The following is a 56,759-nucleotide window of genomic DNA, read 5'->3' on the forward strand; positions in this document are numbered from 1 at the left end:
AGTCGTTCTGGCGTTGCCGGACATGATGGCCGGCGTCGGCCTGTCCGCGGACCAGTTGCAGCGGGCCGCGCCGATCGTGTCCGGCTTCCTACTCGGTTACATCGCCGTGCTGCCTCTGATCGGCCGCATCGCGGACGTCGTCGGCAGGACACCGGTACTGGTCGGGGCGCTGCTCCTGTTCGCAGTGGGCTCCCTGATCACGGCCTGCGCCTACGATCTCTCGCTCGTGGTCACCGGGCGGTTCCTCCAAGGAGTAGGCGGAGGTGGACTAGTCCCCGCAACCCTTGCCCTGGTTGCCGATCTCTGGCCACCAGAGAAGCGCGGACTCCCCCTCGGCGTCGTCGGCGCGGTCCAGGAGCTCGGCTCGGTACTAGGTCCACTGCTGGGTGCCGTTGTCCTGGCGATCGCCGATTGGCGCTACATCTTCTGGCTGAACCTCGTAGTCGCAGTCGTTCTGGCTCTGCTGCTCCGCGGCCGACATCGACCTCCGATCTCCGCTGCGGTGGGGTTGCTCGCGTGCATAGCGCTCGGACTCACTCTGACGGCGCCAGACCGGCTGGCGAACGGCGTGACTCTCGGGCTCCCCTTCGTCCCGTTCACAGGCGAGTCACGGCTCCTCACCCCGATCGGCCTTGTCACGCTCGTACTCGCGGTCGTGTGGCTCGCGCTGGTTCTGGTGAAGAACCGCTCGAGTCTCCGCGGTCTCCTGAAGCAGGTGGACCTGCTCGGAGCGACACTGCTTGCGCTGGCGCTGGCAGGAATCGTTCTGGCGTTCGCGACGGCTAATCCCGAGCGTGAGGTCATGGCACCGGCGGGGCCTTGGCTGCTGGTTGCCGCCGCCGTCTTCGCGATTGCCTTCGCCCTGTGGCAACGCCGTACTGCGCAGGCGATCGTTCCGCCGGGGTTGCTCGGCTCCAAGGCGGCCTGGGGATCTCTCCTGGTCAGCTTCCTGGTGGGAGCCGCACTGATCGCCGCATTGGTCGACGTGCCTGTCTTCGCCCGTACTACGCAGGGTGGCGGCCAACTGGCGGCAGCCCTTGTACTGCTGAGGTTCCTCGTCGCCCTGCCTGTCGGTGCGGTCGTCGGAGGCTGGCTGACCCGTCGCTACGGGCTGGGACTGATCACTGGGGCCGGACTCGCTCTGGCCGGCGCCATGTTCGTACTGATGGCCTTCTGGGAGCGGGACGCGCTCGACCACGCATTGGCGACCATCGCGTTGCTGCTGTGCGGGTTCGGCTTCGGGCTGGCTCTCTCCCCCGTCAACACCGCCATGCTCGCTGCGACCCGGCCTGACAGCCATGGACTGGTCAGCGCTCTGGTGGTGGTCGCCCGGATGGTCGGGATGCTCGTAGGCGTTTCGGCCCTGACTGCGATCGGGCTACGCCGCTACTACACGCTGGTGGATGACATCCCGTCACCCAACGAGCTCTGCCCGGCGAACCCCGGAACCTGCCGTCCTTTCATCGATGCACTCCGCGAGGCGGCCATTTCACAAGTGCACACGATCTTCGCCGGGGCAGCCGTCTGCGCGTTCGTGGCCGCGGTACTGGCGGTCCTGCTGCTCGGGCGGCGGCGGGTTGTCCACAGGTGATGATCATCATGCGGGAGACCGTCTCAGCTCGCGTACCGTAACGGTTGTGAGTGCACGTATCGACGCGACCGGCGCACCGAGCCTCTGCTCGGCCATCTGCCGGCAGCTCAAGGAACCTCTGCCGGGGTCGGCGATCGTCGCCGCCGGCTGGCTCGTCGTGGAGCAGCCCGGGCCGTGGGGTGCGAAGGCGCCGACCCAGAGCCACCTGGATCCAGACTTCGGCGCCAGGATCGACGCCGCCGCCAAGAAGGCCGACCTCCGCTTCGGGCTGATCCGCAGACCTGGCAAGCACGCGGACGCGGTACCGCGGGCTCACCAGGTGTACGTCGCCTGCACCCTGCAGGGCAGGACGTGGTTGCTCGGTGGCTCCGTCAGCGACCCGGAACAGCTCGACGCGCTCGACCTCGATGCCGTCAGCCGGGGTGACCTCGACTCGGTGGTGGCGTCACTGCCCGAGTTGTCTCCGGTGAACGAGCCGGTGCTCCTGGTCTGCACCAACGGCAAGCGGGACGAGTGCTGTGCTCTGCTCGGCCGCCCGATCGTCACGGCGATGGCGGCCCTTGCGCCAGGACGGGTCTGGGAGTCGAACCACCTCGGTGGGCACCGCTTCGCCCCCACCGCCACCCTGCTTCCGGCAGGGACGATGTACGGCCACCTCGATCTCGAGACGGCCGAAGCCATCCTGACCGCGGCCGACCGCGGCGAGATGGTGCTGGACAACCTGCGCGGCCGGTCCACCTGGACCAAGAGCGGGCAGGTCGCTGAGATCGCCGTCCGCACCCTCATCGGCGAGGCTGCGCTGGACGCGATCAGCGTCATCGCGGAGGACCTGGAGGCCGTCACGGTGGGACACGCCGACGGGCGGGCCTGGACCGTCGAGGTCACCAGCGAGACCGCCGATCCACCCCGCCCGGAATCCTGCGGAAAGGAACCGTTCGCCATGCCGATCCTGCGTGCCGGAACCATCACCCCGGGACTCCCCCGATGAAGGCCGAACCGCCGACCAGTGCCGAAGCCGCCGTCAGCAGTGAAGGGTCCGGGCAGAACACCCCCCTGACCGGGTTCGAGGACCTGCTCGCGGCGAACTCGGAGTACGCGGCGAGCTTCGCCTACAGCGGCTTCGACGGTATCGCCCACGCCGGCATCGGCGTGGTGACCTGTATGGACTCCCGGATCCCGCCGCTGGAGATGCTCGGGCTCAAGCCCGGTGACGCGAAGGTACTGCGCAGCGCCGGCGGCCGGGTCACCGAGTTGACGATGACCGGCCTGGTGCTCGGCGTCCAACTGCTCGGGGTCCGCCGGATCATGGTGATCCCGCACACCCGCTGCGCGATGGCCGCGATGACCGAGGACCAGCTGCGCGAGAAGGTGGAGCTCGCGGCCGGCAAGCCCGCCGGCTACCTGCCGCTGAACGTGGTGCCCGACCAGTTGGAGGCGTTGCGCCGCGATGTCGCCGCGGTGCGCGAACACCCGCTGATCGGCAACGACGTACTGGTCGGCGGCTTCATGTACGACGTGGACACCGGCAGGCTGAGGCAGATCAGCTGATGCCGGGGCTGGACGACTCAGCACCGTCTCCCGAAGAGTCGTGGCTCGCCGCACCCGAGTTGCGGCCGCTTCCGCTCGGAACCCTGCGCCCGGAGGGCTGGCTGCTCGAGCGGTTGCGTCAGCAGGCCGACGGCATGGCCGGCCATCTCGACGAGTTTTGGCCGGACGTGGCCCGTAGCGGTTGGATCGGTGGAGACGCCGAGGGCTGGGAGCGCGGCCCGTACTGGCTGGACGGGATCGTCGGGATCGCCTACCTGCTGGACGACGACCGGCTGAAGGCGAAGGTCGACCACTGGGTCGGCTACATCCTCGAGCACCAGCACCCGGACGGCTGGTTCGGCCCGCGCTCCGGCGAAGCGACGTACGCGGATCACGATGTCTGGCCGCGGATCATCGTGCTCAAGGCATTGTTGCAGCACTTCGATGCGACCGGAGATCCCCGGGTGATCCCGGCGTCCCTGCGCTTCTGCGAGCTGCTCGACGGTCTGCTGGACGAGTGGCCGCTGCGCGAATGGGCCCGCTCGCGCTGGACGGACGTGGTCTGGGTCATCCACCAGTTCCACGACCTGACCGGCGAGGACCGGTTGTTGCCGTTGGCAGCGAAGTGCCGGGCGCAGGGGTTCGACTGGTTCTCCTACGCCGACCGGTTGCCGTTCACCGAGAAGGTGCCGGAAGCAACATTGCTGGCGTTTCAGGAGAAGGCCGGCGGCAACTGGATGAACGACGGCCACCTCTCCTCGCACGGCGTCAACGTCGCGATGGGGTTGAAGGCGATGCCGGTCTGGTGGCGGCAAGCCCCCTCAGATGACGAGGAGACCCGGCTGCTGGGGATGATCGCTTCCCTGGACAAGCACCACGGGCAGGCGAACGGGCTGTTCAGCTGCGACGAGCACCTGGCCGGGCTGCATCCGAGCCAGGGGACGGAGACCTGCACCGTCGTCGAGTACCTCGCCTCGCTCGAGGTGGCGCTGGAGTCGTGGGGTGCGGTCGAGCCGATCGCGGAGCGCTTCGAGCGCCTCGCCTTCAACGCGTTGCCGGCGAGCGTCTCGCCGGACGAGTGGACCCACCAGTACGTGCACCAGGCCAATCAGGTCGTGTGTCACATCACCGAGGACCGGATCTACACGAACAACGGACCCGACGCGAACATCTTCGGCCTCGAACCCCACTTCGGCTGCTGTACCGCGAACCGCCACCAGGGCTGGCCCCGGTTCACCACCCATCTCTGGATGCGGTCGGCCGACGGAGGTCTCACCGCCCTGTCGTACGCGCCCTGCTCCTTCGAGCTGGACTCCCTGAGCGTGCGGGTCTCCGGCGGCTACCCGTTCGAGGACGACGTCACGATCAGCGTCCATGGCTCGGAGGCGGTTCCGCTCCGGCTCCGCATCCCGGCCTGGGCGTCCGAAGCATCCCTCGCGGTGGACGGCGAGACGCCGATCGCGGTCACCGCGGGTTCCGTCCACGAGGTCAAGCGGGACTGGACTGGTGACCACATCCTGCGTCTGCAGCTCGGCGCGACGATCCAGGCAGTCTCCCGCCCCAGCGGCGCGATCACCGTCGAGCGCGGGCCTCTGGTCTACGCCCTGGCGTTGACCGAGGACTGGCGGCGGATCGGCGGCGAAGATCCTCATGCCACCTGGGAGGTCCACCCGACTTCGCGGTGGAACTACGCGCTCGCGATCGACCCGCACGACGTGCCGCAGTACGTGGAGCTGGATCGGCGGTCGATCGCTGAGCGGCCCTTCTCCCCCTCGACCGCGCCGATCCAGCTGCGAGTGCGCGGTCGGCGGATCCCCTGGGCTCTCGAACACGGTGCCGCGGCAGCACCGCCACCCAGTCCGGTGGAGTCGTCAGCCGAGGTGGAGGAGCTTGTGCTCATTCCCTACGGCTGCACCACACTGCGGGTGACGGAGTTGCCGTGGACGGTCAGCTGATGGCGACCTTGCCGGTGTCGAGGTCGTAGTACGCGCCGACCAACTTGACCTTGCCCGACTTCTCGAGCGGTCCCAGGACCGGGGACTTGCGGAGCTGCGCGAGGGTCAGGCCCACGTTGGCCTGTACGGCGTTGGCCAGGCGGTCTCCCGGCTTGCCAACGACCTGGCGTACCGCCGGTATCAGTGCTTCGACGAGGTAGCCGATCTCGACCTCGGCCCCGGTGTGTTTGGCGTCGAGCGCCTTGATGGTGGCGTCGAGCGCGCCGCAGCGCTGGTGGCCGAGCACCATCAACAGCGGAGTACCGAGCTCGGCGACGCCGAACTCCAGGCTGCCGGTCACCGAGTGGTCCAGCACCTCTCCGGCGCTGCGGACCACGACCAGGTCGCCGAGGCCGCGATCGAATACCAGCTCGATCGGAACCCGCGAGTCCACGCAGCCGAGCACCGTCGCGAACGGGTGCTGTGCCTTGCTGACGGCGATCCTGCGTTCGGCACCCTCATCGAGGTGCTGGGCGTGGTTCTCGGCGAACCGTCGGTTGCCCTCGATCAACCGTTGCAGCGCTTCATTGCCGTTGGCAACAGGTGGCTCGAGCTCAGGCCCCTCACCACCGGCCGGCCGCACCGAAGCAGGCGGCTGTGTAGACGTGGGTGGCTGGGTACCGGAACCCGCCGAGGCAGCGGACTGGTCGCTGGAGCCGCAGGCGGTCAGGGTCGCGACTCCGAGGCCGGCGCCGAGCGTGCTCCTCAGCGTCGTGGTCAGGAAGCGGCGGCGTGATGGGGCGGGCGTGGTCACAGACGGGTCTCCTCACGAGCTGCGGCGCTGGGCGACGCCACACTTCAGAAGGTAATCCCTTGCATACTGTCTGCCATAGTCAAGCCTGTTCCGATCTCTCGGCTGACCCGGGCGGATCTGATAGACAGCCGTTATGAGACTCCGCCCAAGCTCTTTCTCTCGTGCCGCGGTGGCCGGTGCGCTCGTGCTCAGCACCGCTCTCACCGCCGCCCCGCCAGCCACCGCCACCGCCTCCGCCACTGCCCGCCCGGTGAAGACCTGTTCCGATGAGGCCGTCGGCGGGACGGTCGAGGAGCAGCGCCTCGACAACGGCATCGGCGGCGGCCTGTCCGTGCCCGCCGAGATCCTGGCCCGCTCCGGCTTCGACAAGCAGGTAGCCCTGTTCGGTCACCTGCTCTGCGCGGTGCCGAGCCGCGCCGCCGCCTCGATCCTCGTCCGCGTCCAGGGCGAGGTGCTGTGGAAGACCGCTACCTACCGCGCGCAGCACCCGCAGACCGCACCCGCACTCCCCTCGACCGACGACCGCGGCCTCTACTGGGCCCGCATCTCCATGGCCCACGCGCTCCGCCAGTGGGAACCCCGCTTCAGCCTCAGTACTGTGGAACGCGCCGCGCTGATCCGGAGCCTCGAGTACTCGTCGCGCGGGATCACCAGCAGCCGGTTCAGCTCCGGAGTACAGGGCTCTGGGGTACAGGGCTCTGGGGTACAGAAGGTCCTGGTGACCGGGTTCGACCCGTTCACGCTGGACGCGGACATCCGGATCGGCAACCCGTCCGGGGCGAACGCACTCAGCCTCGACGGGCAGCGGTGGAAGGTGAACGGGAAGACGTACGAGATCCAGACCGTGGTATTCCCGGTCCGCTACCCCGACTTCGACGAGAACATGGTTGAGGACGCGCTCACGCCGCACTACCGCCCGGGTGCTCAGCACGCAGATCTGGTGATGACCGCGAGCCAGGGCCGGGTGGGCATCTTCGACCTCGAGGTGTTCAACGGGCGCCGCCGCTCGGTCAGTTCCATCGGCGACAACAACAACCTGTGGGGCGGCGGGACTGTCAACGCCCCGGTCGTATCGCCCAGCATGCCCGCCGGACCGGAGTGGCTGACGACGAGTCTCCCGACCACCGCGATGGCAGCCACGGACGTGGCGCCCTTCCGCACGCGGATCAACACCTCGGTCCTGGAGATCCCCGCCGGCGAAACCCTCCCGGTACGGCGTCCGCTCGGGCCGACGCCCGGCTCCATCGCCTCCGAAGGCGCCGGTGGCGGCTACCTGTCGAACGAGGTCGCCTACCGGAACACCCTGCAACGCGACCTACTCGACCCGACCATGCCGGCCGGCCACCTCCACGTACCCGTCCTGCAGTTCGACCCAGCGAATACCACTGCCATCACCGACCCGACGTACGAGGCCAACCGCGACGCCATCGTGGCCGGCGCCCACGCAATCCTGCGCAACGCCCTCGGCTGATCAGTCGCGGCCCAGGTCCAGTACGTCGGCCGTGCGGACCGGCTGACCCGTGACGAGGGATCGATTTGCGGCCAGGCCGGTAACCAGCGCCAGTGCTGCCTGCCTGGCATCGGCCACGTCGGCGCGGTGCGTGGGGTCATGGTCGAGCAAGGCGGCCAGCACCCTCGCATCAGCGCCGCCGTGGCCGGCGTGGTCGTGGTCGACCGTGTGGTCGATGGGCGGCGCCCACAACGGCCGCAACGTGATGCTCGTCCGGCCTGCCGTCGGCGCGGCCAGATCGCCGTGGAGCGCCCCCCTGCTCGACTCGACCCGCCGGCGCGGCATCGCCCAGGTCGATTCCTCGACTTCGAGCTCCAGCCGACCGCGGTCCCCGTTGAACATCACCCGGTAGCCCTCGGCCGGCGAGTACGCCGTGAGGTGGTAGCTCATCGAGGCGCCGGTGTCGTACCCGACGAGCAGGGCCATGTCGTCCTCGATCGAGACACCCGGGGCGAATACGTTGCGGTCGCGGTAGTACCCGTCCTCGCCCTCCGCGTCCAGATACAGCTCGCGCAGTGTCGCGTTGTCTGCCAGGTGCAGCGCGAAGGGATCGTCCGCCGCCTCCGCCGCGCCGTAGGCACGCTCGTAGTCCCGGGCGTATCCGTGGCGCAGACCGGCTTCGGGCCCGTAGAACGACAATTGCCCGTGCCCGTAGACCACCTCCGGCTCAGCACCGAGCCACCAGTTCACCAGGTCGAAATGGTGGCTCGCCTTGTGCACCATCAGACCACCCGAGTTCGCCTTGTCCCGGTGCCAGCGCCGGAAGTAGTCCGCGCCGTGCGACACGTCGAGCAGCCACTCGAAGTGCACCGAGTGGACAGAGCCGATCGCACCCTCGGCCAACAGTTCGCGGACCCTGCGGTGCACCGGGTTGAACCGGTAGTTGTAGGCCACTGACAGCTCGCCACCGGTCTCCCGCACGGTGTCGAGGATTCCCTGCGCCTTCACCGCGTCGGTGGTCATCGGCTTCTCGCTGATCACCCGTACGCCGGACCGCAGGGCCGCCTCGATGTAGGTGTTGTGAGTGGCGTCGACGCTCGTCACCACCACCAGTTCGACCCGCTCAGCCCGAAGCATCTCGTCGTACTGCGTGGCCGGCCATGTCGTGGCGGCCGGGCGCCCGGCGGAGACCAGCATCCTGTTGTGGAAGGCCATCCTGACCGGGTTCGGGTCGCACAGTGCCACTACCTGGTAGGCGTCGCGCTTCGCGAGGCCCTCGGTGAACAGCTGGGCGCGGTTGCCGGTACCGACGATCGCGGCGCGGACGGGGGTGGACATCCATTTCCTCCAGAGTGGTTATTGCTTGACCGCGCCGGCCAGGCCGTTGACGAAGAAACGCTGCAGCAGCAGGAAGAGCGCGATGATCGGGGCCAGGGTGATGACGGTGCCCGCGCAGAGCAGCGTCCACTCGGTGGAGTTCTCGCCGATGAACGCGTACATGCCGATCGCCAGCGTGCGCAGCTCCGGCCGGCCAAGGGTGAAGACCAGCGGGATGAAGAAGCTGTTCCAGGCGGTGATCGCGGTGAACAGCCCGACCGTCGCGATCATCGGCCCGGACAGCGGCAGCATGATCCGGGCGAACGTCTGGTGGAAGTTGGCGCCGTCCACTTGGGCCGCGTCCTCGAGCTCCCGGTCGATCGCCATGAAGTAACCCATGAACAGGAAGGTGCCGAACACCACGCCGCCCGACGCCTGCACGATGATGATCGACCAGAGGCTGTTCAACAGGTTCAAGCGCTGCATCAGGTCGAAGACCGGGATGATCGTGTACCCGTGCGGCAGAAACAGCGTCGCCGAGACCAGTCCGAGGCAGAGGCCGCGGCCCGGGAACCGAGTCCGTGCGAGCACGTAGCCGGCCATCGAGGTCACCACCAGGGTGACGAGGACCGTCCCGATCGTGATCAGCAGCGTGTTCAGGAAGTACCGGCCGAACGACGCCTCCCGCCAGGCGTCGAGGTAGTTGGCCCAGATGAAGTGTGACGGCAACGGGCTGAGTCCGCGGCCGAAGAACTCGTCCTCGCTCTTCAGCGAACTGCCCAGCGCCCAGAACAACGGGTACAACCAGGCCAGTCCGCCGATCAGCAGGGCCCCATGGGTCATCACCGTGACCGCTCGGCGGCGGTTCCGGTAGCCGACAGAGATGGTTGACACTTGCGGCCTCCTAGCCTTGTCGTCCGGCGGTGCCGCGGCGCTTGGCCAGCGAGCGGAGCACGAGCACCTGGACGACCGAGAAGACGATGAGCAGTACGCCGTAGAAGAACGACGCCGCCGAGGCCAGACCGATGTCCGGCTGCACCGCATTGGCGTTACTGCCACCGAACGCGAGGTGGTAGATGTAGGTGTTGACCACCTCGGTGGAGAAGTACGGCCCACCGCTGGTGAGGACCTGCACCAGGTCGAAGATCTGGAAGGTGCCGATCACCGCGAGCACCACGATCACCACACCGACGGCTCGCAGCATCGGGATGGTGATGTAGCGGAAGGTGGCGATCTTGCCGGCCCCGTCCAGCCGGGCGGCCTCGTAGAGCTCCTCCGGGATGGTCTGCAGACCGGCCAGGAAGTACACCAGGTTGTACCCGAAGCTGTGCCAGATCCCGACCAGGATGATGATCGCCAGCGCGAAGTGCGGGTCACCGAGCCAGTCGATGTGCCGGTCGATCAGGTGCAGCTTCAACAGTATCGAGTTGATCGAGTCGCCGAAGTTCGACACCAGCAGCTGGATGACCACGCCGATCACCGCGGCCGAGGTGACCACGGGCAGGAAGAACAGCGTCCGGTAGAACGAGGCGAACCGCAGCCGCCGGTTGTTCAGCACCAGGGCCAGCGCCAGCGCCAGGACGAGCTGGACCGGCACCACGATCACGGCGTACACGAAGGTGTGGCCGAGTGAGCGCCAGAAGATGCTGTCGTGGACGATCTGCCGGAAATTGTCCAGGCCGACGAAGTCGGACGGGTCCCCGATCCCGTTCCACTTGTAGAAGGTGTATCCGAGCGACGCGCCGATCGGGTACACCACGAAGACCAGCAGCAACGCCACCATCGGCGCGAGGTACAGGTAGGACCACAGGTACGTCCGTCGACGGGCCCGGGACCGGGTGACCGGGCGGCGCGACCGGGGCGGATCCCCGGTCGCGAGCTCGTCGCGGACGCTCGTGGTCATCACCATCAGGAGGCCGGCTTGGTGCTGTAGGCCTTGGTCAGATCCCAGTCCGGGAAGGCGAAGTCCGTCGGCTTCGCGCCTGCTCCGACCTTCTTGACCCCGTCGGCCAGCGCCTGGTTCATCCGGTCCGTCAACGAGTTCAGGGCGCCCTGCACATCCTTGATCTGGCCGGTGTAGACGCCGGACAGGACGTCGTTGATGTCCGGCTTGACCGCGGGCAGCTCCAGCTTGGTCAGCGCGGGGTTGCGGATGGTCGGCTGCGGGCCGACCACCGCGGTGCCCGCCATCGCGACGTACTGGGCGAAGGGGGCGAAGGTGACCCCCTTCGGGTCGTTGTTCTGCGAGTAGACCGACAGGCCCTGACCCTGCTCGACCCAGCGCTTGCCGGCGTCCTGGCTGTACAGCCAGTCGAACCAGGCCCAGGCCTCGTCGGCGTGCTTCGACTTCGACGACACCGCCACGAACTTGCCACCGGGCGGGCCGTAGAAGAGCGCCTTCGGGGTGCCGCTCGGCGAAGGCAGCGTGACCAGGCTGTACTCGGTGAACTTGTGCTCAGTCCACTCCGGCTGGTTCCAGACCCCGCCGATCGTCATGCCGAAGCGGCCGCGCTCGAAGAAGGCGCGGGCCTGCTCGTCGGAGATGCTCATCGAGTTCGGGTAGAACCAGTTCTTGCTCTTCCACTCCATCAGCATGGTGATCACGTCGGCGTAGTTCCGGTCGGTGCCGAACGTCCACTTGCCGACGCGGTAATCCATCCCGTCGATGCCACCCACGGCCGCGCCGCCGGGCGAGCCCGCACCGCGGACGAACAGGTCCAGCCACCAGGCCAGCGAGGTGTTGGTCGAGTTGCCGAAGCCGAAGGCCGAGACCTTGCCGCCGCTCTTGGAGGTAATGGCCTCAGCCGCGCGGCTGACGTCGTCCCAGGTCTTCGGCAACTGCACGCTGCCGTCGGAGTTGGTCAGCCCGGCGTCCTTGAAGACGCCGTGGTGGATGTAGAGCTGCAGCGACGGCGCCGGGGCCGCGAACGGCGCCGTGTAGACCTTGCTGTCGAAGACGTCGACGCCCTCGACGAAGCTGTTCTGCGGGAAGCGGGACTGCCAGGACGTGGTCGCCCACTTGTCCAGCGGCAGCAGCCAGTCCTGCGACACCTGCTGGCTCAGCTGCGGGCTCTTGGGAACCATCAGGATGTCCGGCGGGTTCTCGCTGCGGTACGCCAGCGAGACCAGATCGGCGTACTTGTCGCTCACCTGGGTGGTCTTCTTGATGGCGATGCCAGGATTGGCCTGCTGGAACAACTTGATCTCGTTGTCCACCCAGCCGGCCTGGCTGGCGTACCAGTCCCAGTAGGTCAAGGTGACGTCGGCCTTCGAGCCCGAGGGACTGGAATCGTCGGAACAGCCGGTGAGTGCGCCGCCGAACGCGCCTGCGCCGGCCAGGGCTGCCGCGCCGCGTAACAACGACCGTCGTGAGATGGCGGATGACATGACTTACCTCCGGTGAGAGCTACGAGCTGCTGAAGTGCAGATGGGCGAGCCGGACGATGCGGTCTGGGTGGACCCGTCGAGTCGCCAGGTGAGCGGGCTCCCGTTCCAGGTGACCGCGACGCGCCGCGGTCGCTGGTAGGGAAGGAAGGAGACGGTCTGGCCACGATCGGCCGGCCCAGGACTGAAGGCGTTGTCACTGCCGACCGGCACCGGGATGTAGTAGTTGTTCGCATTCGAGTAGCCGAAGTACGCGGTGTAGCTGTTGTCAGGGGTGTTGTGCACCACGCACGCCGCCGTCGGCTGCACCTGGTTGAATGCTGTCTCCTCGACGCCGGCCGGCTGCAGGGCCGCATCGTCGAGGGTGAAGTCGTCCGCATTGGTCGTGGTGCTGACCCACCACTCCGCCTTGGCGAGCGTGCCCGTCCAGCTGACCGGCACATCGTTGGCGGCCAGCCGGGTCCAGCCCGAGGCCGACACCGTGCCGGAGGCCATCGGGATGGTGATCGAGGTGTTGTCAGACTTCGTGAGCTTCAACCGGATCTGCGCGGTGTCGTCAGGCGCACCAGCAGCCAGCCGGATCCACGCCGATGTCTTGTACGACGCGCCGTTGGTCACCGAAACGCCTTGAGCAGGCCCGGTGTAGTTGTACGTCCTCCCGGCCGCCCGCAAGGCGGTGCCACCACCGTGGACCTGATCGATGACCGCCTGGGCGGTGCACGGCGAGAAGCAGTACCAGTTGCTCGCGCCCTGCTCGACATCTCCGTTGATCAACAGATCCCGACCAGCCACCTGCGTCGCCAGTGGAGCAAAGGATGCGTCGTCCACCAGCAGGTCCTCAGTGCCGGCGCCGGTGCTGATCCACCACTCCGCCTTGGTCAAGCTGCCGGTCCAGGCCACCTTCACGTTGCTGGCCGAGATCCGGGTCCAGCCGTTGCCGGTTACGCTCGCCGAACCCAGCCGGAAAGTTGCCGAACCGGTCGACGTAGTCACCTTGAGGCTGACCGACGCTGTGTCGGTACCGGCACTGGCCAGCCGCACCCAGGCCGAGGAGTCGTACAACTGCCCGTTGGCGACCGAGACTCCTTGAGCCGGACCCGCCCAGGCGGCGCCTCGTGCCGTTGCCGCCAGGTCACCGACACCCGTGTGCGGAGTCGCGGACGAGTTCCTCAGCGTGCAGGTCCCCAGGCAGTACCAACCCGCGGTGTTGTGCGTTTCCAGAGTCCCGTTGCCCAAGCTCGAGACAGCCGGCAGGTACGCCGTGGTTGCGGGTGGAGCCTGCGCGGGAGGCGCTGTCCCCTGTGTCGGGGTCACAGCAAGGTCATCGGCATTGCACTCGGCCGTCGTGGGGTTCGGGTTGGACCAGACGAAAGTCTGCATCCAGGTAGTCCCGGTCGGCGGTGTGAACGCAAGCACCTTCTGGGTGTACGCGCGCTCGTCGGCATAGCTCAGCTCGTACTGGAAGGACGGCGTACCGGCGGCGGCTCCACCACGCACGCCCACATAGCACTGAGTGCCGGCACCGGTGAGCTTGGCCCAGCCGGAGAGTAGGTAGCTGGTTCCCGGCGTGAGGCCGCCGAGGTTCTGGGTGACGCCGGCACCCGGGCTGAGGGCCAGTGCACCAGTGCCGCTGTGTGCGGCGGTCGTGCTGGAGGGGCCGGTGCCCAGCGGTGTCCAGCCGTGGGTGCCGGTCTCGAAGCCACCGTCGCCGATCGGATTGACGATCTCCGTCCGGACCGCGGTGGAGATGCCGTCCGCCACGATCCTCACCGAGGCACCGGCGGTGGTGGGCATCGGCACCTTCACCTGCTTGGAGATGCCGTTCACCGTCACGGTCACCAGGTAGTCGCCGAGGAAGCCGCGCACTCCATAGTTGCCTGCGGCATCAGTCTGCCCCGAGGCGGTGGTGTGCCACTGCCGCTTGATCAGGTCCTCCCAGACCAGGCCGTTCGGCTTCGGCGACCAGTCCGCGTTGTAGAGCGCGGCCCGGGGGTTGTAGATGTTGTTCGCCCAGATGCCGAAGTTGCTGATCTCGGTGACGTTCGGGTCGGAGAACATCGCGGTCATGAAGTCGCGGGTGTAGTCGGCCTGCAGCTGGAGGTCGTCGGTGTCCACGTCGAACTCCGTGATCGCGACCTTCACCCCCAGCCCGGCGAACTGGTCGACGATCGGCAGCAGCTGGTCCGGCGGGGTGAGTTGGAGGCCGCTGAAGTGGCTCTCCATCCCGACCAGGTCGATCGGCGTACCGGACGCCTTCATCGACTGGACGATGTCGTAGACGTGATCACGGTGCCGGTCTTCCCAGCCATTGTTCTCGAGCAGGCCGTAGTCGTTCAGCGCAAGCCGCGCGCCCGGATCGGCCTGGTGGGCGAGCTGGAACCAGCGGTTGATCTCGTTCGGCCCGAGGATGTCCTGCACCGAGTGCTCGGAGTACGGCTCGTTCACCACGTCCCACTCGTCCACGAGGCCGGTCAGCGAGGACGCCTCGTCGGTGATGTGGTGGTCGATCCGGGCCCGCAGCGCGGCCGGGTCGGACTGCAGCGCCTGCACGTCGGGCGGCATCACGCCCCAGGACGGCCAGATCAGGTTGTGCCCGCGAATCGTCAGGTCGCGCTCGCGCATCCACTGCAGGGCCGGGTAGGTGACGGTGTCCCGCTCGTTCTGAATCTCCCAGTGGTTCCACTTCAAGTTGTTGCCGAGGGCCCCTTGATTGAACAGCGTGGAGTACTTGCTCTGGTACTGCGCCAGGTCGCTCGCGCTGATACCGCTGGACGGATCGCCGATCAGCCGGGCGCCGTCGGACGCGGCGCCGAACTTGAACGCACTGGTCTGCTGGACGGCCGAGACGGTCGCACCGCTGATCGGATGACCGGTCGAGTCCACGACCGAAACGGCGAGGTTTCCCTTGCGGTACTGGTCGATCCGGGCATCGGCAGCCGTGCGCCACGCCGCATCCGCCTGGCGTCCGTCGTACGTGACCTGTGGGTAGCCGGCCGGCGTCCCCGGGCCCCAGTCCGTCACCGAGACTCCGGCGATCTGGAACTTCTGCGCGCCGTACCCGAGCCAGAGGTTCAGGTGCGCGGCCGTCGCGGTGCCCGCGGTGTAGGTGACCGCGGCCCGGAACGGGAACTCGAACCTCTGCCAGGCCGAGCCGTACCGCAGCGCGGCGTTCATGGACTTCTTGTACGGGCTACCGTCGGTCTCGAAGACCAGGTGGGCATTGCCGGTCGTGCCACCTGCCACAGGTTCGATCGCCCGGGCCCACACAGTCGCCACCAGCGCATCGCCGGCGGTCACGGTGGCAGAAGTCGGTACGCCGAGCGTGATCTCGTACTCGCCGTCCAGCCCTGGGCTCTGCGGGCCGTTCGGCACGGTGATCTGCAGCGCCTTGCTGAAGTTCAGGTTGCCGGTGATCGCCACCTGCTCGGTCGAGTCTGCCGGCAGGCTCTTGAACTCCGTGAAGTTGGCCAGCGGATCGGCCGGCAGGACCTCGAACGGCGTCGCGTCGGCCTGGGCCGGCACCTGTATCGCCACGGCGGCGACGACAGCCAGGATCGAGCCGACAGCTGTTCGCCTGGTGAGTCTCAGGCGGCGGGTGAATCTCGGGGAGCGCCTCATGCTCCGGATCCCTTCCAGGTGGCGCGCGGCAGGGCAGGCTCCGCCCATGAAGAGGGTGGCCGGAGCTCTGGGCGGACTGCCCGCGTGCTCGGTGATGGGCGGCGCCAGCGGCGCCGGAAGTCGTCTGCTCGGTCGGGAGGGCGGACCTCGACCCCGGGGTGCGGGTCAGGCCTTGGCGGTCTGTGACCGGCCCCGCCGGATCCGGGTGACGGGCACGGGCCCGCAACTCGACCTGACGATGAGGCTGGTCGGCATCGAGAGGCGGACTGGGCCGGCCGGGACCTGCTCGCCGTCCTGGTCGCCCGAACGTTCGTCATTCGCACGTTCGTCATTCGCACGGATGGCGGTGAGCAGCAGGTCGGCTGCTCGCTTGCCCATCTCCACGAACGGCTGCTGGATGGTGGTCAACGGAGGCCTGATCTGGGCGGCGGACTCGATGTCGTCGAAGCCGATCACCGACACGTCCTCCGGCACTCGCAGTCCCGCGTCCGAGGCCGCCGTCATCACCGAGTACGCCGTCACGTCGGAGTGGGCGAAGACAGCGGTCGGTCGTCGGCCCACGGGCAGCGCGAACAGTTCGCGCGACCTGGCCCGGATCTGGTCGGGGTTGAAATCGCCGGGCTTGGTCAGCTCCGGGTCCGGCTGGATGCCGGCCGCCCGCAGGGCGTCCAGATATGCCCGGTAGCGGTCCTGGCAGCACTGGTACTGCATCCGCCCTTGCACACAGGCGATGCGCTCGTGGCCCAGTTGCAGCAGGTAATCCATCGCCGCCGATGCACCCTCGTAGTTGTCGGCTGTGACCGATGGAAGGGCCACCTCGGTGCCGAGGGTGTTCACCAGAACCACCGGCATGCCGTCCTCGTGCAGCTGGACCAGCGGCTCCAACGGTTGCTCATGGGTGACGACGAGCAGCCCTGAAGACATGCTGGAGGTGAGGATCCGGTCGATCAATGGGCCGTAGTCCCGGTCGTTGGTCGCGGTGTAGAGGATGATGTCGAAGCCAGTCCGCTCGGTCACCGCGGCCACGCCGATGTTGATCGAGGCAACCATGTGCCAGGACAGGCCGGGCACGATCATGCCGATCAGCCGGGTGCTGCCCTTGGCCAGCGCCGTCGCCGCGAAGCTCGGCACGTAGTTGTGCCGGCGGATCACCGCGAGCACGTGCCGCCGGGTGGCCGGATCGACCTTCGGGCTGTTGTTCAGCACCAGCGAGACCGTGGACTTGGACAGGCCGGACAGCGCAGCGATGTCGCGGATGGTCAGTTTCGCCATGCCGCCCACCTCCTTCTTCGTTCGCCCCGTCCGCGGCCGGGGTCGATCGTCCTTGACCCGTCCTGGTCGGTCTCGTTGGACTGGTCCAACGGCGTTCATGGGAACGTAACAGTGGACCAGTCCAACGTCAATATCCAAGGTTTAGGCAGCTTGGATCGTCCTCACCGTTGCGCTTTGCCCGGCCGCGTGTCAGCATCGGGCCGCAGTGTTGGACCGGTCCAGCACAGGCAGGGACCTAGGCGCCGGACCGGTCCAGCACCCTCGATCCCGCTCGCAGGAAGGCCGCCCATGCCGCCGTACTCGCTCGCCGACCTCGACTTCGACCTGCGTCGCGCCTTACCGCCGGCCGAGATCTGGGTCGGCAGCGGCACCGGCACGGTCGCGCCACTGCCGGCCACGGTGTGCGGAGTCGGCGGCTGGTTCGCTCCCCCGTACGCGGCGCCGGACAGCCGACTGACGATCTCGCTCGACGTCGACGGCCGGCGGATCACCGACGGTGGACCACCGGGCGCCGGTGATCGCGGGATCCTCGCCGCGGGTGGCAGCTGGCGACCTGATCGCTTGGTTCGCGACGGCACCTACCACCAGTACGGCGACGGCGAGCTGGTCTCCCTCGCTGTTCGCAGCACGCTCACGCCGCGGCATGGTCGCCCCGGCTACATTCTGGCCATCTCGGTCCGCAACCGCACCGACCGGCAACTTCGGCTAACGGTGCATCCGGAACTGTCGTCGACCAGGACCCGCCACGTACCGCTGTCCGAATGGGGCTGGGTCCCGCCCGGGCCGGGCACCGACGGCGACGCCGTCACCGTGGTCGACAGCGGACTGTCGACCACGCTCGATCCGGGCGGCGAGGCCACCGTCACCCTGGGCGTCCAAGCCGAAGGCAAGATCGGTGACCCGGCGCCAGACGGCGAGAACACCACCCGCCAGTGGGAGGACAGAGTCGCCCAGGCTCTCGGCCGGGTGCCGGTGCTGAGCACCGACATTCCCGGCCTCGAGCAGTACTACCGGCGGTCGCTCGTGAGCGGACTCGTCTGCTGGTGGGACGATCCGAGTTTCGTCACCACGCCGTTCATCGCCACCTCGGGACTGGACGGCGGCGCGCTCTGCGCCTACGCGTGGGACACCGGCGGCTATGCGCCGAACCTGCTAAGCCTGATGCTCGGCGACCGGGTGGTCGACCTGATCGAGTCGATGCTGCAGGCCGACCTGACTGATCACTACGCCATCGCCCCGGACGGAACCGGCCTGGGCGTCGCCTACGCCTACAGTGGCTGGTCACTCGTCGCCCTCTGCCGCGCGGCCGCCGCCGAGCGGCCGCTCGACAGCAAGCTGATCCGGCGCATGTACGACGCGCAACTCTCACTGGACGAGCGGTTTCCTCCGGACCACCAGACTGGCGTACTGCGCGACTACGGTGATCAGCACAATCTGCTCGAGATGCGCGGCGCCGGTTGGGAACACGTGGTCGCCAGTCCCAACGCCGAGCGGGCCTGGTCGTTGGAGACGCTCGCCGAACTGGCCGAGGCCTCGGGTGCTTCGTTGCCGGTCGCGGAACTTCGCGAATCAGCGCAGCGGATTCGCGACGAGGTGATCCGGCAACTCTGGGACGACGAGTCCGGCTGGTTTCGCAGCCGCCATCCCGACGGCCACACCGAGCTGGCGTACTCGATCCAGGCCTTCGATGCTCTTCGCGCAGGTGCGTGCCCACCCGCGATCGCGGCGACGCTGATCAAGCAGATCCGGCCCGGGGCGTTCCTGGGCGACTACGGGGTCAGCAGTGTCAGCGCCGAGGACGAGCAACACTACGAGACTGGTGACATCGACTGGTCCGGTGCCGGTGCCTACACCGGCGAGGCTCCGCAGCTCGCGTTGACCTTGTGGGAGCGCGGCGAGTCCGAGCTCGCGTGGGACGTGCTGCGCCGAGTGCTGTGGATGGGTGACCACTATCCCTATTTCCCGCAGGACCACTACTGCGACAAGCCCGGCGCACCGGCGTCCGGCCGACGAGCGAACGTCATCGCCGGTCTCACTGGGGCTGAGGCGATTCTGACCGGCCTGGCCGGACTGCAGCCCCGCCCCGACGGCTCGCTGTTGATCCGCCCACAGCCTGTTGCGGCCGGCACCGTCGAACTCCGCGGCCTCGTCTACCGAGGCAGGACGATCGACATCGTGATCGCACCCGATCGCTACCAGGTCACCGTCGATGGTCGCAGCCTGAACCCCGGACCAGACGGCCACGTGCTCGCCGTACTACCCAGATCAGCCGACCAGCTCGGCTGATCGGCCGGACGCAGAAGGCCGCGCCCTCACCGCCACGTTCAACTGCCGGCGAAGTCTGCACGGGCGGCTTGGTAGTCCGCGTCGCTGACCTGACGTTGCTGGGTGGCCAGCATCCAGCGGATGCCGAAGGGGTCGAGAATCGTGGCAGCCCGGGCGCCGTGGAAGGCGTCCGCGGGCGGGCTCTCGACCGTAGCGCCCTCGCGCTCGGCGGCCGCGGTGGTGGCGTCGACGTCGGGCACGTACAAGTTCATCGCGTAGGTCGGAAGGCGGTCCTGCACCGGTGCCTCGACTCCGGCCTCCGTGTAGCCGTCGGACAACATGATGGGCGCGCCGTCGATCTCGATGACCGCATGCCCGATCCGCCCGTCCGGCCCCACGAACGGATCCTCGCGCAAACGAGCACCGAACACCTCGCCGTACCACTCGATCGCGTTCGCGGCCTCACGACAGCACAGGTACGGCGTCAGCACCTGGCCGTCCGGCGGCAGATAGGCCTTCTCGCTCATGATCGGCGCCTTCCTCAGGGTGAGGCCCATCCTGACCCCGCGAACCAGCGGAAGACCACAGCTCAACTGGCGAGGATCACCGGGAAGGCCTCGAGCACGGAGGCGAAGTGATGGGTCGGCGTCCGATCCGGAGTCGCCGCCGTCGGGTGGTGGTTGCCGATCCGGATGGTGGAGAGGCCGGCCGCTATCCCGCCGGCGATGTCGTACGCCGGGTGGTCGCCGACCATCCAGCCACCCTCCAACGTCGCACCGGTGTACTCCGCCGCGATCTTGAAGATCCGGGGATCGGGCTTGCGCACCCCCACCGACTCGGAGATGCACTTGAAGTCGACAACCGCCCCGATGCCGGTGTGCTCGAGCTTGATCGACTGCTGGAGCGTGCCACCGTTCGTGACCACGGCCACCCGCCATCCCGCAGTACGCAAGGAAGTCAGTCCGTCGAGCACGGCGGGCTCGGCCGAGGTGAACAACGGATGCTCCCGGTCATACGCCTCGACCATCGCACCCACGTCACCGTCAAGCGCGAACCGCTCCTTCACTCCCGCGAACAATTCGGCCCGCTCCCGAAATCCACCCTCATCGTTCGCCAGCAACCACTCGACCACCTCCCGGCCGAGCCCTTCCCGCGCAACCCACCACTCGGCCCACGCCACGAACGACGCATCCCGATCGATCAAGGTGTTGTCCAGATCGAAACAAGCAAGCCGCGGCAGCCCCGCCGGTCCGCCCGTCATACGTCGATGCGGTTCTCGTCCAGTTCGTAGGCGCCCTGGACGATGAACTCCTTGCGGGGGGCCACGTCGTTGCCCATCAGGAGGTCGAAGACGCCCGCGGCGGCCTCGCCGTCGTCGACGGTGATGCGGCGCAGGGTCCGGTGCCGCGGGTCCATGGTGGTTTCCGCCAGCTGGTCGGCGTCCATCTCACCGAGACCCTTGTAGCGCTGCGGGGGCTCTTTCCAGCGGACGCCCTTCTTCATCAGCTCGGCCGACTTCCGCTGGTACTCCGCGTCGCTGTAGGTGTAGATGTACTTGTCCTGCCCCTTCTTCGGGTTCGTCAGCTCGAAGCGGTGCAGCGGCGGCACAGCGGTGTAGACGCGCCCGGCGTCGACCAAGGGCCGCATGTACCGGAAGAAGAGGGTCGCCAGCAGGCAGCGGATGTGGGCGCCGTCGGAGTCGGCGTCGGCCATGAAGATGATCTTGCCGTAGCGCGCCTGCTCCAGGTCGAAGGTCCGCCCGGAGCCCGCGCCGACCACCTGGATGATCGAGGCGCACTCGGCGTTCTTCAGCATGTCGCCGACGGACGCCTTCTGCACGTTCAGGATCTTGCCCCGGATCGGCAACAGCGCCTGGAACTCCGAGCTCCGCGCCAGCTTCGCGGTGCCGAGCGCGGAGTCACCCTCGACGATGAACAGCTCGGAGCGGTCCACGTCGTTGCTGCGGCAGTCCGCCAACTTGGCCGGCAACGCCGACGACTCCAGCGCCGTCTTGCGCCGCTGCAACTCCCGGTGCTGCCTGGCGGCGACCCGCGTCCGCGAGGCCGCGACCACCTTCTCCAGTACTGCGCGGGCCTGCGCCTTGTACTCGCGCTTCGTCGAGGTGAGGAAGCTCTCGAGCTCGGTCTGGACCACCTTCGCGACGATCCGCGACGCGGCCGGAGTACCGAGGACTTCCTTCGTCTGGCCGTCGAACTGGGGCTCGGAGAGCCGGACCGTGACGACGGACGTCATGCCCTCCAGCACGTCGTCCTTGATGATCTCCTCGCCGTTCTTCAGCAGGCGGGTGCCGTTCAGGGCGCTGGTGAACACCTTCGGCAGCGCACGCTCGAAGCCGGCCACGTGCGTGCCGCCCTTGGGCGTCGAGACGATGTTCACGAACGACCGCAGCTCGGTCTCGTAGCCGTCGCCCCAGCGGACCGCGATGTCGACCTCGAGGTCGCGCTCGACGTCGGTCGGCGACATGTGACCCGCATCGTCGAGCATCGGCACGGTCTCGGTGAAGTGGCCGGTGCCGGTCAGCCGGACGACGTCGCTCACCTTCTGGTCGGTGGCCAGGTACTCGCAGAACTCGCTGATCCCGCCCTCGTGCTTGAACGACTCCTCGGTGGGCTCGTCGCCGCGCTCGTCCCGCACCACCAGCTCGAGACCCGGCACCAGGAACGAGGTCTGCCGCGCCCGGGTGACCAGCTCGTCGTAGTTGAAGGCGGCGTCCTTGGTGAAGATCTGCCGGTCCGCCCAGTACCGGATCCGGGTGCCGGTGACGCCCTTCTTGGCCCGGCCGGCCTTGCGCAATCCCTTGGTCGCGGTGAATCCCGCGGCCGCGCCCTCGCCGTCGAACTCACCGGCGACCCCGCGACGGAACGAGGTCGTCCAGATCGAGCCACCACGGTCGACCTCGACGTCGAGACGCGCGGACAGCGCGTTCACGACGGAGGCGCCGACACCGTGCAGACCACCGGAGGCGTTGTACGAGCCGCCGCCGAACTTGCCGCCGGCATGCAGTTTGGTGAAGACGACCTCGACTCCGCTGAGCTTGGTCTTCGGCTCGATGTCGACCGGGATGCCGCGGGCCTTGTCCCGCACCTCGACGGAACCGTCCCGGTGCAGCACCACGTCGATCCGGTCACCGTGCCCGGCCAGCGCCTCGTCGACCGCGTTGTCGATGATCTCCCACAGGCAGTGCATCAGCCCACGGCTGTCGGTCGAGCCGATGTACATCCCCGGCCGCTTCCGGACCGCCTCCAGCCCCTCGAGCACGAGCAGGTGGCGGGCGTTGTACGTCGGGTCGAGCTCGGTACTGCGAGGCGTCGGGGCGGCCACTGGGCTCCTTCACTGGTTCACAAGCAGACAACGCGCGGCAGCCGGAACCACCGCACGCAGACAGCCTACGCAGCCCGACCCCCAAAACCTGGCAGGGTCGCCTTGTGGCGCTGGTGTATCCATGATCTGTGCGGGGTACGTCACAGACATCGAAGCCGCAGGAAGAAAGGTGTCCTGACAGATATCGATCCGGACTCGATTGTGAGGTCTCGCGACACTCCGATCGTGCGCACGCGGTGAGCAGGTCGTGGCGCACAGTGAAAGAGGACACGCCCGACACTCGCCGGAAACACCAGATCGACCGAATCCGAAACGATTCCCCGTCAATATGCGTCATAAGGGAACAGGTGGTTCGTCTCACATACGGACACGCTGCACCTACCGGGAAGCGATCCGCATGTCAGGATGTTGCTATCTGGTGAGTACGGAACTAGATGAGATGAGGCCTCAAGTGACTACAGCACTCGCCCCGAGTTCGACCCTGTCGGCTGCGGACCGTTGTGACCGCTGCGGTGCGCAGGCCTACGTTCGTGTCACCCTGACCAGCGGTGGGGAGCTCCTGTTCTGCGCCCACCACGGCCGGGAGCACGCGGAGAAGCTGCGCAACATCGCGATCACGATTCACGACGAGACGGGCCGGCTCGAAGCCACCCCCGCCGAGTCGGTCCCTGCGGAGGGCGACCGGTAACCCGGCCTCGAAGCGCCAACGAGGGCGCTTACCCCTACTAGCTTTCACCGATGGCGGTCACCTGGAAGGGTGGCCGCCATCCGTTATGTGCATCACATTCAGCTTGCGGCGTAACTGCTGCCACGGCCGGTTCCGGACAATCCCTCAGACGATCACCGGTACTGCGGTCGGCGGTCCGTGGCGGCGCAGTTCCTGCCAGGCCCGGGCCATCCGGTCGACCGCATCGTCCATGACTTCGGCGGGATAGCTGAACGGCACTCTGAGGTAGTCGTCGTGCTCCCCCGTCGGATCCATCGCGCGACCCGCCACGACCTCGACACCGTGCCTCAGCGCGACTTGCGCGAAGATCCGGGCATCGGTGTCCGGCAGTCGGATCCACAGCGCAGAGCCGCCTTCAGGCTCCTCCCAGGCCCACTCTGGCAGTCGCTCCGTCAGCAGCCTCCCCATCCACCGCTTTCGTTCGGTGGCGGCGGTCGCCCTGGCCGCGGTCAGTTCCGTCAGCCGGGGTAGCAGTCGTGCGGTGAGTGCCTGGTCGATCACCGGGCTGCCGAGATCCGCCAGCGCCTTGTGCCGGGCCAGTCGCTCGGCGAGCGGCCGCGACGCGCGGATCCAGCCGATCCGCAAACCACCCCAGACCGCCTTCGACACCGAGCCGATCGTCAGCACCTCGGCGTTCGCCGGCGCGAAGGCGGCCAGCGGCGGCGGAATCTCCGGACCAGTCGGGTCCCACGTCGAATACGCGTTGTCCTCGACAACAACAACCCCATGCTTGGCTGCCAACTCAGCCACCTGACGCCGTCGCGCCGGCGACATCAGCCGCCCGGTCGGATTGTGGAAGGTCGGCATCACGAACAGCATCGCCGGGTGATGCTCGGCGAACGCCGCAGCCAGCAGATCGGGCCGAACCCCCGCGTCATCCAGTGGTACGCCGACCACCCGGCCGCCGGCGGCTCCGAACAGGTCGAAGCACCCCGGCCAACTCGGTTGCTCGATCACCACGGCCGCGCCCGACCGCAGGTACATCTGAGTCACCAGCGCGATCGCCTGATGGGCTCCGCTCGTCACAACGACCTGGTCCGCGCTGGTCGGCAGACCCGACTCGTCGAAGTGCTCCGCGATCCGCTCCCGCAGTACTTCGAGTCCGCGCGGGTGGTAGCCGACACCTTCCAGGAGCACCGGCAGTTCGGTGCGGGCCAGTTCTTCCACCTCGGCCGCCAGTTCGGGAATCCCGGGGTCGACCGCGTAGGTCATCGCGATCACCTCGCCCGGGCCGACGGCGATCCGGTGGAACAGTGACTCGCCGTACCCCTTGGGCATGCGTTTGTCGGCGCCGGAGCGGCCGCGGCCGGCGGAGCGCGCCACTGTCGTACCGCTGCCTCGGCGGCTCTCCACCAGGCCCCGCCCGCGCAGGTCGTCGTACGCCGCGACGACCGTGGAGCGGCTGATCGCCAGGGCCTCGGCCAGCGGGCGTTCGGCCGGTAGGCGGGCGCCAACGGGGAGTTCGGACGAACCGATGAGCTCGGCGATCGCGTCGGCCAGCCGGCGGTACAGGCCGCCGGAGTGGTCGGTCAGGCGGTGCCCGATCAGATCCGCGAGTGCGGACGGATCTCCAGAACGGTCCACTTCACCCCTCATTGGCTCGGGTGGGCTGCTTCCAATCCCGCCAGGCTAGAGGCAGACAGCAGTCCAGTTCGAGAGGGTGAGGCAGATGGGGATCGCGCAGGCGCTCGGGTTCGTCGGAGCGACGGTCGTGCTGGTCGGGATGCCGGGGCCGAACAACATCTACATCTCGCTCCGGAGCCTCGCCCAGGGCCGGCGCGCCGGGGTGGTCTCCGCCTTCGCCATCGAGACCGGCACACTCGTCTACATCGTGGTCGCGGCTCTCGGACTGGTGGCTGTGGTCCGGGCCTCCCCCGCGATCTTCACCGGGATCACGCTGGTCGGGGCGGCCTATCTCGCAGTACTGGGTCTGAAGACTCTGCGGGCGCCTGCTGGTGAAGGAGTCGGCGGTGTGCGCACCGCGCCGCTCGGGCGGGTGTTCCGGGAGGGCGTGCTGGTGAACCTGCTCAACCCGAAGGTCGCGTTGTTCTTCCTCGCGTTCCTGCCGCAGTTCACCAGTCGTGGCGCGGGCCCGGTCCAGCTGCGGAACGAGATGCTGGTGCTGGGCCTGGCCGTCCTCGCGATCGGACTGCTGCTGGATCTCGCCTACGCGGTCGGCGCGGACGCGATCGGGCGGCGGTTCCGCTCACAGGGCCGGAGCGGCGGACGGACGCAACGCCTCCTGGTCGGAGGCATCTACCTCACCATCGCAACCGTCGCCGCCCTCGGCACCCTGCACTGAGCCTCTGGAATTACTGCACCTCGAGGGGCGAGTTCCGTACCGTGAGCTCGCCGTCGGTCAGCGCGAGCGAAAGCTCGCCCGATCCGACCCGGAGCCCCGCGAGCTGGAGGTTCTTCCAAGGGAAGTGCTCGGCCGGCGCGATCCGCAGCGTTCCGTTCGGCACGTCTGGCGAGATCCCCAGTGCGGCGATCACAACAGCGACAGCAGCTGCCGCGGCCCACGCCTGCGGTCGGCAGGACAACGGGTACGGCGTCGGGGTGTCCTCCTCCGGCAGACCGCTTCCGCCGTAGAGCTCGGGCAGCCGGTAGTCGAAAGCCTCGGCAGCCCTGACCAGGCCGTTCACCAGGGATGTAGCGGCAGCGGACTGACTGGCGGCATACAGACCCTGGACGGTCATCGCGGTGTCGTGGGGCCAGACGCTGCCGGTGTGATAGCCGAGCGGGTTGAAGTGAGTCATTGCCTTCGACAACGTTCTCAGCCCGAAGCCGCTGTCGAGGTCGTCTGACGCCAGCAGGTCGGCGACCGCGGCCTCTTCCGCCGGGTCGAGGATGCCCGTGCCGAGCAGGTGACCCATGTTCGAGGCAGGTCCGGCGACGGGTCGCTTGGCGCCGTCCAATGCGATCGCCGGGTAGCCGTCGACCCAGAAGCTCTCGCGGAAGCGCTCTCTGAGATTGGCCGCCCACTCACGCCACTCGTCGGCACCTTCGAGGCCGAAAGACGTGAGGAGCTCCGCGCCCGCGATCGCGGCGGCGTAGGCGTAGCCCTGGACCTCGCAGAGCGCGATGGGTGCGGTGGCGATCGTGCCGTCGGGCCACTGCACGGAGTCGCTCGAGTCCTTCCAGCCCTGGTTCGCCAGGCCGTGGCCGGACTCGTCGATGTACTCGAGGAATCCGTCGCCGTCCGGGTCCGCGTAGTCCCTCATCCACGCGAGCGCTCCCTGCAGGGCAGGTAACAACTCCCGTACTTCGTCCGTGGGCATGCCCCAGCGCCAGGCCTTGTGGAGCGTGGTGATCCACAGCTGGGTCGCGTCGTGGGTGCCGTAGTAGGCGGCCGGCAGGACGAGACCGCGGCCGTGGTCGGTCACCTCCGCGCGGAGCTCGTGCGGGATCTTGCCGGGCTGCTCGGCCGCACCGGGATCGACGCGCGTGCCTTGGTGGCGGGCCAGCGCACGGAGTGTTCCCGCTGCGAGCTGCGGATCGACCGGGATCAGCATGCCTGCGGAGATCAGGGAGTCCCGGCCGAACAAGGTCAGGTACCAAGGCGGTCCGGCGCCGAGATAGCGCTCTCCCTCCTCGGCTGCCAGTTGCAGACCCGCGACGTCGTCCAACGACCGCCGCAACCAGCGATCCACCCTCGTGTCGTCGCACCCGACCACGAGCTCGTCGTACCCGGGCCTGCTCGCAGGCGGCTCGATGCTGAAGCCGTCGGTGACCGGGAAGGTCGCGCTGACCCGGATGGTCACGCTCACCTCTTGCCCGGCTTCGACCTTCAGTTGCCAGCCTCGCTCGGCAGCAGCCTCCACTCCACCAGGAGCTTGGCCATCAGGGGCTGGATCGAAGAGAGCGGTTACCCGGGTTCCGGACGCGTTCTCCCAGTTCAGGCGGTCCGATTCCGGGATCGGCGGAAGAGCGGGCAGGTCTGCCGCGGCTTCACTGCGGACGGCGGCGGTGCCGGCCAGGTCCGTGCCGAGGGCAACCACCAGCTCGCAGTCGACTGTCACGTGGGAGCGGTTGATCAGGGTGATCCGCTCGGTCAGGCCGTCGCCGGACACCTCGCGGGTACGCCGGAGCAGCACCGTAGGGTCGTGGCCGGAATCGCCCAGGCCGTCGAGCACAGCGTCGTACCGGGTGGTCGCGGTCGAGCGTTCGTCGACCTGGACGGGCACGGGGGCGCGGCCGTCGACGGACACCTGGAGGCGGGACAGGATGCGGCGGTCCCGGGCGTAGACACCCTCGGCGCCGGCGCCTGTCAACTGTCCCGACCGGGGCGACAACACCACCCAGGGAGCGGCGAGCGTGGTGACCAGATCATGCAGATAGGGCATGTGCCGACACTACGACGACCGGTTTTGCGGCAGAGTGGCGGTGTGAACAGCGTGGCGACGTTCCTGGTCGGGGTGGCGATCTTCGTCGGCATCGTCGGCATCGTGATCCCGATCCTGCCCGGCGCGATCCTGAGCCTGGCGGCGATCCTGGTCTGGGCGCTGGAGGAGCAGAGTTCCACCGGCTGGATCGTGCTCTCGGCGGCGGTCGTGCTGATCGGAGCCAGCCAGGTGGTCAAGTACATCGTGCCCGAGCGGCGGCTGCGGGAGTCCGGCGTACCGCGAAGATCGATGCTGGTCGGCGTGCTGCTCGGCATCGTCGGGTTCTTCGTGATCCCGGTGGTCGGCATGTTCATCGGGTTCCCGCTCGGCGTCTACGTGTCCGAGCGGCAGCGGCTCGGCGCGCACGCTCACGCCTGGACCTCGACCAAGCACGCCCTGCGCGCCACCGGGCTGTCGATCCTGATCGAGCTGATCGGCACCTCCCTGGCGGCCGCCGTCTGGCTGACCGCCGTCCTCTTCCTCGTCTGAGCCACCGCCTCGACTTGCTCCCTGGCTCGCGAATGCCAGGGTTTTGCCAGCTTCGGCGAAGGGTCGTCTCAGGTCCACCAGCGATGTTGGGACGACCAGTACCAGGTGACCACCTGGTACGCAGTACCGGGAGGCAAGCAAGCATGGCGTTGAACCAGAAGCTCACCGACAAGCGCTGGCGGGTGGCCGGCACCGTGGCCGCCGTCCTGGCGACCACCACGGCCGGCGGAGTCGCCTGGGCAACCACCAACGCGGACCCGACCCCCAGCCCGTCTGCCTCGCCGTCGGCACCCAATTCGGCCAACCCGGCCAAACCTGACCGGGGACCCGGCCGGCACGGCGAGTTCGGGATGGGCGGCGCGCTGCACGGCGAGTTCGTCGTCGAGAAGGAGGGCGGCGGCTACCAGACCGTGGCCACCCAGACCGGCCAGGTCACCGCGGTCAGCAAGGACTCGATCACGGTGAAGAGCGCCGACGGGTACAGCAAGGACTACGTCGTCACCGCCGACACCCTGGTGAACGCGGCACGTGACGGGATCGCCAGCGTCAAGACCGGCAACACCGTTTCGGTGTCCGCGATCGTGGCTGACGGCAAGGCCACCGCGACCAGCGTGAACGACGGAACGGTCCGCGACGCGGCCCGGGAGAAGTGGGGTTTCAAGCGCGGACCCCGCTGACACTCACAGCTGATTGCCAGGAACCTTCCAGGAATCGCACGGGTGCGGGCGTAAGACTGTGGGCATGAGCCCGCATCTGCTGGTGGTCGACGACGAGCCCAACATCGTCGAGCTGCTGTCCGCGAGTCTGCGCTTCGCCGGGTACGAGGTGACCACGGCGACCCACGGGGCCGAGGCGCTCCGGAAGGCCCGGGAGGTGGAGCCTGACCTGGTCGTGCTGGACGTGATGATGCCCGGCCTCGACGGTTTCGAGGTGGTCCGCCGGCTGCGCGGTGAGGACCGGCACGTGCCCGTGCTGTTCCTCACCGCGCGCGACGCGGTCGAGGACAAGGTGCTCGGTCTGCACACCGGCGGCGACGACTACGTGACCAAGCCGTTCAGCCTGGACGAGCTGGTCGCCCGGGTCCGCGCGCTGCTGCGCCGCTCCGGCCACCGCGAGCAGGCCGCCACCGAGCCCGCAGTACTGCGGTATGCCGACCTGGAGCTGAACGAGGACAGCTACGAGGTGTTCAAGGCGGGTGAGGCCGTGCAGTTGTCGCTCACCGAGTTCAAGTTGCTGCGCTGCCTGCTGGAGAACGCCGAGCGGGTGATGTCGAAGGGCCAGATCCTCTCCGCGGTCTGGAACTACGACTTCGCCGGGGACGCGGGGGTGGTCGAGTCCTACATGTCCTACCTGCGCCGCAAGGTGGACACCGGCGACCAGAAGCTCCTCCACACGGTCCGTGGCGTCGGCTACGTTCTGCGAACCCCGCGAGGCCCCAACTGATGCCACACCGCCGGCTGGCCGACCGGTACCCACTCCGCATCACCATCGTCGTCGTTCTGCTGACGCTGGTGACCGCGGCGCTGCTCGCTTCCGGCCTGGTGGCAACGACGATCATGCGCGGGTACCTCACGGACCGCGTGGACAGTCAGTTGAGCGACGCGGCCAAGATGATCTCTGCCCAGAAGGGGTTCGGGCCGAACGGTCCGCCGCCGCCGAACCAGCGCGGGCCGAGGCTGCCCAGCGTGTTCATCCTGCAGGCCTTCGAGGCGGACGGCACCAAGTCGGTCGACGGGCGGTTCCGGGAGCCTTTGCGGCCCACCGAGGCCGAGCCCCAACTCCCGACGATGACGCTGGCACAGGTGGTTGCCCGGGGCGACAAACCGTTCAACACGGGAGCCGTCTCGGGTAGCGGCACATTCCGGGTGATCGCCACGCCGCTGCAGAACCAGGACGGCTACATCATGGTCGCGCAGAATCTCGGCGACATGGACCAGACGATCCAGCGACTCGTCGGAGTACAGATCGCGGCCGGGATCATCCTGCTGGTGCTGCTCGCGGGCGTCGGCACCTGGGTCGTCCGCCGGAGTCTTCGAGGGCTGGAGGACGTGGAGCACACGGCGGTGGCCATCGCCGGTGGTGATCTGAGCCGGCGAGTGCCGCAGCGGGATCCTCGGACCGAGGTCGGGCGATTGTCGCTCGCGCTGAACCAGATGCTCGGGCAGATCGAGACCGCCTTCGCGCAGCGGACCGCTTCGGAGTTCGCGGCGCGCCGGTCGGAGGATGCGGCCCGGCGGTCGGCCGAAGTGGCCCAGCAGTCCGAGGAGGTGGCTCGGCGCTCGGAGGACAACGCGCGCCAGTCAGAGGAGCGGATGCGGCGGTTCATCGCGGACGCCAGCCACGAACTCCGTACTCCGCTGACGTCGATCCGCGGGTTCGCCGAACTGACCCGGCAGCGGGGTGCCGCCGCCGATCCCGCCACGATGAAGCGAATCGAGGACGAGGCGAAGCGGATGGGCCTTCTCGTCGACGACCTGCTGCTACTCGCGCGGCTCGACCAGCAACGGCCCTTGCAGCACCAGCCGGTGGATCTGCTGACGCTCGCGGGCGACTCCGTCCACGACGTACAGGCCGTTCAGCCGGGGCGTCCGGTGAAGCTGCAGATCCTTCCCGACTCAGGTGCGCCCGTGGTCGAGGGCGACGAGGCGCGGCTGCGGCAGGTGCTGGGGAATCTGGTGAGCAACGCCCTGCATTACACGCCGCACGACGCTCCGATCACCATCTCGGTCGGAACCCGTGACGGCGAGGCGATCCTCGAGGTCGCTGATACCGGGCCGGGGCTGAGTGCGGAACAGAAGGCGCGGGTGTTCGAGCGTTTCTACCGAGCCGACTCCGCCCGTACTCGCGCCACCGGTGGCTCCGGCCTCGGCCTGTCGATCGTGGCCGCGCTGGTCGCCGCCCACAGCGGCAATGTCACCGCCAGCGACACGCCCGGGGGCGGTGCCACCTTCACCGTGCACCTGCCCCTCACTCCCCTGGGCTGACGCCTCCCAGCCCGACGATCACCTGTACTGCGGGCCGCAGTACAGGTGGTCAGAGGGCGGGGAAGGCGCGGTTGGCGGACTCGCCGTGTTCGAGCACCTGGGCGGCGGGGCCGAGGACCTTGCCGTCCGGGTGGGCGGCCAGTTCGAAGTCCTTGTTGTCGTAGTCGTAGAGGCTGAGCACGTGCCGCATGGCCTCGAGCCGGGCGCGCTTCTTGTCGTTGCTCTTCACCACGGTCCAGGGCGCGTGCGGCGTGTCCGTGTAGTGGAACATCGCCTCCTTGGCCTCGGTATAGTCCTTCCACTTGTCCAGCGACGCGAGGTCGGTCGGCGACAGCTTCCACTGCCGGACCGGGTCGATCTGCCGGATCATGAAGCGCGTCTGCTGCTCCCGCCTGCGACACCGAGAACCACAGCTTGACCAGCTTGATCCCGGAGCGCACCAGCATCCGCTCGAACTCCGGCGCCTGCCGCATGAACTCGTCGTACTGCTCGTCGCTGCAGAAACCCATCACCCGCTCGACGCAGGCGCGGTTGTACCAGGACCGGTCGAACAGCACCATCTCGCCGGCGGCCGGCAGGTGCTCGACATACCGCTGGAAGTACCACTGGGTCTGCTCGCGCTCGGTCGGCTTCTCCAGCGCGACGATCCGGGCACCACGCGGGTTCAGGTGCTCCATGAACCGCTTGATGGTGCCGCCCTTGCCGGCCGCGTCGCGTCCCTCGAAGACGATCACGAGCTTCTGCTTCGAGCGTTTCACCCAGTACTGCAACTTGAGCAGCTCGATCTGGAGCAGCCGCTTGTCGCGGTCGTAGATCTCGCGCGCGAGGCGTTCGCCGTACGGGTAACCCTCGCGCCAGGTGTCGACCGGCGTACCGTCGGCGCGCAGCAGCACCGGGTCGTCGTCCTCCTCGTCCAGCACGCGGAAGCCGAGCTCGTGAACCAGATCAGGGGTGGTCATAACGCCCAAGAATCACCTCACCAGGCTGGTCCGCGGTGAACGAGGTGCGACTCACGGATGAACATCGACCCCGTGCTACGACGGCACGCGTCGGACCTTGACGGTGGCGTCAGGCCGGGTGCTGGGTTGGCCGTCCGGTGACGCGTGTTCGCGGGGGTGGGTCTGGTTCAGCAGGATCTCCCACTCGCCGTCGGGGAGCTTGAGGTCGGCGATCACCTCCTCGGGAGTCGGGAAGTGGATCTCGGGGTGATGGTTGTGCTCCCAGGAGGGGAAGCTCAGGTGGCCCTCGATCAGCAGGATGCCGCCCGGGGCGACCGCGTCGGCTGCCTTGCGGAGGATCTCCTCGCGCGGCATGTCGCCGAGCGAGTGCAGGAACTGGGCCGAGACGAGGTCGTAGCTTCCCTCGGGGAAGGTCTTGCTGAGGTCGCAGTGCTGCCAGTCGATCCTCCCGGCCACAGCGTCGCCGGACGCGGCGGCGTGGTCGGCTGCTCGGGCCAGGGCGACGGTGGAGATGTCGACGGCGGTCACCTGCCAGCCCTGCTCGGCCAGCCAGATCGCGTCCGCGCCCTCCCCACAGCCGAGATCCAGGGCGCGGCCCGGCGTGAGATCGGCGGTCTCCTGCACCAGTACTACGTTCGGCCGGCCACTCCAGATCTGGGCGCTCTCGGAGTAGCGGTTGTTCCAGGACTCTTCCTCGGACAGCTCATCGGTCGTCATGATCCGATCGTGCGTCACCACGATGCGCGATGGCAAACCTTGTTGCCACCTTGGCAACAGCTCAGTGAGACGTCACCGGGTCTCCGCGAGCAACTGTTCGAGTTCGGCGCGATCGCCGGGTCGGCCGGGGACGTCGGGGTTCAGGAGTCGCTGCAGGAGTTCGCCGACCCGCGGGGTGGCGAGCCCGTACGGGATGGCGAGGCTGAGTTGGTCGATCGTTGCTCCGGGCAACGGGGGTCGGGATGGCTCGACCGCCGAACGGTCCAGCAGGGATCGCAAGTCGTCGACTGCTCGCTTCGACTCGGCGATCAGGCAAGCGTGCTCCTGCTCGGTCGGCGCACCGGCTCGTGGGGCGCCGATCAGGTCGAACCACAGCAGACCCCAGCAGGCGAGCGAGATGTTGGCCAGCCACTCCTCGACGGCCGGCGCCGCGTCCAGCCCGATCCGCAGCAGGTAGCCGAAGGCTGTGGCCAGCGCGCCGCCGTGGAGGCTCGGCCCGGCATGCACCAACTGGTACGCGAACTGCAGCGGCGACGCCTGCTCGAACCACCGCTCAACCGTGTCGGCCTGATCGACCAGCCGCAGTTGAGCCGCCGCTTGGAGGAACGCGACGAGATCCTCGGTCGAGAGATTCGCCCACCACTCCCCCGGGTCGAGCAGCCAGGACGACGGATCCGCCCACCGACCGCACGCGAACAACCCGCGCACACCGAGCGGCGTCAACCGCACCAGCATGCCGTCGACGACCAGCGCGCCGAGCCGCTCGAGGCTGTCGAAGCCTTGCGGACTCGCGGCGGCCACCTGGCCATCGCGGAAGGCGACGAGCAGTATCGGCACGAGCTCAGGCGAGTCGCCAAGTAGAGCGTGGAAGACCTCGATCCACGGCTCCACCCGCTGCGGCGTGACGAGGTCATCCTCCGGCGACCAGGCCAGCATGGTCGGCCCGTACCGCGGTGTGCCCGGGCTGGGGTCGATCAGCCCGGCCAGCACCGCAGTACGCCAGTGTTCGTGATCGGTTCGTGGGGAAGCGCTCTCTACGATCCCGGTCGCGAACTCCACCAGGTCGAGCATCAGCGGAGCGCTCTCGGCGGCGGCACGCAACGCCGACGGCATGACCGTTGCCGGCCTCGGTGAACCGGGCAGAGGCTCGATCTGCGACTCACATCCCACCGCAGCAACCTACACACAGCCCACCGAAGCGCCTACCGCTGGAGACTCCGTCTGCGCTCACTGAGGCCGGACGTTGTGGTTGCCGGCGAACAGATTGGCCGGGTCGTACTGACGCTTGACCGCCGCGAGCCGCTGGTAGGTCTCAGCCGGATAGACGGCCGCGACATCCTCTGCGGTGTCAGCAGTGAGGAAGTTCGCGTAGGCGCCGTTGACGTGAGGTGCGAGGCTCCCCCAGATCGCGTCCAGAACCGGCTGAGCTGCGTCGATGGCCGGCTTCGGACCAATGATGCTGGTCACGAACATCAACTCCGCTTGGCGATGCACGTAGGCGGTCGCGTCGTCGGGGACTCGAGACACCGCACCGCCGACGCTACGGACGGCGATGATCGGCGGCCGTTCCGATGCCCCGACCTCAGCAAGGATCCGAAGGACCTCGGGCACCGAATCCTTGTCCACAAAGGCGCTGCGGGTCACGAGCTGGATGCCTGGCGGTGGCGTCATGCCGTCGACGAGCGTGTCCGCGTACGGCTTCAGCGCGACATCGTCTTCGAGTACCGTGCCGAGCCGGCGGATCGGGTCGATCGCCTTCGCGGCGAGCTCCAGGTCATCGCCGTCATAGGTGACGTGGATCTCGATCGGCGCCTCGCGTCCGCCGGCGAACGGATTGGCGAAATCCGCGATGGAGGTGAGCTCTTCGGGCGCGGTGCGGAGGTAGTCCGCCCACCCCTGGAGCACGGTTGCCAGCTCCGCTGCCGGGAAGGTGACCTTGCCGTAGAAGACGTCGGTCGTCGGGTGCGCCGCGAAGTCGAAGGCGGTCACGATGCCGAAGTTGCCGCCGCCACCACGAATCGCCCAGAACAGCTCCGGGTTCTCCTCCTCGGTCGCATGCACGACCTCTCCGTTGGCAGTGACCACCTCCACGGCGACCACGTTGTCCAAGGCGAGACCGTACTTCCTGACTTTCCAGCCGATACCACCGGTCAACGTCAGCCCACCTACACCGACGCTCTTGGTGTCGCCCGAGGAGATCGCCAGGTTGTGCGGAGCCAAGGCGGTCGCGACCTGACCCCAGGTGGCGCCGCCGCCGATCCGCACGAGGTGCCGTTCCTTGTCGACGACCTCCACAGTCGCGAGCTTGCTCAAGTCGATCACGACGCCGCCGTCGTTGGTGCCGAAGCCCGGGAAGCCATGGCCGCCGCCTCGCACGGACAGCAAGAGCCCCGCGTCGGCGGCGAATCTGACACCTGCCTGCACGTCCCCGACGCTCCTGGGACGCAGAACGTAGGCCGGGCTACCCGAAGCCAGGACCGACCGACTGGCCGATTCGTACTCCGCTCCGCCCGGTTCGATGATGTCCCCGCCGAAGTCGGGGCGAAGAGTTTCAAGCGCTGAGCTCATGACTTCCTTCCACACAGGACAAATCCGGATGCGTACACAGGTCTGACGAGACAGACCGGCCAAATGTGACCTGGGAGGGCATCGTCTGCCGTCAGTGCGCGGCGATGACGGCGTCGTCCTCGCTGGACGGATCGGCAGGCGCCTCGGGCTTGCGGTCGCGAAGAAGGACGAAGGCCAGTACTGCGGAGCCGAGAACGGCGACCGCGGCGACGACGAAGCTGCTTGACATGGCCTCGGCAAAGGCGACTCGGGCGGTGTGCGCGAGCCCGGTGTCTCCCGTGCTGGTCGCGATGGCCAGCGCCTCGCCGATGGACCGGCGGGCCTCGGCGGGCGCACCCTCCGGCATCTCGGCCGTGAAGTTGTCGGCCAGGATGCTGCCGAGGATCGCTACCCCCAGCGCCGCGCCGGACTGCTGGAGCGTGTCGTTGAGAGCGGAGCCGACACCGGCATGCTCATGCGGGACGGCACCCATCAGCGCCGCCGTGGCAGCGGGCTGCGCCAGGCCCCCACCCACGCCGAAGAGCACCAGGGCGATGGTCACCATGCCGAAGCCGTCGTCGGCACCGAGTGTCGACAAGAACAGGAAGCCGGCAGCGAGTACTACCAGGCCCGCGGCGGTCATCGGCCGGTTGCCGATCTTCTGACCGAGCGTCGCACCCACCCCGTTGACCAGGATCACCGCGAGAGCCATCGGCGCCAGCGCGAGACCGGCCTTGGTCGGGGTGTAGCCGAGCACGAACTGCAGGTACTGCGTGAGCGCCAGAACCAAGCCACCGTTGCCGATCTGGACCAGGACCAGCGACAGACTGCCGCCGGAGAAGTTGCGATCGCGGAACAGGTTGAGCGGAACCATCGGCACCGGAGTGTGCAGCTCCCAGGCAACGAACCCGGCGAGTCCGACCACGGCCAGTACGAGCGCCGGCCAGGCGATGCCTCGGTTCGGGACCTCGATGATCACCCAGACCAGCGAGACCAGGCCCACCATCGAGAGGATCGCACCGAGCGGGTCGGGCTTGCGCCACGGACCTTTCGATTCCGGCATCCAGATCATCGCCGCGGCGATCGCGAGCGCCGCCACCGGCGCGTTGATCAGGAAGACCGAGCCCCACCAGAAGTGCGCGATCAGCGCGCCGCCCAGGATCGGGCCACCGATCAGCCCGACCATCAGCACCGAGCTCCAGATCGACAGCGCCTTCCGGCGCTCTTCCTCGGCGAAGACGGTGATCAGGATCGACAGCGTGCTCGGCATCACGACCGCCCCGCCGATGCCCATCAGCACCCGGCCGGCGATCAGCGTCTCCGGGCTGTTGGCGAAGGTGGCGAGCAAAGACGCGGCGCCGAAGATCACCAGGCCGACGATCATCACCCGCTTGCGGCCGTACCGGTCGGACAGGCTGCCCGCGGTCAGCAGCAGTCCGGCGAAGACCAGGATGTAACTCGCGATGATCCACTGGATGTCCTGGGCGGTGGCGCCCAGGTCCTCGGTCAGCGACGGGATCGCGACGGTGAGCACACCGTTGTCGAGCACCAGGACGAGCGTGCTCAGGCAGAGCACGATCAGGATGAGCCAGCGACGCGGATGACGGTCAGTCATCTCGCACCTCCTCGGAGTTTATTGAACGGTGTGCAGTTGCCTTGAACAGTGTGCATCGCAATTGAACAGCGGTCAACTCCTGCACAGTGTTCATGAAATGCGCTAGCGTGACGGCACAGCAGGTGGAATCCGAAGGAGGCGGCATGGCAGCCGAGGAGTACGCGTCGGTCTGGACCCGGCCGAAGCGCAAGCGCCGGGAGCAGCCCGCGCTGAGCCAGGAGCAGATCGTCGCGGAGGCGATCAAGCTGCTCGACGCGGAGGGCCTCGAGGCGCTGAGCATGCGCAAGCTGGGCGCCGCACTCGGTGCGGTTGCCACCGCGGTGTACTGGCACGTCGCCAACAAGGAGGAGCTGATCGAGCTCGTCGTCGACCAGGTCTACGGCGAGATCGAGGTACCGGAGGTGACCAGCCCGGACGAGTGGCGCGCCGCGGCCGAGGCGTGTGCCGAGAGCTTCCGCGGCGTGATCCTTCAGCATCCCTGGATGGGATCGACCCTCGCCGAAGTCGGCCTGACCTATCTCGGCCCGAACATGATGCGCGTCTCGGATCGCATGCTCGCCCTGTATGAGGGCGGTGGCTTCAGCCTGCTGGAGGCGAACCAGGCCGCGACGACCGTCGCCTCCTACGTCCTGGGTGTCGCATCCACTGAGGCAGCCACGCTGACCAAGCTGGCTCGCAGCGGCCTGACAGCCGAGGACTGGATGACGAAGGTCTGGCCCGCCGCCGAGCAGGCCGCGCAGGACTACCCCAGGATGAAGGAGCTCTACGCGGCCCACCGCGGCCACGACATCGTGGGAGGCAGCGAGGACGACTTCAAGTACGGCCTGGCCCGCGTCCTCGATGGTCTCGAGTCTCGCCGCGAGCGCTAGCGCAGCAGGATCGTGCGCTCCACGAGCGTCCACGTCGTGGTCGTGAGCAGGTAGAGGCCCGCTGCCAGCGGGATGAAGGCGGCTGTTGCGAGAGTGCCGAACGGCAGCAGCCGGGCGATCCGGCGAGACATCGGCGAGGCTGTCTCATCCAGCTGACGCAACTGCCGGCGCGACGAGAAGTAGGCGACGACCGCCAGCAGCACCGCGAGCCCCAGATAGGCCGGGGTCGATGCGAACAGGGGCCAATGGATCCCTAGCGGCGCGCCGAAGATCGTCCCGGCCAGCAACTGGTTCGACTGACCCGCCACGATCGCGGTGGTGAACAGCGTGTACATCACCCAGAAGAACGGCAGCTGGGCCAGCATCGGCAGGCATCCCGCGAGCAGGGTCGTGCCGGATTCCGACTGCAGCTTGGCGATCTCCCGCTGGATCCGTTCGGGGTCCTTGCCGTGCCGCTCGTTGATCTTGCGGATCTCGGGCAGCAACACCGCCCGGGACCGCTCTCCCCTGACCGCGGCAAGGCTCAGTGGGAGAAGGAGGAGACGGACGGCCACCGTACAGAGCACGATCGCCACAGCGGCGGCGTACGGGCCGGTGAGGGGTTCGATCGCCGAGGCGATCCCGTTGACGAGGTGGTAGGCGCCACTGATCGGCGCGTCGAGGAAGGAAGGCATGACAGAACTCCACGAGTGAGAAGGGATGGGTAGCGCGAGAGGGGCTGCCGAAGAGACGGCAGCCGGCTACCTTCCCGGTGCTCGTGGACGCGGCCTGCCGGCGGCGTCGGGATCGCGGAGGGAGAGATACGCGGTACGGCGGGAGTTGGCACGGGTGGCGCTGGCGCGCGCGGGCAGCGGCGACGAGAGCGGACGCTGCGCCGCCGTACGGGAGACCTGGAGTACTGCGAACAGAACGGCCGCCGCCGTGAGAACGGCGACGGCCAGCAGACCGGAGTCGGGCCCGAGGGCAGGGATCGCCAGCGTCCAGACGCCGGCGAGTGCCCTGCCCATCAAGACCCGATCAGTCCAGGTAGTCCCGCAGCACCTGCGAGCGGGACGGGTGCCGCAGCTTGGACATCGTCTTCGACTCGATCTGGCGGATCCGCTCGCGGGTCACGCCGTAGACCTTGCCGATCTCGTCCAGCGTCTTCGGTTGGCCGTCGGTCAGGCCGAAGCGCATCGAGACCACGCCGGCCTCCCGCTCGGACAGCGTGTCAAGTACTGCGTGCAACTGCTCCTGCAGCAGGGTGAACGAGACGGCCTCGGCTGGCACGATCGCCTCGGAGTCCTCGATCAGGTCGCCGAACTCAGAGTCGCCGTCCTCACCCAGCGGAGTGTGCAGGGAGATCGGCTCGCGACCGTACTTCTGCACCTCGATGACCTTCTCCGGGGTCATGTCGAGCTCCTTGGCGAGCTCTTCCGGAGTGGGTTCGCGGCCGAGGTCCTGCAGCATCTGGCGCTGGACGCGGGCCAGTTTGTTGATGACCTCGACCATGTGCACCGGGATCCGGATAGTGCGGGCCTGGTCGGCCATCGCGCGGGTGATCGCCTGCCGGATCCACCAGGTCGCGTAGGTGGAGAACTTGTAGCCCTTGGTGTAGTCGAACTTCTCGACCGCACGGATCAGACCGAGGTTGCCCTCCTGGATCAGGTCCAGGAACAGCATGCCGCGGCCGGTGTAGCGCTTGGCCAGCGAGACGACGAGTCGCAGGTTGGCCTCGAGGAGGTGGTTCTTGGCCCGGCGGCCGTCCTCCGAGATCCACTCGTACTCGTCCTTGACCTTGTCCTTCAGCTTGGTCGCCTCGTCGCCGATCTGCTCCTCGGCGAACAGGCCGGCCTCGATCCGCTTGGCGAGCTCGACCTCCTGCTCGGCGTTCAGCAGCGGGACCTTGCCGATCTGCTTCAGGTAGTCCTTCACCGGGTCGGCGGTGGCACCGGCGACCATCACCTGCTGCTCGGGCTCGTCGGTCTCGTCGGCCTCGGAGACGATGAAGCCCTGGTCCTCGGTGAGCTCCTTCTCCAGCGGCTTCACCGCGTCCGGCGAGAAGTCCGCCTCGTCGACTTCGTCCAGAGCGCGCGGCTTACCGGTCTTCGGGTCGATGGACAGACCCGCCTCGGACACGGCCTTCTTCGCCGGCGTCTTCTTCGCGGCGACCTTCTTCGCGGGGATACCGTCCTCCTTGGTGGACCTAGCGGCAGCCTTCTTGGCCGCAGTCGGGACAGCCTTCTTCACGGGTGCCTTCTTGGCGGCAGGGTCGGACACTCTGGCGCTGGTCCTCGGGGCCGTACTGCGGGCGGTGGCGGCCACGGCCCGGACGGACTCGGCGGGAAGGTTCTCGGACGAGCTGGACGACACGAATTACCTCTCGTCTGACGATTCAGTCTGCAGGGTTCTGTACAGCGGTACTGCGGTGCGTTGGTGCTGAGGTGCTGCGTTCTTGCCTGGATTGTGCTTCGATGTCTGCGGCTGCTCGCTGGTCAGGCGGCGGCAACACTACATTGTAATCCGCGGCCCAAGGCCGATCGGCGCGCGACCCCCGGAACGGCGTGCCACCACCGGTACCAGACCGTTGTCGGGACTGGTACCGGCGCCGCCACGATCAAATCTTCAACTGTTCCTGGTCTGCCGCAACGGCCGGGCGACCACCCGTTTCTCGACCTGTTGCTCCTGTTTGAACTGCCTCACCTTCACCAGCGACGCCACGTCGATCACGTCGGCCACCGACTTGTACGCGCCGTCCTCCCCGTACGGCTCGGACGCCTCACGCCAGCCACGCGGCCTGACCTTGAGCTGCTTGCCGAGCAGTGCGACGAAGATCTTCGCCTTCTGCGCACCGAACCCGGGCAGTGCGGACAGCCTGGCCAGCAGGTCGTCCCCAGACTTCACATCGGCCCAGACCGCCGAGGCGTTACCGCCGTACTCCTCGTCCAGGTGCTTGGCCAGGGTCTGGATCCGCGCGGCCATCGCGGTCGGGAAGCGGTGGATCGCCGGCGGGCCGGCCACCACCTCGACGAAACCGTCCGGATCGTAGGTGGCGACCGTGGACGGGTCGAAGGGGCCTTCCATCCGTTGCGCGATCGCAACCGGACCGGCGAAGGCGCGTTCCATCGGGATCTGCTGATCGAGAAGCATGCCGATCAGCAGTGCGAACGGGTCCCTGCTCAGCATCTCGTCGGCGTCGGGCTGCTGTGCGAGGCACAGCTTCTTGCTGCGTGTCGAAGTCACCTCAGTCCTCCCCTTCCTCGGCCTTCACGGCCAGCACCGGACACGGAGCGTCGAGCAGCACCCGCTGGGCATTGCTGCCGAGGATGAGCTTGCCGACCGGGGACCTGCGCCGCAGGCCGATCACGATGAACTCCGCGTGCACCTGCTCGGCGACGGCCACCAGGTCCTCCGCCGGATCGAGTCCACGCACCAGCTGCCGCACCTCGTAGGGCACACCGGTCGAGTCGAGCTGCTCCCGTACCTCCGTCAATGCGGCATCACTCGCCGCTGCCTCGTCGCTGTCGAAGCTGCGTCCGCCCCGGTGCGAGTTCACCACCACCAGCTTGGCGTCGCGAAGCGTCGCCTCTTCTGCCGCCCGCCTGAGCGCCGCGCGCCCTTCGGCCTTCGGCACATAACCCACGACGATGGTCGTCATCGACTTGCCTCACCTCCGGGTGTCACTGTCGACCCGTTCCGAACGATACTGCCCTGAACCCGCTCCGGCATCTGTGGAAAAGCACGACCTGTGTCGCGACCGTGACCCTCCGGCAGTTGTGCCCGCAACACAGCCGGGCCGGGGCGGCCGGACCGACCGGTCAGGGGCACTTCGGTTCACGACTCAATACCCGCGCAGACACCTTCTAACCTTCGCGAGCTCACACCCTTGCAGGGTGGCCGCCGACGCGCCACCGGACGCGCCCGAAGCCGGTACGCCGAGGTTCCAACCAGCGCAGGGATCGCCGGATGTTGCTCTAGGCAAGGGAAAGTGTTCCGCCCGGCTGACCCCGGTTCCGGCGTTGTCCTACGTTGTCTGCGGAAAGCCCGGGCGGACGGCCAGAGGTCCGCCGGCGCGGTACTTACTCGGTTAATCGATGGGCCACTCGTGCACCGGGGTGTTCTCGTGCATGTGTTCGCAGTACCGCCGCACCATCCCGCGCAGCGCGTCCCGGCGGCTGTGGGATCCCTTGGTGTACAGCCGGTGGAACTCGTCGGCCTGCCAGGAGGCGCCGTTGCGGTGGGTCAGACAGCGCTGCTCGATGATGCCCAACAGCCGGTCCCGTACGGCCGCGTCGACACCCCATTCGTCGAGTCCCCGCGATGCCATCGGCAACAGCCGCCGCAGTACCAGCTCGGTCGCTCGGGCCGTACCGAGGCCAGGCCAGAACACCTCGGCGTCGATCCCCTGCCGGGCCGCCTCGTGGAAGTTCTCCTCCGCCGCGCTGAACGACATCTGCGACCAGATCGGGCGCTCGTCGTCGGCGAGGGCGCGCACCAGGCCGAAGTAGAAGGCGCCGTTGGCCATCGTGTCGACGACGGTCGGGCCGGCCGGCAGCACCCGGTTCTCCACCCGCAGATGCGGCTTCTCCCGGACAACGTCGTACACGGGCCGGTTCCAGCGATAGATCGTCCCGTTGTGCAGCCGCAGTTCCGAAAGTGCTGGGGTGTCGCCACGATCCAGTACCGCGATCGGATCCTCGTCGGAGGTGACCGGGAGCAGCGCCGGGTAGTAGCGCGAATTCTCCTCGAACAGGTCGAAGATCGAGGTGATCCAGCGTTCACCGAACCACACCCGCGGCCGGACGCCCTGCGTCTTCAGCTCGTGCGTACGGGTGTCCGCGGCTTGCTCGAACAACGCGATCCGGGTCTCCCGGTTCAGCTCCTTGCCGAACAGGAACGGCGAGTTCGCCCCGATCGCGAGCTGCACCCCGGAGATCGCCTGCGCCGCGTTCCAGTAGCGCGGGAACGCCTCCGGGGTCACCTGCAGGTGGAACTGCGTCGACGTACAGGCGGCTTCGGGCACGATGCTGTCGGCAGTGACCTGCAGCCGCTCGATCCCGTCGATGGCGATCTGCACGTCCTCGCCGCGGGCCTGGAAGATCTGGTCGTTGAGCAACGCGTACCGCGGGTTGGTGCTCAGCGCCTCGCGGTGGATGTGCTCGGTCAGCAGCGTCGGCAGGATCCCGACCACCACCATCGACGAGCCGGTCCGCGACGCCTTCTCCTCGGCCGCGTTCAGGCTGTCGCGGATCGAGGCCTCCATCGTGTCCAGCCCGGTGCCGTCGATCTGGCCGGGCGGCACGTTGATCTCGATGTTGAACTGGCCCAGCTCGGTCTGGAACGCGTCGTCCTCGATCGCGCTCAGCACCTCGGAGTTCTTGAACGCCGGGTCGTGGTTCTCGTCGACCAGGTTCAGCTCGATCTCGATCCCGGTCATCGGCCGCTCCGCGTCGAAGCGCGCCTCGCGCAGCATCCGCGCGAACGCGTCCAGATTGCGGTGCACCTGGTTGCGGAAAGCGGTCCGATCCGCCCGGGTGAACTCGACCCGGTCGACTTCCTCGCCCATTGCGCCTCCCCTGTCGCCTGCCTGTGGTGCGCTACCTGCCGGTACCTGGCCTCAGTGTGCCTGAACCATGCCCTTCGTGTGACCTAGGTCGCGTCGCGGGCCTACCTGCTGGTACGCCGGTGAGCTGCGCGCAGGTCATCCGGCGGGCCGACCAGGTCAGCCGACGGGGTCGACCAGGTCAGCCGACGGGATAGACGATGAAGTGGTCGCGCTCGATCCGCGCCGGGGTGTCACCGGCCTCGGCCATCACCTCGGCGAGTTCCGTCAGCACCGCGGGATCCAGCTGCAGCTCGTGCTCACCGGGATGCCGGTCGGCTCCCATCTCGTAGTCGACGCCCGGCTGGCCGGTCATCTCGATGTGGGTGCCGAGCACCAGCTCGACGGGATTGCCGTCGGCAACGAACCCGGCCAGCCGCGCCACGCTCGCCCGGAACGCGGGCCAGTCGAAGACGTAGAGCCGGCCCGGGTACAGCGAGTCCCCCGTCAGCAGCAACCGCGTCGCCCGGTCGTAGAAGGCCAGATGCGACGGGTGATGACCGGGCAGCGGGATCACGTCGAGGACCCGGTCGCCGAGGTCGAACTGCACGATCTGCTCCGGCCAGGAGGTGATCCCGAAGAACTCGGCGACGTCTTCGGCGGTCCGCCCGACGACGGAGTCGAACTGGTCGTCGCCGCCGACGTGGTCGCCGTGACCGTGCGTGTGCGCGACCACGAGTTCGACGCCGCGGCCTGCCAGCAACTCGTCGACCACCGAGCGCAGGTCGGTATGACCCGTGCCGGTGTCGAGCAGGAGTGCGCGTTCGGAGCCGAGCAGCAGGTAGATGAACGGGCCCTCGAAATTCGTGCGCAGGGCTTGGCGGATGATCGCCGTCCGGTCGTCGTACCAGTGCACCTGATGGTCGGGCGTGGTCGACGTGGTGCCGTCGTCCCAGTGCGCCGGGAAGCTGGTCATGGCATGAATCCTGCCAGGCCGCGCGGATTTGTCGGTGCGGCCGGGGAGACTGTGACAGTGCGTACCGATCCATCCATCCTGCACGTCGACCTGGACGCGTTCTTCGCGGCGGTCGAGCAGCGGGACAAGCCCTCCCTGCGCGGCAAGCCAGTCGTCGTGGGTGGGATCGGCCTGCGCGGCGTCGTGTCGACCGCGTCGTACGAGGCCCGCAAGTATGGCGTGCGCTCGGCGATGTCCACGGCCGAGGCACGCTCGCGCTGCCCGCACGCGGCGTACCTGGGGACGCGGTTCGAGGTCTACCGAGAGACGAGTCAGGCCGTGATGGCGCAGATGCGTGCGCTGTCCCCGCTGGTCGAGCCGCTGTCGCTGGACGAGGCGTTCGTCGATCTGGCCGCCGCCGGGCTGAGCAACCTGACGGTCGAGGACGTGCAGGCGATCTCGGAGGACCTCAAGGCGGCGATCAAGGAGGCCAGCGGCGGCCTCACCGCTTCGGTCGGAGCGGGCACCTCAAAGCTGATCGCGAAGATCGCCAGCGACCTCGACAAACCAGACGGCGTCGTCGTGGTGCCGGCGGGGACCGAGGCGGAGTTCCTCGCGCCGATGCAGGTGACGGTGATCCCGGGCGTCGGTCCGGCGACGGCACAACGGCTCAGCATGGCCGGCGTGCGAACCGTCGGGGACCTGCAGCAGCTCGACGAGGACGAGCTGATCCGGCAGGTGGGGTCGGCCCACGGGTCGAGCCTGCACCGGCTGGCGACGGCCTCGGACGACCGCCCGGTGGTGAGCGATCGGGAGACCAAGTCGATCAGCATCGAGGACACCTTCGAGACCGACATCATCGATCGGTCCTTGCTGGCGGCAATCGGCGACCGGATGGCGCACCGCGTTTCCGAACGCCTGCAGAAGGCCCAGCTGTCCGGCCGGACGGTCACCGTGAAGACCCGGATGCACGACTTCACCACGCACACCCGGTCGTCGACGCTGGCCGGTCCGACCGACGACCCCAGGGTGATCGCTCGCGTTGCCCGGCGGCTGCTCGAGGACAGCGACATCTCGGGCGGGATCCGGCTGCTAGGCGTGGGAGTCTCCTCGCTGGCCGACTGGATCCAGGACGACCTCTTCACCGAGAGCGAGCACGCGGAGGCTCCGCTCGAGCTCGTCGACCTGCCGGAGCGCCCGCGGGAGCGGCAGGTCGGTTACTACCCGGGCCAGGACGTCGCCCATCCGGAGTACGGGCAGGGCTGGGTCTGGGGGTCGGGGCGCGGACGGGTCACGGTGCGGTTCGAGACGGCCTCGACGCCGGCCGGGCCGGTGCGCACCTTCGCGATCGACGACCCCGCCCTGACCAAGGTGGTGACGACGAAACCACCACCGGACGAAGTCGGGGGCGACAAAGACGCGGCGAACGGCCAGGATGGGCCAGATGAATGAGGTCCGCGGTGGGGTGTACCCGTTCTGTCGCTCCTGCACCGCGTCGTCCGTGGCCTGGCGGGCTCCCGACCCGAACCGGATGAAGGGACTCGGCACGCAGTTCTACGGCCACCGCGACGTCTGCCCGAGCTGCAGTTCCTCGGTGCGGACGTTGTACGTCACCTTTGTCTTTGTGCCGATCTCGCGAGTCGGCCGTTATCGCATCATCCGGACCGGCGGCCACAGCTACGTCGGCCGAAAGCTGCTGGAGCACGCAGTGCCGGTCACCGTGTCGCTGGAGCAGCCGCCGTCGGAGTTCGAGAACCACCCCGAACTGGCCGACGCGACGTACAAGGAAGCGGAAGCACGCTGGGCGGCGGACGACCCCGCTGGGGCGCTCCCGCTGTATGAGACTTCGCTGGCCGCCTGTGAGAAGGCGCTGAAGGCAGACGATCCGGCGACGTTGCAGGTCCGGCTCCGGGTGGCGCAGGCGCTGCTGGCGACCGGCGACTACGGCGCGGCGATCGGTTGGTTCGGGTTGATCACCCCGCAGTTGGTCCGGGTGTTCGGTGCGGGCCACGACCTGACCCGGATCGCGATCGAGGGCATCACCAGCGCGCAGTCGATCGTCGGCGGGCCGCGGGCCGAGATCAAGCTGCTGACGGCCCGGCTCGCCAAGCTCGAGCCGTCCCTCGGCCGGACCAATCCTTCTGTACTGCGGACGCGGGGCGCGCTCGGCCGGGCGACGATGTTCGCGGGACAGCTCATACCGTCGATCCAGCTCCTCGAGACGACACTTGCCGACAGCATCGACGCCTTCGGCGCCGATCAGTCGGACACCAATGTGGCGCGGGGCGCACTGAAGGAAGCGTGCGAGCTGGCGGACTCCAAGAGCAGGAAGGACCGCGAGGCCGCCGCCGGCGCGCGCCGCCGCTGGCTCTGAGATCAGCCGCGGAGGCGGACGGACAGGCAGGTGACGCAGCCTTCGAGCTTCTCGAACTCGCTGATGTCGACGACGACCGGCGTGTAGCCGAGCTCGCGGAACAGCTCCGCCGACTTCGGCGCCGAGGCCGCCATCAGCAACCGCCCCTCCCCCAGCAACACCACGTGAGCGCCGGCTTCCTCCGGCACCGCGAGGAACTTCGGGAACGCGCCCGGGTCGTCCGTGAGCGGCTCGTACCCGATCACCGTCCCGTCCGGCAGCGCGGTCACCGCCGACTTCAGGTGCAGCACCTTGCTCACCGGTACTGCGATCACCTCCGCCCCGAGTGGTTCCAGGAATCCGCGAAGCTGGTCGAGCCCTGCCTGGTTGGTGCGGCCGCCGAGCCCGGCGTACACGGTGCTGCCGACCTTCAGGATGTCGCCGCCGTCGAGCGTGCCCGGCTCGGTGATGTTCGCGATGCGGTAACCCTGTGCGGCGACGGCGCGTTCCGCCCCGGCTGCTTCGGGGCGGCGCTCGTTCGCTCCGGCCCGGGCGATCACGGCCAGGTCGCGAAAGACCACCATCGTGTCCTCGACGAACACCCCGTCGGGGCAGTCGTCCACCGGGGGCACCTCCACACAGATCCAGCCGGCCTCGGCCAGGGCGTCGACATACTGCTGCCATTGCCGCGCGGCGAGCTCCACCTCGACGGGAACGCGCTCAATATGCGTGATCAGGCCTTCGGCCAGGCGAGGGCTCGGGCGGCGGATCAGGGCGCGATCGGTGGTCATCAGCGCAGGTTATCCGGTTTTGGCCGTCCGCCAGCCGGGTACCGGCGGCACAGGCGACCTTTCCCTGGGCGCCGTGGTCGACTTTGAAGGATGAGAAATGCCGAAGATCCTGCAGCACGCCGGCGGTGACGTGGTCGAGGTCATCCTCGCCGACCACCGGTGGTTCGAGGAGGCGCTGCGGGAGCTGCGTGACGAAACGTCCGACCGGCCCGCGGTACTCGCGGATCTGGCCACCGTGCTCATCGCGCACGCCGAGGCCGAGGAGTCCAAGGTCTACCCGGCGCTGCGGAAGAAGAACGCGATCGACGAGGAAGAGGTCGAGCACTCCGAACACGAGCACGACGAGGGCAACGAAGCGCTGCTCGCGCTGCTGGAGGTCGACGACCCGCACAGCGAGGAGTTCAGCGAGAACGAGCACGAGCTCTCGGAAGCGCTCTCCCACCACCTCGACGAAGAAGAGCGAGATGTGCTGAATCCGGCCAGGACCGACGTCGACGAGGACGTCCGCCAGCAGCTCGGTGCGGAGTTCGCGGCGGAGCGGGCCCGATTGATCGACGAGGACTGCGGCCGGATCGAGAACGTCCGCCGCATCGTCAAGGAGGCAAAGGCAAGCAAGAAGTCCTGAGTCCTGCCGGAGTTGTGACCCTGCTTCCTTGAGCACGGGCCAGTCGCCAGAATCGGCGTCAGTGCGGCTGGCCCGTGCCCAAGGCGGCGGGGTCGCCTTCTGTGCGAGGGTCGCCTTCTCTGCCTGGTCCGACCAGAACATAGGGTCTGGTGAGTGAGCCGCCGCCGCTTTCCGTTGCTGGGTTATCCGGCGTACGTGCGCTTCTGGCTGGCGGACGCGGTCTCGATGGTCGGCTCGGCCGTCACCGTCCTCGCGCTGCAGACTGTCGCTGCCCTCACCCTGGGCGCGACCAACACCGAACTCGGTCTGCTCCAGTCGGCCCGATGGTTGCCTTATCTCCTCTTCGGTCTGATCGTCGGCGTCTACGTGGACCGGCGCCGACGGCAACCGTTGCTGATCGGAACGGATTTCGCCCGGGCGTTGGTTCTGGTGCTGATCCCACTCTCTGCCGAGTTCGACCTGCTCAGCCTGCCGTTGCTGCTCGTGATCGTGTTCGTCTTCGGCGCGTTGTCCCTCGTGTACGACGCTGCGCACCAGTCGTTCCCACCGTCGCTGGTGCCGGCGCCGCTGCTGACCTCGGCGTACGCCAGGCTCGAGCAGTCGAGCGCTGTGGCGCAGACAGGTGGGCCGGTGCTCGCCGGTGCTCTGGTCAAGCTGCTCGGCGGACCGCTCGCGATCCTGATCGATGCCGCGTCCTATCTCGTCTCGGGGATCCTGCTGGCGACCGTCCGGCCGCTCCACCCTGAAGTTGCCCCGAGCATCGATCAGCCGAGGAATCTGCGCCGGGAGATCCGCGACGGCCTGGCCTGGGTCTACCGCAACAGCACGCTCGGACCACTGGCGCTGACCAGCCACCTGTGGTTCTTCTTCCAGGGCGCCTTCACCGCGGTCTACGTGAACTATGTGCTGAAGACCCTGGACATGAGCGCCTTCCTCTTCGGCGTCACCTATGCCTTGAGCGGGATCGGCTCGGTGGTCGGGGCGACAGCGTCCGGCTGGGTGGGGCGCAGGTTGGGGGTGGGGCCGGCCATCATCGCGGCCGGCTGGCTGACGCCGGCCGCCTATCTACTGATCCCGCTCGCCGGCGGCGACACGACCGGGCTGGTCCTGCTCTGTGCCGGGCAGTTCCTGTTCGGTCTCTCGATCGGCATCGACAGCCCGATCGAGATGGGCTACCGCCAGTCGATCACCCCGTCCGCCCTGCTCGGCCGGATGAACGCGACGATGCGGTCGGTGAACCGTGCCGCGATCGTGATCGGCGCTCCGGTCGGCGGACTCATCGCGGACTTCTTCGGCCCGCACTGGGCGCTGTGGTTCGTCGCCGTCGGTATGGCGGTCAAATCGGTCCTGCTGCAACGCTCCGAGTTCCGCCACGCCCGCCTGCCGGACGAAGCACCACCCGACAACGACCGCGACGGAGTCAAGAACCGACCGTCGGAGGAGTGATCATCACAGGGTGATGGTCAGCCCTTCCTCAGCGGCCAGTACTTCGCCGTCGAACACCGCGCGAGCTTCGGCAACAGAGACAGCGCGATCCGAGCCGGGCCAGAAATGCGTCAGCAGCAATCGTCTCGCACCGGCGGCACCCCGCGCGGCTTCTGTCGCCGTCATCACAAAGCGAGGTGTCGTCGTTGGCGACGCACCTTGCAGGGTCGCGTCAGAGATGTACAGGTCGGCGCCCTCCGCGAGCTTCCCGAGTTCCGACCCCGGACCACAGTCGCCCGTGTAGGCGACCGTGAGCTCCGGAGCACTCAGCCTGACCCCGAGGTTGGTCACGTAGTGCGGCAAGAGAGCGGTCTCCAGCCGGAATGGCCCGATCTGCCGCGCCGATGCCAGATCCCGTACGTCGAACACCGTCGCGGGATCGGGCCGTGGCTCCAGCGCCCGCAGTACGTCGAGAACGCCGGGCGGGCAGTAGAGCGGTATCGGGGCGGCATCCGGTGCGAGGTAGTAGCGGACGCGAGCTAACGCGCTGACATCGACGCAATGGTCCGGGTGCTGGTGCGTAACGATCACCGCGTCGACCTCACCCTCGGGGCAATGAGTCAGCAGTGCCGGCAACGCGGCGTACCCGAGATCGAGCACCACCTTGAAGCCGTCGTACTCGAGCAGGAAACCAGCACACGCTCTCCCGGGCTCGGGCCAAGCGCCACACGAGCCGAGGACAGTCAGCGTTCTGGTGCGCCCCGGCACGGTCACCGGGTGGCGAAGGGTGCGTCGCTGGGGACGATCTCCTTACCGAGCGGGAGCAGCGAGATCGGGATCAGCTTGAAGTTCGCCAGGCCGAGCGGGATGCCGATGATGGTGACGCACAGGGCGATCCCGGTGACCAGGTGGCCTAGCGCCAGCCACCAGCCCGCGACGATCACCCAGATGATGTTGCCGACCACCGAGCCGGCGCCGGCACTGGGCTTGTCCACCATCGTCCGGCCGAACGGCCAGAGCGCGTAGTTCGCGATCCGGAACGATGCGATCCCGAACGGGATGGTGATGATGAGGATGCAGCAGATCAGCCCGGCCAGCACGTACCCGAGGGCCAGCCAGAATCCGGCCAGCACCAGCCAGATCAGGTTCAGAATCGTTCTCATACCTGCCAGCGTGCCACCCGGCGGGTGTGTTGCACCGTCAATCGGGCCACGAGTCCGGGATCATTCCGGGGCAACCAGTGCCCGCCCCTGACCACCTGCACGCTGACGTTGGGGCCCACCGCGCCACATCGGTCTGCAGTGGGGTGGTCACGAACGCGTCGCCGTCCGAGGACACCGCCAGCACCGGAACGTCGGTGTGCCGCGGCTCGGGTCGCAGCAACCTCGGTACGACGTTCGCCCCGGTACAGGTTGAGTCCGTTCAGGTAGTCAGCTCCGTCCGCCGATCTCACCCGTCGGGGCATCGGTCAGTAGTCCTCGGTGGCGATGGTCCGGAAGGTGATCCCGGCGTCGACCAGACGCTTGCGGAGAGCCGGTCCCATCGCGGCCGCCGTGGTGACCTCGCCGGCGGTCTTCGGGAGATCGTCGAGAGCGAGGGAGAGCGCGCACTCGCTGAGCATCTTGGCGGTCTCGTCGTAGCCCGGGTCCCCGCCGGCGACCTCGGTGATCACCCGCTTGCCACCACCCGAACCGATGAAGCGGGCCTTGAACCAGGACTTCGCCCGACGCTCCTCGGACGGACCGTCGCCCGCCTTGATCCGGTTCAGGAGCGCCTTGCGGGCCGGCGGGACCTGAGCGGCGACCACCAGCAGACCGAGGCCGGCGATGCCTCCGGCGACCATCGGCAACCGCTTCACGGCGGCATAGTGCGAGTAGCGGAAGTCGGGGCCGTAGTCGTCGAGCAACGAAGCCGAGTACGCGACGATCTGCGGGTCGACGGTCGGAAGTGGGACCGCCCAGAAGCCTTGCAGGCGGCGGATCCTGCCGGCGGCCAGCTTGACCGAGCGACCCACGGGGCGCGGCTGGGCCCGGCGTCTCGCGCGGTGCGCGTCGAGATTCTGCTTGCCGCGCGAGAGGGCGGTGATCGCGGTTTCAAACGTGCCGCCCGAGGGCTTGCCGCCCGCGCGGATCATGCCGTCGACGTGGATGGGGACGTTCCTCGGGAGTTGCTCGACGGTGAACTGGACGCCCAGGTCGTACGGGATCGAGTCGAAGCCGCAGCAGTGGATCAGCCGGGCGCCGGTCGCGACCGCCATGGCGTGATACGCGACGTACATGCGGTCGACGAACTCCGATTCGCCGGTCAGGTCGAGGTAGTCGGTGCCGGCTTCCGCGCACGCGGCGACCAGCGGTTCGCCGTACCGGACATACGGGCCGACGGTGGTGACGACGATCCGGGCCGACTCGGCGACCGCTTTCAGCGATGCCGGGTCCCCGACGTCTGCGTGGACGAGATCGACGTCGGCGCCGATCTTCTTCTGTACTGCTTCGAGCTTCGCCTTGTTGCGGCCGGCCAGGGCCCACCTGAGCTCAGCCGGCGCGTGCTCGGCGAAGTACTCGGCGGTGAGGGCGCCGGTGAAGCCTGTCGCGCCGAAGATCACCACGTCGTACTGGCGGTCCTTCTTGACGTCATCGGTCATCGCTGGGCTGCCTTCTCGGTGTCGGCGAGGCCGCCTGCGCCAGTAGCGCGGGAGGATGCGGCGGCGCCTCGGGCCTCGATGTCCGCGAGGGCCGCGCGGTCGGCCTTCGGCACATTGAACCGGGCGCCCAACTCGACCAGGTGCGGCAGCAGCGCGCGGAACATCTTGAGGGGGCCGATCCAGCCGGGCACGTGAACGACGCGAGAGCGCTTCCTGATGCCCTGATCGAACTTGTCGACCGCGAGTTCCAGCGGGTAGACGCGGCTTACCAGCGGTACGCCGGTGCGCATCTTGCCGAAGACCGGGTGCTCGTCGACACCGCGGACCATGTCCGTGTCGACGAAGGTCAGGTGCGCGACACCGACATCCACGCCGAGGTGCTTCAGTTCCGCACGGAGGCTGTTGCCCATTGCCTCGACGCCGGCCTTGGCGACGTTGTAGGACGCGAGGCCCGGGATGTGGACGACCGCTGCCAGTGACGACACCAGCAGGAGGTATCCCTTGCTCTCCAGCAGGTGCGGCAGCGTCACGTGCACCGTGCGCCAGACGCCGTACAGGTCGACGTCGAGAACGCGCTCCCAGACGGCCGGGTCCATGCTCCGGCTGAAGCCGGGTGCGGCGATCCCGGCGTTCGCGACGACGACGTCGATCCGCCCGTACTTCTCCATCACCGCCTCGACTGCTGTGCGCAGTGAGTCGGTGTCGGTGACGTCCGCCTCCCACCACCCGGCCTCCGGACCGCAGTCCTCGGCCACCTTCTTCAGCTCGTCGGGTTCGAGCCCGACCAGGGCCAGCCTGGCGCCCTCACTCGCCAGCCGCCGGGCAACAGCCGCCCCGATCCCCCGGGACGCCCCGGTAATGAGCACGACCTTGCCAGCCATCGCTACCTCCGCCTCTTGAGTGGGTACTCAACAGTAAGTGCTTATTGAGCCGACACTCAATAGACTCTCCCCATGACCTACGCCTCGTCCGTTCCCCGCGACCCGGACTCCGTCGACGCGGGCTCCGTGGATGTGGGCGGTGGGCAGCGGGCGGGGCGGTTGCGGCCGGAGGAGCGGCGGACGCAGATCCTGCAGGCCGCGCGGCGGGTGCTGGAGGCGGATCCGCACCAGGAGCTGAGCGTCGAGCTCGTTGCCGCCGAGGCCGGCGTGTCCCCTGCACTGCTCTTCCACTACTTTGGCTCCAAGAAGAAGTTCCAGTACGCCGTGATCGAGGCGGCCGCCGCCGAGGTGATGTTGCGGACCGCGCCGGATCTGTCGCTGCCGCCCGACGAGCAACTTCGCAGTGGAATCAGGGCATTCGTCCGCGCGGTTCTGGAAGCACCTCAGCTGTATCGCGCGACTCTGCTGATGTCGGCGGCCGGCGACCCCGCAGTACGGGCTCTGCATTCCGAGCTTCGGCAAGTGTTCAGCCGGTGGGTGATCGCCGCGGTCGCGCAGCGCGGGATCGAGGTCACGCCGGTGGTCGAGCTCGCCTGCTACGGCTGGCAGGGATACGTCGAGCAGACGATGCTGACCTGGATCGACAACCCCACGGTCTCCCCCGCCGAGCTGGAACACCTCTGCGAACACTCCCTCGACGCCATCCTCACCACCGCTCGACCCAGCTAGCCCTGAGCCGGCTCCCACTCGTTCATCGCAGTGAGGGCCTGGAGCGCGAACTGCGCGATCAGATCGGCGTTTTCGTTGCCGATGGCATCGAGCAGTCGCTGGTCGGCGGCCTTCAGTACTGCGCGGCCTCGGTCGAGCAGAACCTGTCCGGAGGGGGTCACCTGGAGGTCGGCCGTCCGGCCGCGACCGGGGGCCGTCAGGCGCTCGACGGCGCCGATTTCCTGCAACTGGAGCAGCGTGGACTGCATGCTCTGGGCGGTGATGCCATCGCGCCGCGCGAGTTCGCTGTACGACAGACCGGGCTGGTGCGCCAGATGCCCGAGCGCGGACAGGTGCCGCAGCGACAACCCTTGATTGCGCAGCTCGGCATCGGTCTTCTCCCGCACCTGACGCCCGAGCATCATCAGAAGCAACGCCGGACTGATCGCCGCCGGCCTGCCGTTCGCCGCGTCGGAGTCCGCGTTCTCTTCCACCGTCACGCGCTCATCATCCCAGTAGGCTCGCGCGGCTCGGTTTCAGTTGGACTGAAACTGGAGTTAGAGTCTGACTGAAACTGCCCTCCGGAGGAGCTGGAGCTCACTCTGATGAACAAGGTTCTTCTCAGCGTGCACGTCCTCGCCGCGATCATCTTCGTCGGCCCGGTCATCGTCGCCGCGAGCATGTTCCCGCCGATCGCCCGCCGCTCCCTCACCGCCGGCACGGAGGGCTCCGGGACCGACGGCGCCGAGACCCGGAGCGTCGGAACCGAGGGCGGGACCGAGGGCGTCGGGGTCCTGCGCGTGCTGCACCGGATCAGCCGCGGGTACGCGATCGGCGGTCTGACGGTGCCCGTCTTCGGCCTCGCTGTGGGCGCCGGACTCGGAGTACTGGGTGACTACTGGCTGATCATCTCGATGGTGCTCACGCTCGCGGCAGCCGGCGTACTCGCCTTCATCGTGCTCCCCGGCCAGAGCCGGGTCCTCGCGGCCGCCGCCGGCACCCAGGAACAGCGAGCCGATTCCCTCCCGCAAGCGAAGACCCTCTCGATGACCACCGGGATCTTCGCCCTGCTCTGGGCCGTCGTGGTCGTGCTGATGATCGTCCGCCCCGGCTCCACCACCGGAGCCTGACATGACCAACCTGACCGTCCTCAAGGTCGCGGCCGCCGCGGAAGCTGTCACCGTCACCCTGCTCTTCGCGAACCTCCTGACGGTGCACTGGCCGGCTGCTTCATCAGCGCTCGGCCCGACGCACGGTACGGCGTACCTGGTGACCGTCGTGACCGCGCTGACGGCAGCAAACGCGCCGGCGAGGGCCAAGTGGCTCTCCTTCGTCCCAGCAGTCGGCGGCTATCTCGCGTTGCGTGTCCTCCGCTCGCACGTCCCCGCCGTGCGGACGGCCGGCGAACGCTAGGGTTCTCGCGTGTTGAAGGTCGCGACTGTGAATGTAAACGGGGTTCGAGCTGCCTATCGTCGCGGGATGGCGGCGTGGCTCGAGGAGACCGATCCGGACCTGCTGCTGATGCAGGAGGTGCGCGCGACCGACGATGTACTCCGGGACCACCTGGGTGGCGACTGGCACCTGGCCCACGCGGAACCGGCGATCGAGGGCAGCAAGGGTCGCGCAGGCGTCGCCGTCGCGAGCCGGAGGCCGATCAAGGCGGAGCGCGCCGAGATCGGTCCGGAGCGCTTCGCCGGGTCGGGCCGTTGGGTCGAGGCGGACGTCGTGCTCGACGACGGGTCCACCCTGACGGCCGTCAGCACCTACGTCTTCACCGGCGAGTTCGAGACGCCGCCGCGCCAGGCCGAGAAATACGCGTTCCTGGACGCGATCACCACCCGCCTGACCGAACTGCGGGCCGACGGCCGGCACGTCCTGCTGTGCGGCGACCTCAACATCGCCCATCGCGAGGTCGACCTGAAGGCATGGAAGGCGAACCGCAAGAAGAGCGGATTCCTGCCCGAGGAACGCGCCTGGATGGATCGCCTGTTCGAGGCCGGCTGGGTCGACCTCGGCCGCCGCTTCGGTGGCGAGGGCCCGGGTCCGTACTCCTGGTGGTCCTGGCGCGGCAAGGCCTTCGACAACGACGCCGGCTGGCGGATCGACTACCAGATCGCCTCTCCCGAGCTCGCCGATTCCGCCACCACTTGCGAGATCCACCGGGCCCCGACGTACGCCGAACGCTGGAGCGACCACGCCCCCGTCGTCGCGACGTACCGGCTCTGAGGACCACCGCAGTCGATCTCTGTGGAATACCGCAGTACGGCGGGACGGTGGCGCGGGTAGTCTCGCGGCATGTCCGAGTTGAATCCCCCTGTTGCCGCCCGTAAGCCGATCGAACGCACCCACCACGGAGACGTCTTCGTCGATGACTACGAGTGGTTGCGGGACAAGTCGAGCGACGAGGTGCTCGACTACCTGCGCGCCGAGAACGACTACACCGAGAAGCGCACCGCGCACCTCGAGTCGTTGCGCGAGGCAATCTTTTCCGAGATCTCGGACCGCACCCTGCAGACCGATCTGAGTGTGCCCGCCCGGCGCGGCGGGTACTGGTACTACACCCGCACAGTCGAGGGGAAGCAGTATGCGATCAGCTGCCGGGTGAAGGTGGACGGCGACGAGCCGCCCGCGACCGACGGCGAGATCCCCGGCGAAGAGGTGATGCTGGACGGGAACGAGGTGGCCGGTGACTCCGAGTTCTTCTCGCTCGGCACCGTCGACGTCTCCCCCGACAGCCGGCTGCTCGCCTACTCGGTGGACCTGACCGGCGACGAGCGGTTCACCTTGCGGATCAAGGATCTGAGCACCGGCGAACTGCTCCCCGACGAACTGCCGGGCGTGCACTACGGCTCGGCCTGGTCCGGCGACGGCTCGACGATCTTCTACACGAAGGTCGACGACGCCTGGCGGCCGTACCAGGTCTGGCGGCACACCCTCGGCAGCGGTACCGACGACGACGTGCTGGTGATGGAGGAGACCGACGAGCGGTTCTGGGTCGGCGTCGACCTGACCCGCAACGAACAAGCCATCCAGATCTCCCTCGGTAGCAAGCT

The 56,759-nt window shown here is 68.1% G+C and carries 51 protein-coding genes and 1 pseudogene (2 of these 52 cut by a window edge); 22 read left to right on the forward strand and 30 right to left on the reverse strand.

From position 1 onward, the window contains the following. The 4 genes in view from ACFPJ1_RS35855 to ACFPJ1_RS35870 are tightly spaced (at most 46 nt apart) and all read left to right on the forward strand, a layout consistent with a single transcriptional unit that may run on beyond the window. Positions 1–1,591, forward strand: the 3' portion of a protein-coding gene (locus tag ACFPJ1_RS35855) for an MFS transporter (RefSeq protein ID WP_380110753.1). The gene continues 74 nt to the left of window position 1, outside the view; the window shows 1,591 of its 1,665 coding nt (coding positions 75–1,665); its start codon lies beyond the left edge, outside the window; the stop codon is at positions 1,589–1,591. A gap of 46 nt (positions 1,592–1,637) precedes the next feature. Next, positions 1,638–2,579: a sucrase ferredoxin gene (locus tag ACFPJ1_RS35860; protein ID WP_380110754.1), complete on the forward strand. Its 942-nt coding sequence runs from the start codon at positions 1,638–1,640 to the stop codon at positions 2,577–2,579. Beyond that, positions 2,576–3,139: a beta-class carbonic anhydrase gene (locus ACFPJ1_RS35865; RefSeq protein WP_132192231.1), complete on the forward strand. Its 564-nt coding sequence runs from the start codon at positions 2,576–2,578 to the stop codon at positions 3,137–3,139. The genes ACFPJ1_RS35860 and ACFPJ1_RS35865 overlap by 4 nt, the downstream gene beginning before the upstream one ends. After that, entirely contained in the window at positions 3,139–5,073 is a 1,935-nt protein-coding gene (locus ACFPJ1_RS35870) for a beta-L-arabinofuranosidase domain-containing protein (RefSeq protein ID WP_380110755.1), read from the forward strand. Before ACFPJ1_RS35865 ends, ACFPJ1_RS35870 begins: the two co-directional genes overlap by 1 nt. On the opposite strand, the gene ACFPJ1_RS35875 is transcribed toward ACFPJ1_RS35870, so the two are convergent. Continuing rightward, positions 5,066–5,866: a carbonic anhydrase gene (locus tag ACFPJ1_RS35875; protein ID WP_380110756.1), complete on the reverse strand. Its 801-nt coding sequence runs from the start codon at positions 5,864–5,866 to the stop codon at positions 5,066–5,068. The two genes, ACFPJ1_RS35870 and ACFPJ1_RS35875, sit on opposite strands and share 8 nt — an antisense overlap. Positions 5,867–6,035: 169 nt before the next feature. Between ACFPJ1_RS35875 and ACFPJ1_RS35880 the strand changes: the two genes are divergently transcribed. Next, positions 6,036–7,337: a hypothetical protein gene (locus ACFPJ1_RS35880; protein ID WP_380110757.1), complete on the forward strand. Its 1,302-nt coding sequence runs from the start codon at positions 6,036–6,038 to the stop codon at positions 7,335–7,337. On the opposite strand, the gene ACFPJ1_RS35885 is transcribed toward ACFPJ1_RS35880, so the two are convergent. From ACFPJ1_RS35885 to ACFPJ1_RS35910, 6 genes are all read right to left on the reverse strand, one after another. Continuing rightward, complete coding sequence (locus ACFPJ1_RS35885; RefSeq protein WP_380110758.1) at positions 7,338–8,654, reverse strand: Gfo/Idh/MocA family protein; 1,317 nt, start codon at positions 8,652–8,654, stop codon at positions 7,338–7,340. Positions 8,655–8,672: 18 nt separating this feature from the next. Next, entirely contained in the window at positions 8,673–9,527 is an 855-nt protein-coding gene (locus ACFPJ1_RS35890) for a carbohydrate ABC transporter permease (RefSeq protein ID WP_380110759.1), read from the reverse strand. Positions 9,528–9,537: 10 nt separating this feature from the next. Beyond that, positions 9,538–10,536, reverse strand: coding sequence for a carbohydrate ABC transporter permease (locus ACFPJ1_RS35895; RefSeq protein ID WP_380110760.1), 999 nt, complete (start codon positions 10,534–10,536; stop codon positions 9,538–9,540). Between the two features lie 5 nt (positions 10,537–10,541). Then, a complete protein-coding gene (locus ACFPJ1_RS35900) occupies positions 10,542–12,020 on the reverse strand; it encodes an ABC transporter substrate-binding protein (protein WP_380110761.1) in 1,479 nt (492 codons plus the stop codon). Positions 12,021–12,023: 3 nt separating this feature from the next. After that, complete coding sequence (locus ACFPJ1_RS35905; protein ID WP_380110762.1) at positions 12,024–15,635, reverse strand: endo-1,4-beta-xylanase; 3,612 nt, start codon at positions 15,633–15,635, stop codon at positions 12,024–12,026. A gap of 165 nt (positions 15,636–15,800) precedes the next feature. Continuing rightward, positions 15,801–16,907 (reverse strand): LacI family DNA-binding transcriptional regulator, encoded by a 1,107-nt coding sequence (locus ACFPJ1_RS35910; protein WP_380110763.1) that lies wholly within the window; start codon positions 16,905–16,907, stop codon positions 15,801–15,803. Between the two features lie 288 nt (positions 16,908–17,195). Here ACFPJ1_RS35910 and ACFPJ1_RS35915 point away from each other — a divergent pair, with 288 nt between their 5' ends. Beyond that, complete coding sequence (locus ACFPJ1_RS35915) at positions 17,196–19,193, forward strand: MGH1-like glycoside hydrolase domain-containing protein (protein ID WP_380110764.1); 1,998 nt, start codon at positions 17,196–17,198, stop codon at positions 19,191–19,193. 38 nt (positions 19,194–19,231) lie between these two features. Here the strand turns inward: ACFPJ1_RS35915 and ACFPJ1_RS35920 are convergent, their stop codons facing one another. The 3 genes from ACFPJ1_RS35920 to ACFPJ1_RS35930 form a co-directional block, all read right to left on the reverse strand. Continuing rightward, positions 19,232–19,699, reverse strand: coding sequence for a VOC family protein (locus tag ACFPJ1_RS35920; protein ID WP_380110765.1), 468 nt, complete (start codon positions 19,697–19,699; stop codon positions 19,232–19,234). Between the two features lie 62 nt (positions 19,700–19,761). Further along, entirely contained in the window at positions 19,762–20,433 is a 672-nt protein-coding gene (locus tag ACFPJ1_RS35925; protein WP_380110766.1) for an HAD family hydrolase, read from the reverse strand. Further along, positions 20,430–22,514 carry a DNA gyrase/topoisomerase IV subunit B gene (locus ACFPJ1_RS35930; protein WP_380110767.1) on the reverse strand — a complete coding sequence of 695 codons (2,085 nt, stop codon included), beginning with the start codon at positions 22,512–22,514 and terminating at the stop codon, positions 20,430–20,432. The genes ACFPJ1_RS35925 and ACFPJ1_RS35930 overlap by 4 nt, the downstream gene beginning before the upstream one ends. A 439-nt stretch (positions 22,515–22,953) precedes the next feature. On the opposite strand from ACFPJ1_RS35930, the gene ACFPJ1_RS35935 reads away from it, so the two are divergent. Further along, entirely contained in the window at positions 22,954–23,202 is a 249-nt protein-coding gene (locus ACFPJ1_RS35935) for a DUF7455 domain-containing protein (RefSeq protein WP_344212912.1), read from the forward strand. A gap of 144 nt (positions 23,203–23,346) precedes the next feature. Here ACFPJ1_RS35935 and ACFPJ1_RS35940 read toward each other — a convergent pair whose 3' ends face one another. After that, a complete protein-coding gene (locus ACFPJ1_RS35940) occupies positions 23,347–24,825 on the reverse strand; it encodes an aminotransferase-like domain-containing protein (protein ID WP_380110768.1) in 1,479 nt (492 codons plus the stop codon). Positions 24,826–24,910: 85 nt separating this feature from the next. On the opposite strand from ACFPJ1_RS35940, the gene ACFPJ1_RS35945 reads away from it, so the two are divergent. Then, positions 24,911–25,543 (forward strand): LysE family translocator, encoded by a 633-nt coding sequence (locus ACFPJ1_RS35945; RefSeq protein ID WP_380110769.1) that lies wholly within the window; start codon positions 24,911–24,913, stop codon positions 25,541–25,543. 10 nt (positions 25,544–25,553) lie between these two features. Here the strand turns inward: ACFPJ1_RS35945 and ACFPJ1_RS35950 are convergent, their stop codons facing one another. Further along, complete coding sequence (locus tag ACFPJ1_RS35950; protein WP_380110770.1) at positions 25,554–27,587, reverse strand: amylo-alpha-1,6-glucosidase; 2,034 nt, start codon at positions 27,585–27,587, stop codon at positions 25,554–25,556. A 42-nt stretch (positions 27,588–27,629) separates the two neighbouring features. Between ACFPJ1_RS35950 and ACFPJ1_RS35955 the strand changes: the two genes are divergently transcribed. The 4 genes from ACFPJ1_RS35955 (at position 27,630) to ACFPJ1_RS35970 (ending at position 31,099) form a co-directional block, all read left to right on the forward strand. Beyond that, positions 27,630–28,115, forward strand: coding sequence for a DUF456 domain-containing protein (locus tag ACFPJ1_RS35955; protein ID WP_380110771.1), 486 nt, complete (start codon positions 27,630–27,632; stop codon positions 28,113–28,115). 143 nt (positions 28,116–28,258) lie between these two features. Continuing rightward, positions 28,259–28,792: a hypothetical protein gene (locus ACFPJ1_RS35960; RefSeq protein WP_380110772.1), complete on the forward strand. Its 534-nt coding sequence runs from the start codon at positions 28,259–28,261 to the stop codon at positions 28,790–28,792. A gap of 64 nt (positions 28,793–28,856) precedes the next feature. After that, positions 28,857–29,558 carry a response regulator transcription factor gene (locus tag ACFPJ1_RS35965; protein ID WP_132300111.1) on the forward strand — a complete coding sequence of 234 codons (702 nt, stop codon included), beginning with the start codon at positions 28,857–28,859 and terminating at the stop codon, positions 29,556–29,558. Further along, positions 29,558–31,099 (forward strand): sensor histidine kinase, encoded by a 1,542-nt coding sequence (locus ACFPJ1_RS35970; protein WP_380110773.1) that lies wholly within the window; start codon positions 29,558–29,560, stop codon positions 31,097–31,099. Before ACFPJ1_RS35965 ends, ACFPJ1_RS35970 begins: the two co-directional genes overlap by 1 nt. Before the next feature lie 49 nt (positions 31,100–31,148). Here the strand turns inward: ACFPJ1_RS35970 and ppk2 are convergent. The 5 genes and pseudogenes from ppk2 to ACFPJ1_RS35995 all read right to left on the reverse strand — a co-directional run bounded on the left by ppk2 (position 31,149) and on the right by ACFPJ1_RS35995 (position 36,937). Next, a pseudogene (gene ppk2 / locus ACFPJ1_RS35975) lies at positions 31,149–32,058 on the reverse strand (polyphosphate kinase 2). A 75-nt stretch (positions 32,059–32,133) separates the two neighbouring features. Beyond that, positions 32,134–32,775 carry a class I SAM-dependent methyltransferase gene (locus tag ACFPJ1_RS35980; RefSeq protein ID WP_380110774.1) on the reverse strand — a complete coding sequence of 214 codons (642 nt, stop codon included), beginning with the start codon at positions 32,773–32,775 and terminating at the stop codon, positions 32,134–32,136. 72 nt (positions 32,776–32,847) lie between these two features. Then, on the reverse strand, positions 32,848–33,888 hold the full coding sequence (locus ACFPJ1_RS35985) for a hypothetical protein (RefSeq protein WP_380110775.1): 1,041 nt from the start codon (positions 33,886–33,888) through the stop codon (positions 32,848–32,850). Positions 33,889–34,002: 114 nt separating this feature from the next. After that, on the reverse strand, positions 34,003–35,343 hold the full coding sequence (locus tag ACFPJ1_RS35990; protein WP_380110776.1) for an FAD-binding oxidoreductase: 1,341 nt from the start codon (positions 35,341–35,343) through the stop codon (positions 34,003–34,005). 91 nt (positions 35,344–35,434) lie between these two features. Continuing rightward, positions 35,435–36,937, reverse strand: coding sequence for an MFS transporter (locus ACFPJ1_RS35995; protein ID WP_380110777.1), 1,503 nt, complete (start codon positions 36,935–36,937; stop codon positions 35,435–35,437). 143 nt (positions 36,938–37,080) lie between these two features. Here ACFPJ1_RS35995 and ACFPJ1_RS36000 point away from each other — a divergent pair, with 143 nt between their 5' ends. Continuing rightward, positions 37,081–37,806, forward strand: coding sequence for a TetR/AcrR family transcriptional regulator (locus ACFPJ1_RS36000; protein ID WP_380110778.1), 726 nt, complete (start codon positions 37,081–37,083; stop codon positions 37,804–37,806). Here ACFPJ1_RS36000 and ACFPJ1_RS36005 read toward each other — a convergent pair. The 7 genes from ACFPJ1_RS36005 to ACFPJ1_RS36035 all read right to left on the reverse strand — a co-directional run bounded on the left by ACFPJ1_RS36005 (position 37,803) and on the right by ACFPJ1_RS36035 (position 44,303). Beyond that, complete coding sequence (locus ACFPJ1_RS36005; RefSeq protein WP_380110779.1) at positions 37,803–38,480, reverse strand: YidC/Oxa1 family membrane protein insertase; 678 nt, start codon at positions 38,478–38,480, stop codon at positions 37,803–37,805. The genes ACFPJ1_RS36000 and ACFPJ1_RS36005 overlap by 4 nt on opposite strands. A 66-nt stretch (positions 38,481–38,546) precedes the next feature. Beyond that, positions 38,547–38,813, reverse strand: coding sequence for a DUF6412 domain-containing protein (locus ACFPJ1_RS36010; protein WP_132300129.1), 267 nt, complete (start codon positions 38,811–38,813; stop codon positions 38,547–38,549). A gap of 10 nt (positions 38,814–38,823) precedes the next feature. Then, on the reverse strand, positions 38,824–40,158 hold the full coding sequence (locus tag ACFPJ1_RS36015) for an RNA polymerase sigma factor (RefSeq protein WP_132300131.1): 1,335 nt from the start codon (positions 40,156–40,158) through the stop codon (positions 38,824–38,826). Positions 40,159–40,410: 252 nt separating this feature from the next. Further along, a complete protein-coding gene (locus ACFPJ1_RS36020) occupies positions 40,411–41,028 on the reverse strand; it encodes an HhH-GPD-type base excision DNA repair protein (protein ID WP_380110780.1) in 618 nt (205 codons plus the stop codon). A 1-nt stretch (position 41,029) separates the two neighbouring features. Further along, on the reverse strand, positions 41,030–41,443 hold the full coding sequence (locus ACFPJ1_RS36025) for a universal stress protein (protein ID WP_131337975.1): 414 nt from the start codon (positions 41,441–41,443) through the stop codon (positions 41,030–41,032). Positions 41,444–41,872: 429 nt separating this feature from the next. Further along, positions 41,873–43,351, reverse strand: coding sequence for a glutamate-cysteine ligase family protein (locus tag ACFPJ1_RS36030; protein WP_380110781.1), 1,479 nt, complete (start codon positions 43,349–43,351; stop codon positions 41,873–41,875). Between the two features lie 178 nt (positions 43,352–43,529). Continuing rightward, positions 43,530–44,303 carry an MBL fold metallo-hydrolase gene (locus ACFPJ1_RS36035; RefSeq protein WP_380110782.1) on the reverse strand — a complete coding sequence of 258 codons (774 nt, stop codon included), beginning with the start codon at positions 44,301–44,303 and terminating at the stop codon, positions 43,530–43,532. A 57-nt stretch (positions 44,304–44,360) separates the two neighbouring features. Between ACFPJ1_RS36035 and ACFPJ1_RS36040 the strand changes: the two genes are divergently transcribed. Continuing rightward, positions 44,361–45,734 carry a DNA polymerase IV gene (locus tag ACFPJ1_RS36040; RefSeq protein WP_380110783.1) on the forward strand — a complete coding sequence of 458 codons (1,374 nt, stop codon included), beginning with the start codon at positions 44,361–44,363 and terminating at the stop codon, positions 45,732–45,734. Further along, entirely contained in the window at positions 45,727–46,656 is a 930-nt protein-coding gene (locus ACFPJ1_RS36045) for a tetratricopeptide repeat protein (RefSeq protein ID WP_380110784.1), read from the forward strand. Before ACFPJ1_RS36040 ends, ACFPJ1_RS36045 begins: the two co-directional genes overlap by 8 nt. Positions 46,657–46,658: 2 nt before the next feature. On the opposite strand, the gene ddaH is transcribed toward ACFPJ1_RS36045, so the two are convergent. Beyond that, a complete protein-coding gene (ddaH, locus tag ACFPJ1_RS36050; protein ID WP_380110785.1) occupies positions 46,659–47,426 on the reverse strand; it encodes a dimethylargininase in 768 nt (255 codons plus the stop codon). 97 nt (positions 47,427–47,523) lie between these two features. On the opposite strand from ddaH, the gene ACFPJ1_RS36055 reads away from it, so the two are divergent. Beyond that, a complete protein-coding gene (locus ACFPJ1_RS36055; protein WP_380110786.1) occupies positions 47,524–48,051 on the forward strand; it encodes a hemerythrin domain-containing protein in 528 nt (175 codons plus the stop codon). Between the two features lie 153 nt (positions 48,052–48,204). After that, positions 48,205–49,497 carry an MFS transporter gene (locus ACFPJ1_RS36060; protein ID WP_380110787.1) on the forward strand — a complete coding sequence of 431 codons (1,293 nt, stop codon included), beginning with the start codon at positions 48,205–48,207 and terminating at the stop codon, positions 49,495–49,497. 3 nt (positions 49,498–49,500) lie between these two features. On the opposite strand, the gene ACFPJ1_RS36065 is transcribed toward ACFPJ1_RS36060, so the two are convergent. The 4 genes from ACFPJ1_RS36065 to ACFPJ1_RS36080 form a co-directional block, all read right to left on the reverse strand. Then, positions 49,501–50,250, reverse strand: coding sequence for an MBL fold metallo-hydrolase (locus ACFPJ1_RS36065; RefSeq protein WP_380110788.1), 750 nt, complete (start codon positions 50,248–50,250; stop codon positions 49,501–49,503). Continuing rightward, positions 50,247–50,639 carry a YccF domain-containing protein gene (locus tag ACFPJ1_RS36070; protein ID WP_380110789.1) on the reverse strand — a complete coding sequence of 131 codons (393 nt, stop codon included), beginning with the start codon at positions 50,637–50,639 and terminating at the stop codon, positions 50,247–50,249. The genes ACFPJ1_RS36065 and ACFPJ1_RS36070 overlap by 4 nt, the downstream gene beginning before the upstream one ends. A gap of 305 nt (positions 50,640–50,944) precedes the next feature. Beyond that, the gene (locus tag ACFPJ1_RS36075) at positions 50,945–52,117 is read right to left on the reverse strand and encodes a saccharopine dehydrogenase family protein (protein WP_380110790.1); all 1,173 of its coding nucleotides are present in this window, start codon (positions 52,115–52,117) and stop codon (positions 50,945–50,947) included. Next, entirely contained in the window at positions 52,114–52,998 is an 885-nt protein-coding gene (locus ACFPJ1_RS36080; protein ID WP_380110791.1) for an SDR family oxidoreductase, read from the reverse strand. The genes ACFPJ1_RS36075 and ACFPJ1_RS36080 overlap by 4 nt, the downstream gene beginning before the upstream one ends. A gap of 72 nt (positions 52,999–53,070) precedes the next feature. Between ACFPJ1_RS36080 and ACFPJ1_RS36085 the strand changes: the two genes are divergently transcribed. Beyond that, a complete protein-coding gene (locus ACFPJ1_RS36085; protein ID WP_380110792.1) occupies positions 53,071–53,727 on the forward strand; it encodes a TetR/AcrR family transcriptional regulator in 657 nt (218 codons plus the stop codon). Here the strand turns inward: ACFPJ1_RS36085 and ACFPJ1_RS36090 are convergent. Next, positions 53,724–54,206: a MarR family winged helix-turn-helix transcriptional regulator gene (locus ACFPJ1_RS36090; RefSeq protein WP_380110793.1), complete on the reverse strand. Its 483-nt coding sequence runs from the start codon at positions 54,204–54,206 to the stop codon at positions 53,724–53,726. The genes ACFPJ1_RS36085 and ACFPJ1_RS36090 overlap by 4 nt on opposite strands. 105 nt (positions 54,207–54,311) lie before the next feature. Between ACFPJ1_RS36090 and ACFPJ1_RS36095 the strand changes: the two genes are divergently transcribed. From ACFPJ1_RS36095 to ACFPJ1_RS36110, 4 genes are all read left to right on the forward strand, one after another. Beyond that, the gene (locus tag ACFPJ1_RS36095; RefSeq protein WP_380110794.1) at positions 54,312–54,836 is read left to right on the forward strand and encodes a hypothetical protein; all 525 of its coding nucleotides are present in this window, start codon (positions 54,312–54,314) and stop codon (positions 54,834–54,836) included. A 1-nt stretch (position 54,837) separates the two neighbouring features. After that, positions 54,838–55,119, forward strand: a complete 282-nt coding sequence (locus ACFPJ1_RS36100; RefSeq protein ID WP_380110795.1) for a DUF3817 domain-containing protein — start codon at positions 54,838–54,840, stop codon at positions 55,117–55,119. 9 nt (positions 55,120–55,128) lie between these two features. After that, positions 55,129–55,932, forward strand: a complete 804-nt coding sequence (xth, locus tag ACFPJ1_RS36105; protein WP_380110796.1) for an exodeoxyribonuclease III — start codon at positions 55,129–55,131, stop codon at positions 55,930–55,932. Between the two features lie 69 nt (positions 55,933–56,001). After that, on the forward strand, positions 56,002–56,759 hold the 5' portion of the coding sequence (locus ACFPJ1_RS36110; RefSeq protein WP_380110797.1) for a S9 family peptidase. Its footprint extends 1,336 nt past the window's final position; only the first 758 of its 2,094 coding nucleotides appear in the window; its start codon is at positions 56,002–56,004; its stop codon lies beyond the right edge, outside the window.

Origin of the sequence: Kribbella qitaiheensis, assembly GCF_042657745.1 — a bacterium.
Classification (GTDB): domain Bacteria; phylum Actinomycetota; class Actinomycetes; order Propionibacteriales; family Kribbellaceae; genus Kribbella; species Kribbella qitaiheensis.

Excerpts from the sequence above, each read along its gene's own strand:
- ACFPJ1_RS35865 (WP_132192231.1), top strand. The coding sequence starts at position 2,576 with ATGAAGGCCGAACCGCCGACCAGTGCCGAAGCCGCCGTCAGCAGTGAA.
- ACFPJ1_RS35870 (WP_380110755.1), top strand. The coding sequence starts at position 3,139 with ATGCCGGGGCTGGACGACTCAGCACCGTCTCCCGAAGAGTCGTGGCTC.
- ACFPJ1_RS35885 (WP_380110758.1), bottom strand. The coding sequence starts at position 8,654 with ATGTCCACCCCCGTCCGCGCCGCGATCGTCGGTACCGGCAACCGCGCC.
- ACFPJ1_RS35895 (WP_380110760.1), bottom strand. The coding sequence starts at position 10,536 with ATGACCACGAGCGTCCGCGACGAGCTCGCGACCGGGGATCCGCCCCGG.
- ACFPJ1_RS35900 (WP_380110761.1), bottom strand. The coding sequence starts at position 12,020 with ATGTCATCCGCCATCTCACGACGGTCGTTGTTACGCGGCGCGGCAGCC.
- ACFPJ1_RS35905 (WP_380110762.1), bottom strand. The coding sequence starts at position 15,635 with ATGAGGCGCTCCCCGAGATTCACCCGCCGCCTGAGACTCACCAGGCGA.
- ACFPJ1_RS35910 (WP_380110763.1), bottom strand. The coding sequence starts at position 16,907 with ATGGCGAAACTGACCATCCGCGACATCGCTGCGCTGTCCGGCCTGTCC.
- ACFPJ1_RS35915 (WP_380110764.1), top strand. The coding sequence starts at position 17,196 with ATGCCGCCGTACTCGCTCGCCGACCTCGACTTCGACCTGCGTCGCGCC.
- ACFPJ1_RS35920 (WP_380110765.1), bottom strand. The coding sequence starts at position 19,699 with ATGAGCGAGAAGGCCTATCTGCCGCCGGACGGCCAGGTGCTGACGCCG.
- ACFPJ1_RS35925 (WP_380110766.1), bottom strand. The coding sequence starts at position 20,433 with ATGACGGGCGGACCGGCGGGGCTGCCGCGGCTTGCTTGTTTCGATCTG.
- ACFPJ1_RS35935 (WP_344212912.1), top strand. The coding sequence starts at position 22,954 with ATGAGGCCTCAAGTGACTACAGCACTCGCCCCGAGTTCGACCCTGTCG.
- ACFPJ1_RS35945 (WP_380110769.1), top strand. The coding sequence starts at position 24,911 with ATGGGGATCGCGCAGGCGCTCGGGTTCGTCGGAGCGACGGTCGTGCTG.
- ACFPJ1_RS35950 (WP_380110770.1), bottom strand. The coding sequence starts at position 27,587 with ATGCCCTATCTGCATGATCTGGTCACCACGCTCGCCGCTCCCTGGGTG.
- ACFPJ1_RS35960 (WP_380110772.1), top strand. The coding sequence starts at position 28,259 with ATGGCGTTGAACCAGAAGCTCACCGACAAGCGCTGGCGGGTGGCCGGC.
- ACFPJ1_RS35965 (WP_132300111.1), top strand. The coding sequence starts at position 28,857 with ATGAGCCCGCATCTGCTGGTGGTCGACGACGAGCCCAACATCGTCGAG.
- ACFPJ1_RS35970 (WP_380110773.1), top strand. The coding sequence starts at position 29,558 with ATGCCACACCGCCGGCTGGCCGACCGGTACCCACTCCGCATCACCATC.
- ACFPJ1_RS35980 (WP_380110774.1), bottom strand. The coding sequence starts at position 32,775 with ATGACGACCGATGAGCTGTCCGAGGAAGAGTCCTGGAACAACCGCTAC.
- ACFPJ1_RS35985 (WP_380110775.1), bottom strand. The coding sequence starts at position 33,888 with ATGCCGTCGGCGTTGCGTGCCGCCGCCGAGAGCGCTCCGCTGATGCTC.
- ACFPJ1_RS35990 (WP_380110776.1), bottom strand. The coding sequence starts at position 35,343 with ATGAGCTCAGCGCTTGAAACTCTTCGCCCCGACTTCGGCGGGGACATC.
- ACFPJ1_RS35995 (WP_380110777.1), bottom strand. The coding sequence starts at position 36,937 with ATGACTGACCGTCATCCGCGTCGCTGGCTCATCCTGATCGTGCTCTGC.
- ACFPJ1_RS36000 (WP_380110778.1), top strand. The coding sequence starts at position 37,081 with ATGGCAGCCGAGGAGTACGCGTCGGTCTGGACCCGGCCGAAGCGCAAG.
- ACFPJ1_RS36005 (WP_380110779.1), bottom strand. The coding sequence starts at position 38,480 with ATGCCTTCCTTCCTCGACGCGCCGATCAGTGGCGCCTACCACCTCGTC.
- ACFPJ1_RS36010 (WP_132300129.1), bottom strand. The coding sequence starts at position 38,813 with ATGGGCAGGGCACTCGCCGGCGTCTGGACGCTGGCGATCCCTGCCCTC.
- ACFPJ1_RS36025 (WP_131337975.1), bottom strand. The coding sequence starts at position 41,443 with ATGACGACCATCGTCGTGGGTTATGTGCCGAAGGCCGAAGGGCGCGCG.
- ACFPJ1_RS36030 (WP_380110781.1), bottom strand. The coding sequence starts at position 43,351 with ATGGGCGAGGAAGTCGACCGGGTCGAGTTCACCCGGGCGGATCGGACC.
- ACFPJ1_RS36035 (WP_380110782.1), bottom strand. The coding sequence starts at position 44,303 with ATGACCAGCTTCCCGGCGCACTGGGACGACGGCACCACGTCGACCACG.
- ACFPJ1_RS36045 (WP_380110784.1), top strand. The coding sequence starts at position 45,727 with ATGAATGAGGTCCGCGGTGGGGTGTACCCGTTCTGTCGCTCCTGCACC.
- ddaH (WP_380110785.1), bottom strand. The coding sequence starts at position 47,426 with ATGACCACCGATCGCGCCCTGATCCGCCGCCCGAGCCCTCGCCTGGCC.
- ACFPJ1_RS36055 (WP_380110786.1), top strand. The coding sequence starts at position 47,524 with ATGCCGAAGATCCTGCAGCACGCCGGCGGTGACGTGGTCGAGGTCATC.
- ACFPJ1_RS36070 (WP_380110789.1), bottom strand. The coding sequence starts at position 50,639 with ATGAGAACGATTCTGAACCTGATCTGGCTGGTGCTGGCCGGATTCTGG.
- ACFPJ1_RS36075 (WP_380110790.1), bottom strand. The coding sequence starts at position 52,117 with ATGACCGATGACGTCAAGAAGGACCGCCAGTACGACGTGGTGATCTTC.
- ACFPJ1_RS36080 (WP_380110791.1), bottom strand. The coding sequence starts at position 52,998 with ATGGCTGGCAAGGTCGTGCTCATTACCGGGGCGTCCCGGGGGATCGGG.
- ACFPJ1_RS36085 (WP_380110792.1), top strand. The coding sequence starts at position 53,071 with ATGACCTACGCCTCGTCCGTTCCCCGCGACCCGGACTCCGTCGACGCG.
- ACFPJ1_RS36095 (WP_380110794.1), top strand. The coding sequence starts at position 54,312 with ATGAACAAGGTTCTTCTCAGCGTGCACGTCCTCGCCGCGATCATCTTC.
- ACFPJ1_RS36100 (WP_380110795.1), top strand. The coding sequence starts at position 54,838 with ATGACCAACCTGACCGTCCTCAAGGTCGCGGCCGCCGCGGAAGCTGTC.